General features: G+C 33.8%; 56 protein-coding genes, 1 tRNA gene and 1 other annotated feature (2 of these 58 running past the window's edge). Of the genes, 50 read left to right on the top strand and 7 right to left on the bottom strand.

Translation table 11 applies throughout. The features are described from left to right. From rnz to PY770_RS04970, 5 genes are all read left to right on the top strand, one after another. Positions 1 to 57, top strand: partial view of a ribonuclease Z gene (rnz, locus tag PY770_RS04990; protein ID WP_275045837.1) — the end only. 882 nt of this gene lie to the left of the window's left edge; 57 of the gene's 939 nt are visible here — the last part of the coding sequence; its start codon lies beyond the left edge, outside the window; its stop codon occupies positions 55 to 57. Positions 58 to 59: 2 nt separating this feature from the next. Next, positions 60 to 410: a lipopolysaccharide assembly protein LapA domain-containing protein gene (locus PY770_RS04985; protein ID WP_014082215.1), complete on the top strand. Its 351-nt coding sequence runs from the start codon at positions 60 to 62 to the stop codon at positions 408 to 410. A gap of 20 nt (positions 411 to 430) precedes the next feature. After that, positions 431 to 2,749 carry a single-stranded-DNA-specific exonuclease RecJ gene (recJ, locus tag PY770_RS04980; protein WP_275045836.1) on the top strand — a complete coding sequence of 773 codons (2,319 nt, stop codon included), beginning with the start codon at positions 431 to 433 and terminating at the stop codon, positions 2,747 to 2,749. A gap of 16 nt (positions 2,750 to 2,765) precedes the next feature. Next, positions 2,766 to 3,284, top strand: coding sequence for an adenine phosphoribosyltransferase (locus PY770_RS04975; RefSeq protein WP_041817865.1), 519 nt, complete (start codon positions 2,766 to 2,768; stop codon positions 3,282 to 3,284). 36 nt (positions 3,285 to 3,320) lie between these two features. Beyond that, a tRNA-Ser gene (locus tag PY770_RS04970) sits at positions 3,321 to 3,410 on the top strand. A gap of 199 nt (positions 3,411 to 3,609) precedes the next feature. On the opposite strand, the gene PY770_RS04965 is transcribed toward PY770_RS04970, so the two are convergent. Together PY770_RS04965 and PY770_RS04960 are read right to left on the bottom strand one after the other, a co-directional pair. Beyond that, positions 3,610 to 4,314, bottom strand: coding sequence for a type 1 glutamine amidotransferase (locus tag PY770_RS04965; RefSeq protein ID WP_103428442.1), 705 nt, complete (start codon positions 4,312 to 4,314; stop codon positions 3,610 to 3,612). Further along, a complete protein-coding gene (locus tag PY770_RS04960) occupies positions 4,314 to 5,666 on the bottom strand; it encodes a Mur ligase family protein (protein ID WP_103428443.1) in 1,353 nt (450 codons plus the stop codon). The genes PY770_RS04965 and PY770_RS04960 overlap by 1 nt, the downstream gene beginning before the upstream one ends. Positions 5,667 to 5,882: 216 nt before the next feature. Between PY770_RS04960 and PY770_RS04955 the strand changes: the two genes are divergently transcribed. From PY770_RS04955 to PY770_RS04855, 21 genes are all read left to right on the top strand, one after another. Beyond that, complete coding sequence (locus tag PY770_RS04955) at positions 5,883 to 6,437, top strand: thymidine kinase (RefSeq protein ID WP_395350390.1); 555 nt, start codon at positions 5,883 to 5,885, stop codon at positions 6,435 to 6,437. Between the two features lie 35 nt (positions 6,438 to 6,472). Further along, a complete protein-coding gene (gene prfA / locus PY770_RS04950) occupies positions 6,473 to 7,561 on the top strand; it encodes a peptide chain release factor 1 (protein WP_041818112.1) in 1,089 nt (362 codons plus the stop codon). Further along, entirely contained in the window at positions 7,545 to 8,420 is an 876-nt protein-coding gene (gene prmC, locus PY770_RS04945; protein ID WP_275045835.1) for a peptide chain release factor N(5)-glutamine methyltransferase, read from the top strand. Before prfA ends, prmC begins: the two co-directional genes overlap by 17 nt. Further along, positions 8,410 to 9,429: an L-threonylcarbamoyladenylate synthase gene (locus PY770_RS04940; protein ID WP_103423092.1), complete on the top strand. Its 1,020-nt coding sequence runs from the start codon at positions 8,410 to 8,412 to the stop codon at positions 9,427 to 9,429. Before prmC ends, PY770_RS04940 begins: the two co-directional genes overlap by 11 nt. A 57-nt stretch (positions 9,430 to 9,486) precedes the next feature. Continuing rightward, positions 9,487 to 10,728 carry a serine hydroxymethyltransferase gene (gene glyA, locus PY770_RS04935; RefSeq protein ID WP_275045834.1) on the top strand — a complete coding sequence of 414 codons (1,242 nt, stop codon included), beginning with the start codon at positions 9,487 to 9,489 and terminating at the stop codon, positions 10,726 to 10,728. Positions 10,729 to 10,815: 87 nt separating this feature from the next. After that, entirely contained in the window at positions 10,816 to 11,442 is a 627-nt protein-coding gene (upp, locus tag PY770_RS04930) for a uracil phosphoribosyltransferase (RefSeq protein ID WP_056957496.1), read from the top strand. A 219-nt stretch (positions 11,443 to 11,661) separates the two neighbouring features. Then, on the top strand, positions 11,662 to 12,372 hold the full coding sequence (gene atpB / locus PY770_RS04925; RefSeq protein WP_014082204.1) for a F0F1 ATP synthase subunit A: 711 nt from the start codon (positions 11,662 to 11,664) through the stop codon (positions 12,370 to 12,372). 19 nt (positions 12,373 to 12,391) lie between these two features. Continuing rightward, positions 12,392 to 12,604 carry a F0F1 ATP synthase subunit C gene (gene atpE / locus PY770_RS04920; RefSeq protein WP_014082203.1) on the top strand — a complete coding sequence of 71 codons (213 nt, stop codon included), beginning with the start codon at positions 12,392 to 12,394 and terminating at the stop codon, positions 12,602 to 12,604. Between the two features lie 38 nt (positions 12,605 to 12,642). Next, positions 12,643 to 13,158 carry a F0F1 ATP synthase subunit B gene (atpF, locus tag PY770_RS04915; RefSeq protein ID WP_103450772.1) on the top strand — a complete coding sequence of 172 codons (516 nt, stop codon included), beginning with the start codon at positions 12,643 to 12,645 and terminating at the stop codon, positions 13,156 to 13,158. Beyond that, on the top strand, positions 13,145 to 13,690 hold the full coding sequence (gene atpH / locus PY770_RS04910) for an ATP synthase F1 subunit delta (RefSeq protein ID WP_014082201.1): 546 nt from the start codon (positions 13,145 to 13,147) through the stop codon (positions 13,688 to 13,690). The genes atpF and atpH overlap by 14 nt, the downstream gene beginning before the upstream one ends. Before the next feature lie 31 nt (positions 13,691 to 13,721). Further along, positions 13,722 to 15,248: a F0F1 ATP synthase subunit alpha gene (gene atpA / locus PY770_RS04905; RefSeq protein WP_275045833.1), complete on the top strand. Its 1,527-nt coding sequence runs from the start codon at positions 13,722 to 13,724 to the stop codon at positions 15,246 to 15,248. Positions 15,249 to 15,268: 20 nt separating this feature from the next. Then, positions 15,269 to 16,183, top strand: a complete 915-nt coding sequence (locus PY770_RS04900; RefSeq protein WP_163615221.1) for a F0F1 ATP synthase subunit gamma — start codon at positions 15,269 to 15,271, stop codon at positions 16,181 to 16,183. 20 nt (positions 16,184 to 16,203) lie between these two features. Continuing rightward, complete coding sequence (atpD, locus tag PY770_RS04895) at positions 16,204 to 17,616, top strand: F0F1 ATP synthase subunit beta (RefSeq protein ID WP_275045832.1); 1,413 nt, start codon at positions 16,204 to 16,206, stop codon at positions 17,614 to 17,616. Between the two features lie 12 nt (positions 17,617 to 17,628). Then, complete coding sequence (locus PY770_RS04890) at positions 17,629 to 18,051, top strand: F0F1 ATP synthase subunit epsilon (protein WP_275045831.1); 423 nt, start codon at positions 17,629 to 17,631, stop codon at positions 18,049 to 18,051. Between the two features lie 175 nt (positions 18,052 to 18,226). Next, positions 18,227 to 18,454 (top strand): DUF1146 family protein, encoded by a 228-nt coding sequence (locus PY770_RS04885; RefSeq protein WP_014082196.1) that lies wholly within the window; start codon positions 18,227 to 18,229, stop codon positions 18,452 to 18,454. An 18-nt stretch (positions 18,455 to 18,472) separates the two neighbouring features. Then, positions 18,473 to 19,735 carry a UDP-N-acetylglucosamine 1-carboxyvinyltransferase gene (gene murA, locus PY770_RS04880; RefSeq protein WP_275045830.1) on the top strand — a complete coding sequence of 421 codons (1,263 nt, stop codon included), beginning with the start codon at positions 18,473 to 18,475 and terminating at the stop codon, positions 19,733 to 19,735. A 73-nt stretch (positions 19,736 to 19,808) separates the two neighbouring features. Further along, positions 19,809 to 20,840, top strand: coding sequence for a rod shape-determining protein (gene mreB / locus PY770_RS04875; protein ID WP_275045829.1), 1,032 nt, complete (start codon positions 19,809 to 19,811; stop codon positions 20,838 to 20,840). 8 nt (positions 20,841 to 20,848) lie between these two features. Next, the gene (gene yidD / locus PY770_RS04870) at positions 20,849 to 21,334 is read left to right on the top strand and encodes a membrane protein insertion efficiency factor YidD (RefSeq protein ID WP_081462414.1); all 486 of its coding nucleotides are present in this window, start codon (positions 20,849 to 20,851) and stop codon (positions 21,332 to 21,334) included. A 37-nt stretch (positions 21,335 to 21,371) separates the two neighbouring features. Further along, positions 21,372 to 22,568 (top strand): FtsW/RodA/SpoVE family cell cycle protein, encoded by a 1,197-nt coding sequence (locus PY770_RS04865; RefSeq protein ID WP_163601145.1) that lies wholly within the window; start codon positions 21,372 to 21,374, stop codon positions 22,566 to 22,568. A gap of 92 nt (positions 22,569 to 22,660) precedes the next feature. Next, entirely contained in the window at positions 22,661 to 23,803 is a 1,143-nt protein-coding gene (locus PY770_RS04860) for a D-alanine--D-alanine ligase family protein (RefSeq protein ID WP_103428451.1), read from the top strand. Positions 23,804 to 24,071: 268 nt separating this feature from the next. Beyond that, entirely contained in the window at positions 24,072 to 24,947 is an 876-nt protein-coding gene (locus tag PY770_RS04855; protein WP_275045828.1) for a helix-turn-helix transcriptional regulator, read from the top strand. Here PY770_RS04855 and PY770_RS04850 read toward each other — a convergent pair. From PY770_RS04850 to rpsD, 5 genes are all read right to left on the bottom strand, one after another. Next, a complete protein-coding gene (locus PY770_RS04850; protein ID WP_275045827.1) occupies positions 24,940 to 25,428 on the bottom strand; it encodes a universal stress protein in 489 nt (162 codons plus the stop codon). The genes PY770_RS04855 and PY770_RS04850 overlap by 8 nt on opposite strands. 58 nt (positions 25,429 to 25,486) lie before the next feature. Then, on the bottom strand, positions 25,487 to 25,771 hold the full coding sequence (locus PY770_RS04845; protein WP_014082188.1) for a hypothetical protein: 285 nt from the start codon (positions 25,769 to 25,771) through the stop codon (positions 25,487 to 25,489). After that, positions 25,761 to 27,044, bottom strand: a complete 1,284-nt coding sequence (locus PY770_RS04840) for a replication-associated recombination protein A (protein WP_103450773.1) — start codon at positions 27,042 to 27,044, stop codon at positions 25,761 to 25,763. The genes PY770_RS04845 and PY770_RS04840 overlap by 11 nt, the downstream gene beginning before the upstream one ends. Positions 27,045 to 27,055: 11 nt before the next feature. Further along, positions 27,056 to 27,508: a YueI family protein gene (locus PY770_RS04835; protein ID WP_163600869.1), complete on the bottom strand. Its 453-nt coding sequence runs from the start codon at positions 27,506 to 27,508 to the stop codon at positions 27,056 to 27,058. A gap of 100 nt (positions 27,509 to 27,608) precedes the next feature. After that, a complete protein-coding gene (rpsD, locus tag PY770_RS04830) occupies positions 27,609 to 28,214 on the bottom strand; it encodes a 30S ribosomal protein S4 (RefSeq protein ID WP_041817859.1) in 606 nt (201 codons plus the stop codon). A 309-nt stretch (positions 28,215 to 28,523) separates the two neighbouring features. Here rpsD and ezrA point away from each other — a divergent pair, with 309 nt between their 5' ends. The 24 genes from ezrA to PY770_RS04710 form a co-directional block, all read left to right on the top strand. After that, the gene (gene ezrA / locus PY770_RS04825) at positions 28,524 to 30,239 is read left to right on the top strand and encodes a septation ring formation regulator EzrA (RefSeq protein WP_103428454.1); all 1,716 of its coding nucleotides are present in this window, start codon (positions 28,524 to 28,526) and stop codon (positions 30,237 to 30,239) included. A 58-nt stretch (positions 30,240 to 30,297) separates the two neighbouring features. After that, on the top strand, positions 30,298 to 31,443 hold the full coding sequence (locus PY770_RS04820; protein ID WP_163600870.1) for a cysteine desulfurase family protein: 1,146 nt from the start codon (positions 30,298 to 30,300) through the stop codon (positions 31,441 to 31,443). Positions 31,444 to 31,476: 33 nt separating this feature from the next. Then, a complete protein-coding gene (gene thiI / locus PY770_RS04815; protein ID WP_103423083.1) occupies positions 31,477 to 32,700 on the top strand; it encodes a tRNA uracil 4-sulfurtransferase ThiI in 1,224 nt (407 codons plus the stop codon). Positions 32,701 to 32,753: 53 nt separating this feature from the next. Then, positions 32,754 to 32,963, top strand: a binding site (T-box leader). Positions 32,964 to 33,007: 44 nt separating this feature from the next. Beyond that, complete coding sequence (locus PY770_RS04810) at positions 33,008 to 35,674, top strand: valine--tRNA ligase (RefSeq protein ID WP_103423082.1); 2,667 nt, start codon at positions 33,008 to 33,010, stop codon at positions 35,672 to 35,674. 52 nt (positions 35,675 to 35,726) lie between these two features. Further along, a complete protein-coding gene (locus PY770_RS04805) occupies positions 35,727 to 37,037 on the top strand; it encodes a bifunctional folylpolyglutamate synthase/dihydrofolate synthase (protein ID WP_014082180.1) in 1,311 nt (436 codons plus the stop codon). A gap of 103 nt (positions 37,038 to 37,140) precedes the next feature. Continuing rightward, the gene (locus PY770_RS04800) at positions 37,141 to 38,145 is read left to right on the top strand and encodes a rod shape-determining protein (RefSeq protein WP_163600872.1); all 1,005 of its coding nucleotides are present in this window, start codon (positions 37,141 to 37,143) and stop codon (positions 38,143 to 38,145) included. Positions 38,146 to 38,203: 58 nt separating this feature from the next. Further along, a complete protein-coding gene (gene mreC / locus PY770_RS04795) occupies positions 38,204 to 39,049 on the top strand; it encodes a rod shape-determining protein MreC (protein ID WP_103423080.1) in 846 nt (281 codons plus the stop codon). Between the two features lie 17 nt (positions 39,050 to 39,066). Beyond that, positions 39,067 to 39,591 (top strand): rod shape-determining protein MreD, encoded by a 525-nt coding sequence (mreD, locus tag PY770_RS04790; RefSeq protein ID WP_103428459.1) that lies wholly within the window; start codon positions 39,067 to 39,069, stop codon positions 39,589 to 39,591. 12 nt (positions 39,592 to 39,603) lie between these two features. After that, positions 39,604 to 40,281: a septum site-determining protein MinC gene (locus PY770_RS04785; protein WP_163600873.1), complete on the top strand. Its 678-nt coding sequence runs from the start codon at positions 39,604 to 39,606 to the stop codon at positions 40,279 to 40,281. A gap of 2 nt (positions 40,282 to 40,283) precedes the next feature. Then, positions 40,284 to 41,081: a septum site-determining protein MinD gene (gene minD, locus PY770_RS04780; protein WP_163600874.1), complete on the top strand. Its 798-nt coding sequence runs from the start codon at positions 40,284 to 40,286 to the stop codon at positions 41,079 to 41,081. Between the two features lie 54 nt (positions 41,082 to 41,135). Beyond that, on the top strand, positions 41,136 to 42,398 hold the full coding sequence (gene yfmF, locus PY770_RS04775; protein ID WP_056957475.1) for an EF-P 5-aminopentanol modification-associated protein YfmF: 1,263 nt from the start codon (positions 41,136 to 41,138) through the stop codon (positions 42,396 to 42,398). After that, positions 42,388 to 43,671, top strand: coding sequence for an EF-P 5-aminopentanol modification-associated protein YfmH (gene yfmH / locus PY770_RS04770; RefSeq protein WP_225362109.1), 1,284 nt, complete (start codon positions 42,388 to 42,390; stop codon positions 43,669 to 43,671). The genes yfmF and yfmH overlap by 11 nt, the downstream gene beginning before the upstream one ends. A gap of 70 nt (positions 43,672 to 43,741) precedes the next feature. Then, positions 43,742 to 44,626 (top strand): helix-turn-helix domain-containing protein, encoded by an 885-nt coding sequence (locus PY770_RS04765; protein WP_163600875.1) that lies wholly within the window; start codon positions 43,742 to 43,744, stop codon positions 44,624 to 44,626. A 70-nt stretch (positions 44,627 to 44,696) separates the two neighbouring features. Next, complete coding sequence (gene pgsA / locus PY770_RS04760) at positions 44,697 to 45,284, top strand: CDP-diacylglycerol--glycerol-3-phosphate 3-phosphatidyltransferase (RefSeq protein ID WP_041817852.1); 588 nt, start codon at positions 44,697 to 44,699, stop codon at positions 45,282 to 45,284. 18 nt (positions 45,285 to 45,302) lie between these two features. After that, on the top strand, positions 45,303 to 46,541 hold the full coding sequence (locus PY770_RS04755) for a competence/damage-inducible protein A (protein ID WP_275045826.1): 1,239 nt from the start codon (positions 45,303 to 45,305) through the stop codon (positions 46,539 to 46,541). Positions 46,542 to 46,685: 144 nt separating this feature from the next. Beyond that, positions 46,686 to 48,245 (top strand): ribonuclease Y, encoded by a 1,560-nt coding sequence (gene rny, locus PY770_RS04750; protein WP_139554804.1) that lies wholly within the window; start codon positions 46,686 to 46,688, stop codon positions 48,243 to 48,245. A gap of 85 nt (positions 48,246 to 48,330) precedes the next feature. Beyond that, positions 48,331 to 49,137, top strand: a complete 807-nt coding sequence (locus tag PY770_RS04745; protein WP_139562212.1) for a TIGR00282 family metallophosphoesterase — start codon at positions 48,331 to 48,333, stop codon at positions 49,135 to 49,137. Positions 49,138 to 49,153: 16 nt separating this feature from the next. After that, positions 49,154 to 51,775, top strand: coding sequence for a DNA mismatch repair protein MutS (gene mutS / locus PY770_RS04740; protein WP_014082167.1), 2,622 nt, complete (start codon positions 49,154 to 49,156; stop codon positions 51,773 to 51,775). A 12-nt stretch (positions 51,776 to 51,787) separates the two neighbouring features. After that, positions 51,788 to 53,704, top strand: coding sequence for a DNA mismatch repair endonuclease MutL (mutL, locus tag PY770_RS04735; protein WP_103428469.1), 1,917 nt, complete (start codon positions 51,788 to 51,790; stop codon positions 53,702 to 53,704). Positions 53,705 to 53,725: 21 nt separating this feature from the next. Then, positions 53,726 to 54,328, top strand: a complete 603-nt coding sequence (ruvA, locus tag PY770_RS04730) for a Holliday junction branch migration protein RuvA (RefSeq protein WP_014082165.1) — start codon at positions 53,726 to 53,728, stop codon at positions 54,326 to 54,328. 11 nt (positions 54,329 to 54,339) lie between these two features. Then, a complete protein-coding gene (gene ruvB, locus PY770_RS04725) occupies positions 54,340 to 55,344 on the top strand; it encodes a Holliday junction branch migration DNA helicase RuvB (RefSeq protein ID WP_103423071.1) in 1,005 nt (334 codons plus the stop codon). A gap of 70 nt (positions 55,345 to 55,414) precedes the next feature. Next, a complete protein-coding gene (yajC, locus tag PY770_RS04720) occupies positions 55,415 to 55,750 on the top strand; it encodes a preprotein translocase subunit YajC (protein ID WP_103428470.1) in 336 nt (111 codons plus the stop codon). Between the two features lie 71 nt (positions 55,751 to 55,821). Next, a complete protein-coding gene (gene dinB, locus PY770_RS04715) occupies positions 55,822 to 56,931 on the top strand; it encodes a DNA polymerase IV (protein ID WP_041817850.1) in 1,110 nt (369 codons plus the stop codon). A 42-nt stretch (positions 56,932 to 56,973) separates the two neighbouring features. Beyond that, on the top strand, positions 56,974 to 57,671 hold the 5' portion of the coding sequence (locus PY770_RS04710; RefSeq protein ID WP_103428471.1) for a DHH family phosphoesterase. Its footprint extends 262 nt past the window's final position; 698 of the gene's 960 nt are visible here — the first part of the coding sequence; the start codon lies at positions 56,974 to 56,976; its stop codon lies beyond the right edge, outside the window.

The raw sequence follows: 57,671 nt of genomic DNA, 5'->3' as shown, positions 1-57,671 counted from the left end.
AAAGTTGTTAAAGATTTTGATTTTATTGATATTCCATTTGAAAAGAAAGAAGATTAAAAATGAAAAAACAAGTTTATGTAATTTCAAGTTTGTTAATTGTAATTTTAATTGCAATTTTTGTTTTATTAAACATGGAAGACACAGCAGTTAATTTTGGATTTGCAACTATCAAGATGCCACTAATTTTAATTGTACTTGTAAGTTTACTTTTAGGTGCTTTGCTTATTTTTCTTTTTTCATCAATTTCATCATTCAAAAACAATCGTCAAAATAAAGCTAATTTAAAAGAAATTAAACAACTTCAAAGCAAAATTGAAGAATTAGAAGCAAAAATTGGAGTGGAAACTGAAGTAAAAGATGAAAAACAAGTTACTGAGGAAAACTCTGATAATGAAGATGAAGAAAAATAAAACTGAAAGAAGGTTGAGCAGTGTTATCTTCTAAATATGATTGGCAAATTAAAGCTAATCACGCGAAACCAAAGCAAATTGAAGACCTAGCTTCTCAACTTGGCATCAGCCAATTAATCGCCCAATTATTGATTAATCGTGGATATGATAATTCAGATAAAATTCGTCATTTTTTGAGTCCAGATACTTCTGATTTATATGATCCTTTTTTGCTTCATGATATGGATAAAGCTGTTGAAAGAATTCAAATGGCAGTATCAGAAGGCGAAAAAATTACAATTTATGGTGATTATGATGCAGATGGGCTAACTAGTACATCAATTATGTATGAAACTTTACAGGAAATTGGTGCGAACGTTAATTACTATATCCCTAACCGGTTTGATGACGGATATGGGCCAAATATTGATGCCTATCGAAAGATTATTTCTGACGGAACAACTTTAATTGTGACTGTTGATAATGGAGTATCTGGATTTGATGCAATTGAAGAAGCAAATAAACTTGGGTGTGATGTAGTGATTACTGATCATCATGAATTGCCCCAAAAATTGCCTAATGCATATGCAATTGTGCATGCAGATTTAAGTCCTGATTATCCATTTAAGTATTTATCAGGTGCAGGGATTGCATTTAAAGTTGCAACGGCGCTTAATGATGAAATTCCACAAGAAAAAATTGATTTAGCGGCAATTGGAACAGTTGCTGATTTGGTATCAATGACAGGTGAAAACCGTGCTATAGTTCAATTTGGACTAAATGTAATTCATTTGACTGAAAGACCGGGGTTAAAATCATTAATTAAGCACGCAAAATTAAAATTACCTAAAATTAGTGAAGAAGATATTGGATTCAAAATCGCACCTTCTTTGAATGCTTTAGGTCGAATGGGGGATGCATCTTCTGGTGTTGAACTTTTAACTACCAATGACGAAGTTCAAGCAGATAAGTTAGCTAAAATAACTGAAAAGAAAAATGAACAACGAAAAGAATTAGTGGCTCAAATAGCGGTTGAAGCGGAACAACAAGCTGAGACCCCGGAAAACTTAAAGCGTAAGATCTTAATAATTGCTGGAAAAGCTTGGCAAACTGGCGTCTTAGGAATTGTTGCTAGTCGGATTTCTGACAAATATCATAAACCAACTGTTGTATTAGGAATAGATGAAACTACTGGAGTTGCTAAAGGTTCAGGACGAAGTATTGCTGGATTTGATTTATTTAAAGCCTTAGATCGAAGCCGTGACCAAATGGTTGCTTTTGGTGGTCATGAAATGGCAGTGGGATTAACGATATCATTAGATAAGATTAAAGAGGTGTCTAATAATATAGAACAAGTAGCAACTGAAGAAAAATTAGATATTAATCACAAGCCGATTTTAATCATTGATTATGAAGTTAATGCGGATGATATTAACGATCATCTTTATGAAGATTTGTCCGTTTTAAGTCCCTTTGGAGTTGATAATCCAAAACCAGAATTTGCAATTAAACCTAATAATCTCAGTAGTATTTCAGTAATTGGTGCTGATAAATCTCATTTAAAATTTGAAATTCTAGGTTATCATAGTAAAATTGGAGCAATTGATTTTGGAGTTGGTTCTGAGTTAAGAGAAATCCAAAAATTATCTAATAATTTAAAGGTTGCTGGAACTTTAGGTAAAAATGAATTTCGTGGTCGAACTAATTTACAAATTATGGTTGACGACTTAAAAGTAGACGGTTGTGTTGTGATTGATCAACGTACCAATAAGTTAGTACAACAAATGTTTAAGCAACCTGGTGAATATGTTTTCTTTAACGAAAAATTGAAAAATAAATTAACCGGTTATTTAAATGATGAGTCTACAGCAATATTAGCAAATCAGATTGACTCGAAAAATCCACATAAAAAAATAATCATTGTTGATTGTCCTAAGAATATAGATGATTTTAAAACGTTAATTAATAAAATTGATGCACATGAAATAGTATTATATCTATATAAACCTCAACAACTTAGATCATTTGGTATGCCAAAACGAGAACAATATGCTAAACTATTTAAGTTCGTTAATGTTCATCAAAATGTAAAATTAAACCAGCATTTAAAAGAAATGTGTAAAGATTTAAAAATTGATCAGACTTCTTTAGTATTTATGATTAAAGTTTTTGATGAATTAGGTTTTGTAACCATTCAAGATGGAATAATGAATAAGGTTGATAATCCTAATAAGCATCCATTAAGTAGCGCGTCTACATATAAACAACGAGAACAAGAAATTGAACTTGAGAATCAACTGATTAGTTTAAACCAAAACGCATTAATTAATTTAATTCAAGAAATGCAAAATAAGCAGTGAAAGGAAGTACCAAACGATGGCACTTAATTTAAAAGATTACGTAGCTAGTTATCCTGATTTTCCAGAACCAGGTGTATTTTTTCGTGATATTTCTCCCTTATTAGAAAATGGAGAAGCATATAAGCAAGCTACAAATGAAATTGTTGATTACGCTAAAAAAATTGGTGCAGAGGTAATTGTAGGACCAGAAGCCCGTGGATTTATTGTTGGATGTCCGGTTGCATATGAATTAGGCATTGGGTTTGCTCCTGCACGTAAGAAAGGGAAACTCCCTGGTAAGACAGTTAAAGAAACTTATGGACTGGAATATGGGCAATCTGCGCTTTATCTTCATGAAGATGCAATTAAACAAGGTCAAAAAGTACTCGTTACTGATGATTTATTAGCAACTGGAGGAACTTTAGCTGCTACAATCAAATTAATTGAAGATCTTGGTGGTGTGGTAGTTGGTACTGCATTCTTAGTTGAATTAACAAAACTCCATGGTCGTGATAAACTAAAAGGGTACGATATTCTTAGTTTAATGAAATATTAAAAAAAACTACTTAGATACGTCTAAGTAGTTTAGTATGGAGGATTGGCAGAGTGGTAATGCACCGGACTCGAAATCCGGCGAACCAAGCTTATACTTGGCGCGCAGGTTCAAATCCTGTATCCTCCTTTTTATTTTTGATGAGATGTTTCCTAATAATCCCGTATGATATTAATTTTCTAATTCTTGAAAACTATAATTCTTATGGTATACTCAATATGTTATAAAATAACGAAACTACTCTTTTCCAGCAAAAAGGTCCCTACCGGTGACCTTTTTTGTTTACAAAAAAATAGACCCGAATTAATTCAAAATTCAGGTCTATTTTTTAATATTCGTAAGTTTTAACTTGTTTTTTCATTTCAGTAAAGTCTGTATCAGGATATTTGTTTTGAAGAGCTTGGAACAACATGTATTTAGCGAAGTTACCATTACGGGCCATAATTGGTCCATGGAAATAAGTTCCAACTGTATTTTTATGAACAGCACCTTCAGTACCGTCTTGACCATTGTTACCGTATCCTTGCAATACTTTTCCAAGCGGATGTTCATCTTCACCTAAGAATGTGATTCCTTGATGATTTTCAAAACCATGATATTTATTACCGTTTTTTTCATTTTCGATGACAACATCACCAATAAAACGATGGTCATGTTGTTGCTCAGTATAATGGTTCATGGCTTCAATTCCAGGTAATTTTTGACCTTTAGCATCAACGTAATATTTACCAAGCATTTGATAACCACCACATACAGCAACAAATGGTTTGTTAGCTTCAATAAACTTAATTAATTCAGCTTTTTTAGATTGAATATCATCTGCCACAACAGTTTGCTCGAAATCTTGGCCACCACCGAAGACAACAAAATCATAGTCATCTGCTTTAAAGTCCTCTTCTAAAGAAACAATATCAGAGGTAACTTCCACACCAATTTGTTTAGCATAGAATTGAAGGGCTAAGATATTTCCAATATCACCATAAGTGTTCATTAAGTCACCATAAAGATGAGCAACTCTAATACTCATTGTCATTAGTTTTGTCCTCCTTTAATGTAACCACGCTTAGCTAAAATAGATCTAACTTGCATCATTGCAGTATAGGTTGCTAAGATATAAACCTTTTTAGTTGGCATTTTTTTAATATCATCAACCACTTTTTCTAAATCTGGTTGGACGATATGTTTGTCATCAGGCACACCAGCAACTTTTAGACGGAAAGTAATATCTTTGTAGCGAGAACCTCCAGTTTCAAACTGTTGAATGTTCATCTTTGGTAATCTTTCGAATTCACCATCCCAAATCCAACTAGTATCAATTCCATCAGCATAATTAGCGTTTAGCAATGCCATAAACGAAAATGGTTCATTTTCAGTAGTTAGCAAATCAATCACTTGATTAGTTCCAACCGGATTTTTAACTAAAATAATTGTGACATCTTTATCGCCAATATGAATTTCTTCTTGGCGTCCAAAAATTCTTTCATTAGCATCGAAAGAATGCTTAATCTGTTCTGGAGTAACTCCTAATTCACGACCAACTGCATAGGCAGCTAAGGCATTGTAAATATTGTAGGTTCCACCCACACTGATTTGATATTGATGATTGTCAATATCAAACTTTGATTCAACTGGAGTTTGATTTTCAACACTGGTAACTTTGTACTTTAATTCTGGACGATGGTAACCACAGTTAGGACAGAAGTAATCACCCAAGTTAGCATAAATTAAATAGTGGTAATGTAAAATGTGATGACAAATGGGACAAATAATCCCGTCAGTATTTGCATGAGCTTTAAAATTGCCAGATGCTGGTTGATTTTCAAATCCATAATAAATTTGTGGATTAGGAAGTTCAACTGAATTGAAAATTGGTTCATCACCATTTGAAATTACGGTTGCACTGGGATCTAATTCAATTCCATCAAGAATTTTTTGATATGTCGTATAAATTTCACCATATCGATCAAGTTGATCTCGGAAAATATTGGTTAAAACAAACATTTTTGGTTTAATTTGTTCAACAATTAACTTAACGTTTGCTTCATCAACTTCAATAACGGCAATTGGTTTTTGCCCATTGCGTGGTTTTTTAGCTTCAAGAAAGGTAGAAACAATTCCTTGAATCATGTTTGAACCGCTTTTGTTGGTTAAGATTTCGTTGTATTTTTCTTTTAATACTTGCACGATTAATGCAGTAGTAAGTGTTTTTCCGTTGGTTCCACTAACAATAATTACATCGTAGTTTTTTCCAAGTTCGGTTAACACATTTGGGTCAATCTTAGTGGTGATTTTACCTGGTAAAGAACTTCCACCACCCATAAAGGTATGTAAAAACCAATATGAAGATTTTCCTGCTAGAGTTGCGATATCACTCTTAAAAGTCATTAACGCTCACATCCTTAGTTTAAAATATTTTACAATCCAATACTTTTGATTTTAGCATAAAACCGACAACTAAACTAAAATTAGAGATATCTTTACGTTATATTAACAATTCTAAATTACGAATGCAGAAAGATAAAAAATTAGCTATAATAAAACTAAGAGTATTTTATAGAAAAAGGTGATATTTTGGCACAACTTTTCTTTCGTTATGGCGCCATGAATAGTGGAAAGTCATTTGAAATTATTAAGGTAGCACATAACTACGAGGAACAGGGCAAAAAAGTTATTCTAATGACGAGTGCTTTAGATACACGAGAAAAAGAGGGCACAATTGCGTCTCGAATTGGTTTAGAAAGAGTTGCAATCGCGATTAAACCAGATGCAAATGCAATGCAACTAGTCCAAAATCGATTAAGTGAAATTAATGATCGAGTGAGTTGTATTTTAATTGATGAAGCACAATTTTTAGAAAAACATCATATTAAAGAGTTGGCTCAAGTCGTAGATGAATTAGATATTCCGGTAATGGCTTTTGGACTAAAAAACGATTTTCAAAATCAGTTGTTTGAGGGATCAAAGTATCTCTTACTTTATGCTGATAAGCTAGAGGAAATGAAGACCATTTGTTGGTTCTGTGAAAAAAAAGCCACAATGAATCTTCGTTTTCATGATAAAAAACCAGTTTATGAGGGCGAACAAGTTGTAATGGGAGGCAATGAATCATATTATCCTGTTTGTCGAGAACATTATAATCATCCACCTAAACAATAAATGAAAGAAAGAGGAGTAAAATGGCCGATAATAAAATGGATCAGATTTTTGATAAGTTACAATCTGTCTCTGACCGTTACGAAGAAGTTAATGAGTTAATCAGTGATCCTGAAGTTATTTCAGATACAAAACGATTCATGAAATTATCTAAAGAAGAGGGTAATTTACGTGAGACCGTTGAAACATATAAAAAATATCGAGAAGTGACGGAATCACTCAATGATGATCAAGAAATGCTTAAAGAAAAACTTGATGATGATATGAATGAAATGGTAAAAGCCGAAATTTCTGATTTAGAAGAACAAAAAACGGAACTGGAAGAAAAATTAAAAATCATGTTAATTCCTAAGGATCCAAATGATGATAAGAATATTATCATGGAAATCCATGGAGCAGCTGGGGGAGACGAAGCTAGTTTATTCGCTGGCGATTTGTACAACATGTACGTTAAGTATGCCGAAACTCAAGGTTGGCAAGTTCAAGTTATTGATGAGGTTCCAACTGAAGTTGGGGGCTTTAAACAAATTGTATTGATGATTACTGGTGATAACGTTTATTCTAAGCTCAAATTTGAAAATGGTGCTCACCGAGTTCAACGAGTTCCCGAAACTGAATCGGCTGGAAGAGTACATACTTCGACAGCTACGGTTGGCGTGATGCCTGAAGAAGAAGACGTTGATATTACAATTGATCCAAGTGATATTCGGACCGATGTTTATCGTTCCTCAGGAGCCGGTGGACAACATATTAACAAAACTTCATCAGCTGTTCGGATGACCCATTTGCCAACCGGAATTGTGGTTGCCATGCAAGACGAACGATCACAACAACAAAACCGGGTTAAAGCAATGAACGTTTTGAAGGCTCGGGTTTATGATTATTATAAGCAAAAAGAAGAAGATCAATATAATGCTCAACGTAAGTCGGCCGTTGGAACAGGTGACCGTTCTGAAAGAATTCGAACTTACAACTATCCACAAAACCGTGTGACCGATCACCGAATTGGTTTGACACTAAACAAATTAGATAAAGTGATGGCCGGCGATTTAGGTGAAATCATTGATGCATTGATTGTTTCTGATCAAGCAGAAAAAATGGAGCACTTAAATGACAACGAAGCTTAAGCAAGATGTCACATTCTTTGAAGCCCTAAAATGGGCTTCTTTGTGTATAAAGGATAAAAATATTGAAAATGATGAAGTTCAATTTTTATTGTTAAATCAAATGAACTGGGATCTAACCACTCTATTACGTAATTATCGAACTAAGATGACGGTAAAAGAACGTGAAGAATTTATTAATAACGTTAATCGTTTAATTAATGGTGAGCCAGCTCAATATATTATTGGAAAAACTTATTTTTATGGTTATCCGATAAAAGTTGATCAAAACGTTTTGATTCCACGACCAGAAACGGAAGAATTGGTTGAATGGATTTTAGCAGATTATTCTAAGCAACCACTGAAAGTATTGGATATTGGGACTGGAAGTGGTGCAATTGCAATTTCATTAAAAAGGCAACGACCTGATTGGCAAATTACGGCATCGGATATTTCGACGGATGCTTTAAAAGTTGCTAAATCAAATGCGCAACTCAATGGTGTTAAAATTAATTTTGTTGAAAGTGATTTATTAGCAAAATTTGCTGGTAAAAAATTTGATGTAATTGTTTCAAATCCTCCATATATTGCTTATGATGAAAAAAGATTGATGGATCAAGATGTAATCGACTACGAACCCCAATTAGCGCTCTTTGCTAAACATGAGGGGCTCTTTATCTATGAACGTTTAGCTAAAGAGGCTGGAAATTATTTAACTGATAGTGGTTCATTATATTTAGAAATTGGATTTCATCAAGGACAGTCAGTTATTAAGTTATTAGAAGATAGTTATAAAACGGCTGATACTATTTTACGGCAAGATTTAGCTGGCCATGATCGTATGATTAAAATGGATTTAAAGGAGAATAATAATGGAAACTAAAATATTTAAACCTAATCAAATTGATCAGGCTGCAGCAGAAATTAAACGGGGAAATTTAGTTTCATTTCCAACTGAAACGGTATATGGATTAGGGGCAGATGCTACAAACGTTGATGCGGTTGAAAAAGTATATAAGGCTAAAGGTCGTCCTAGTGATAATCCTTTGATTGTTCACGTTGCCGATGTAAAAACAGTTGAAAAGTATGCTTTACCACTCGATGAAAAAACCAAGAAATTGATTAAAGCGTTTTGGCCAGGTCCATTGACCATCATTTTGAAGCTTAAGCCTAATGCTTTATCGAAAAAAGTTACGGGTGGTTTAGATACAGCTGCCTTCAGAAATCCAGATAAGCAAGCTACAATTGATTTAATTAAAACAGCAGGGGTTCCTTTAGTAGGCCCTTCAGCAAATACTTCTGGAAAACCAAGTCCCACTTTAGCTGAACACGTTTATCATGACTTACATGGTAAGATTGCTGGAATTTTAGATGCCGGTGCAACTGAAGTTGGAGTTGAATCTACAGTGATTGACATGTCGACAAAAACGCCAGCTATTCTTCGACCAGGAGCAGTAACTCAAGCAAAGATTGAAGAAGTGATTGGTAAAGTTGATGATTCAGAAAAGAAAGTGGGCAAAAATGATATTCCCAAGGCACCAGGAATGAAGTACACACATTATTCTCCTAGTGCTGACGTTCAGATTGTCGATGAAAAACATGAATGGGAAAAAGTGATTGAATGGATTCAATCACAAAAAAACATGGTAGGAATTTTAGCCACCGATGATGTGATTACTAACAATAATTGGCCTAAGAATACTAAAATTTTTAGTCTTGGTATGGACATTAAATCAGCTAGCCATTTACTCTTTGCAGGATTACGTGAGTTCGATTTGAATCCAAAAATCAAGACGATTCTAGCTCAGGGCTTCTCCAATGAAGGTTTGGGTGAGGCATATATGAATCGCTTGAGCAAATCCGCTGGGCAAAAGCATTTTGACCAAGTATAATTTGAATAAGCAATTTTATTTAAACAATTCCCCAATTTAAAAGTGAGGTAAAGCGGTATGAGTTATGATTATTTGAAAGATGATCCAGAATTATGGGATGCTATTGCAGCTGAAAAACAACGACAGGAAACGACCATTGAATTAATTGCGTCAGAAAACATCGTTTCTAATGCGGTTAGAGCAGCACAAGGATCTGTATTAACTAATAAATATGCTGAAGGTTATCCTGGTCACCGTTATTATGGTGGTTGTGAAGATGTTGATATTGTTGAAAATTTAGCGATTAACCGAGCTAAAGAACTATTTGGTGCTGAATACGTGAATGTTCAACCACATTCTGGGTCGCAAGCAAATGAAGCCGCTTATGCTGCTTTTTTAAAGCCCGGCGATGTTATTTTAGGAATGGATTTGAATGCTGGAGGTCACTTGACTCACGGTGCAAAAGTTAGTTTTTCAGGTAAAATTTATAAATCCTACTCATATGGTTTGAATCATGAGACTGAACTACTTGATTATGACGAAATTAGTAAAATTGCTCATGAAGTTCATCCTAAAATGATTGTTGCGGGAGCTTCAGCATACAGTCGAATTATTGATTGGAACGCATTTCGTAAGATTGCAGATGAGGTTGGAGCATATTTAATGGTAGATATTGCCCATATTGCTGGATTAGTGGCAACTGGTCTACATCCAAATCCAGTTGGAATTGCGGATGTAGTTACCACGACTACTCACAAAACCCTTCGTGGTCCTCGCGGAGGAATGATTCTTTCACAAGCTGAAAATGCTAAAAAATTAAATTCTGCTGTTTTCCCACGTTCTCAAGGTGGTCCACTTGAACATGTGATTGCAGGTAAAGCATCCGCATTTTACGAAGATTTGCAACCTGAATTTAAAAATTATACAAAACAAGTGATTAAGAATGCTCAAGCAATGGCAGATGAATTTGAAAAATCAGGAACTATTAGAGTGGTTTCTGGTGGAACGGATAATCATTTGATGACCATTGATTTAACTAAAACTAAATTAAATGGAAAAGAAGCCCAAAATTTATTAGATTCTGTAAAAATTACGACTAACAAAGAAGCTCTTCCTAACGAAAAATTAAGTCCATTTGTCACTAGTGGAGTTCGAATTGGAACTCCAGCGATTACGTCTCGTGGATTTGGTGAAGGAGATTCACGTAAAGTTGCAGATTTAATTATTAAAGCAATTGAAAACTATGATAATCAAACCGCTTTGAATGAAGTTAAAACTGAAGTTGAGGCAATGTGTGCAACTTACCCAATTACTAGATAAAGAGTAGTAATGTGTGCAACTCACCTAATTACTAGATAAAGAGTAGTAATGTGTTAAAATAATATAAAAAAGAGGAGTGTGTTTGGTATGGGTAAATTTCACATTATGGATCATCCATTGATCCAACATAAATTAAGTATTATTAGAAATAAGAACACTGGAACAAATGAATTTCGTGAAGTAGTTAACGAAATCTCTAATTTAATGGCTTTTGAAGTAACTCGCGATATGCCTTTAAAAGATGTTGACATTGAAACACCAATGGGAACAGCTCATGCTAAAGAATTAGCTGGTAAAAAAGTTGCAATTGTGCCAATTCTTCGTGCCGGAATTGGAATGGTTGATGGAATTTTAGATTTACTTCCAAGTGCTCGAGTTGGTCATATTGGAATGTTCCGTGATGAAGATACCTTGGAACCACATGAATATTTCTGCAAATTGCCATCAGATATTAGTGATCGTGAAGTTTTAGTTGTTGATCCAATGCTCGCTACTGGTGGGTCAGCTATCATGGCAATTGATGCCCTAAAAAAACGTGGCGCTAAAAACATTAAATTTGTTTGTTTAGTATCTGCTCCAGAAGGGGTTAAAGCACTTGAAGAAGCTCATCCAGATATTGATATCTACGCGGCTGCTTTAGATGATAAACTTGAAAATGGATACATTGTTCCTGGTCTTGGTGATGCTGGAGATCGTTTATTTGGGACTAAATAATTAGAATTAAGTAAAAGTTATCTGACTTCTACTTTTTTATATTTTAAAGAAATATTAAAAATTGAAGTATTTGCCTTTGAATTATAATTAAGACAGTGGTAAAATTCTAATGATTTTAGATTGTGATTTTTTTAATTACATTCTAGAATGGGTGGTAAGTTACTGCATCTATTTTCCTTACCGTTCACTAAAATGAAAGGAAAAAAGAGGTGATATATTGTGGACAAGACTCGTACTTTCCAATTGTTTGGGTTAACCTTTAACGTTGGAAATATGATTTCTGGTATTGTTGTGGCTTTAATTGTTTTCGGATTAGTTTTCTATTGTTCGCGAAAAATTCAATTGAAACCAAAAGGAAAACAAAATTTCTTAGAGTATATGATTGACTTTACTAATGGAATTATTAAGTCTACAATGCCAAGCGGTTCAACCAAGGATTATGGGCTTTGGGCATTTACACTTTTCTACTTCATATTAATTTCTAATCTTTTGGGATTGTTTTTACATATTGAAGTTGGCGGAGTGGTTTATGTTAAAAGTCCGACCGCAGACCCAATTGTAGCAATGGCTTTTGCTTTAATGTCATTGTTGATTGCACAATATTCAAGTGTTAAGAAACTCGGGTACAAAAAACATTTTGAAACCTATATGCAACCTATTTCATACTTGTTACCAATTAACTTGATGGAAGAGTTGACTAATTTCTTAACTTTGGGTATTCGGGTGTATGGTAATATATTTGCTGGTGAACTATTAGCAGGATTGATTGCTAAAATGGCCTTTTCTGGTGGAGTTGGAATGATTTTAGTTTCTTCTCCATTAGAATTAGCTTGGCAAGGTTTTTCAGTCTTCATTGGTTGTATCCAAGCTTATGTTTTTGTAACTTTATCATGTGTATATGTTGCTCACAAACTAGTTGTTGAGGAATAAAAAATAGGAGGATTTACTCATGGGTCTTATTGCAGCAGGAATCGCTATGTGTGGTGCCGCTATTGGTGCCGGTATTGGTGACGGAATTTTAATTTCTAAGATGCTTGAAGGGATGGCTCGTCAACCAGAACTTTCAAACACTTTAAGAACTAACATGTTCATTGGGGTTGCTTTGATTGAAGTTATGCCTATCTTAGCCTTCGTTATTGCTATGTTAGTAATGAACAAGTAGTAACGTTTTTCTACTTTTGAAAAAGGAGGTGTCAATAGATGTTTACACATTTAATTGTTGGAGCTGAATTTAACATTGGTGATGCACTATTTTATGCGGTTTTATTTCTTATTTTAATGTTTGGTATCAAAGTTGTAGCTTGGAAACCGGTTACAAAAATGATGCAAGATCGTGCTGACAAAATCTCAAATGATATTGATACAGCTGAGCAAGCAAGAAATAAAGCAGTTGACTTAGAAAAACAACGCCAAGATGCACTTGCTAATTCACAAGAAGAAGCTGGCAAAATCATTAATAAAGCTCAACAAACAGGTGACAAGCGTCGTGATTCAATTATCGAAGAAGCTCGTTCAGATGCTCAATCGCTTAAAGAAAAAGCACAAGCAGATATTGAGCAACAAAAGAAAGATGCTCTCGCCGATTCTAAAAATGACGTAGCAGATTTATCTATTGAAATTGCTTCCAAAATCATTAAGAAGAGCTTAAATGCTGATGATCAAAAGGCATTAATTGATTCTTATATTGAAGGGTTGGGTAATAATGAGTCTAACTAAGCTTGATGTTGCCAAACGTTATTCAAAAGCGCTTTATGAAGCTTTAGCTAGTGACAACGAGGTTGACACTGCCAAAGCAGAATTGAATGCGCTTCAAGAAGTACTTCGTGCAGATCCAGAATTGGAAATTGCGTTAAGCGGAGTTGCTTTGGATGGTAAGCAAAAAGAATCATTATTAAATCCTTTGGTTGCTAGCGTTTCTTCACAATACGTAAAAAATTTGATTAACATGTTATTCGAATATCATCGTATTAATGATTTGGGTGCAGTTATTGATGAATTTAATAATTTATATAATGAAAAACATGGAATTGTAAAAGCAGAAGCAACTACTGCAATTCCATTAAGTCATACTGAAAAGGATAATTTAGCTAAGTCATTCGGTAAACGAATTAATGCTAAAAAAGTTGAATTGTCTACAAAAAATAATCCAGATATTATCGGTGGTGTAATTCTTAGATCATCGGACGTGGTGTTTGATGGAAGTATTCGTACTAAGATTGAACAAGTAAAGCGGTTATTATTAAAATAATGATATCTTTCAATAAAGAGGTGAAACTTTTATGAGCATTAAGGCTGAAGAAATCAGTGCTCTAATTAGAAAACAATTAGAAGGCTATAAAGATGACCTTACTGTAGACGAGACTGGTATTGTTACATATCTTGGTGATGGTGTTGCTCGTGCTTATGGTCTTGATAACGCCTTATCTGGTGAATTGCTTGAATTCCAAAACGGAGTTTACGGAATGGTGCAAAACCTTGAAACTAACAATGTTGGGATCGTTATTTTAGGTGATTACACTGGAATTCGTGAAGGCGATACAGTAAAACGTACCGGACGTATCATGGAAGTTCCTGTTGGTGATGCTATGGTTGGACGTGTTGTTAATGCTTTAGGTCAACCAATTGATGGTAAAGGTGATATTGATACTACCCAAACTGCACCAATTGAACACAAGGCTCCAGGTATTATGCAACGTCAATCAGTTGATCAACCACTTCAAACTGGAATTAAAGCTATTGATGCTTTAGTTCCCATTGGTCGAGGTCAACGTGAATTGATTATCGGTGACCGTAAAACCGGTAAGACTTCAATTGCAATTGATACAATTTTGAACCAAAAAGATCAAGACATGATTTGTATCTACGTTGCTATTGGTCAAAAAGATTCAACTGTTTTACAACAAGTTGATACTTTAAACAAATTTGGAGCAATGGATTACACAATCGTTGTTTCAGCAGGTCCTTCAGAACCAGCTCCATTGTTATACGTAGCTCCTTATGCTGGTGCAACAATGGGTGAATACTTCATGAATAAAGGTAAGTCTGTTTTAATCGTTTTTGATGACTTAACTAAACAAGCTAATGCTTATCGTGAACTTTCATTGATTTTGAGACGTCCTCCTGGTCGTGAAGCTTATCCTGGTGATATTTTCTATACCCACTCACGTTTACTAGAACGTGCCGCTAAATTGAGTGATAAACTTGGTGGTGGTTCAATGACTGCCTTACCAATTGTTGAAACTCTTGCCGGAGATGTTTCCGCTTATATTCCAACCAACGTAATTTCAATTACTGATGGTCAAATTTTCTTGAATGCTGACATGTTCTATGCTGGTGATCGTCCAGCTGTTGATGCCGGAACTTCTGTTTCTCGGGTTGGTGGAGATGCTCAAATTCCTGCCATGAAGAAAGTTGCTGGTACTTTACGAATTGATTTGGCTTCTTATCATGAACTTGAATCATTTGCTCAATTTGGTTCAGATCTTGATGAAGCTACTAAGTCTAAGTTGGATCGTGGTGCTAGAACGGTTGAAGTTTTGAAACAAAAACTTCATGATCCAATTCCAGTTGAAAAACAAGTTTTGATTCTTTACTGTTTGACACATGGTTACTTAGATAAGTTACCAGTAGATGATGTACTAAGATATCAAGCTGAAATTTTTAGTTATTTCGATGATTCACATGCTGATTTATTGAAACAAATTAAAGACACTGGTAAATTACCAGAACAAGCTGATATGGATAAAGCAATTGAAGAATTCGCAAACATTTTCCAACCATCAGTTAAAGATGAAGAAGCTAAATAACTTGAAGGGAGGTCATAGTCATGGTTGAATCAATGAATGAAGTTAAGCATCGAATTGCATCAACAAAAAGTACTCGTAAAATCACGGAAGCAATGGAAATGGTTCAAACGGTTAAGTTAAACCAAATCCAAGGTCAAACAAAAACATATGATCAATATGTTTCTAAGATTAAGTCAGTTGTGATGCACATTGCTAATACTCATATGTTAGACAACCAAAAACCTTCAAGTGCTGATAGTAGTAAGTCTAAGACAGCATACTTAGTGATTACATCGGATCGTGGAATGGTTGGAAGCTACAATAGTAATGCAATTCGTGGAACTAATCGCTTCATCGAAAAGCATACTCCGAACAAAGCAGATTATTTAATCCTTGCAGTTGGGGGTAATGGTGCTGATTTCTATAAAAAAAATGGTGCTGATGTTGCTTACGAATATCGTGGTGTTTCTGATATTCCAACGTTTAGTGAAGTTAAGGAAATTGTTAAAGCAATTAGTCAGATGTACGAAGATGGTGTCTTTACTGAACTATACGTTTGTTCCAATCACTTTGTAAATCGGATTCGTTCTGATTTTAAAGCACAAAAATTGTTCCCAATGGACCGTGAAGCTGTTGAAGAAAGTATGGACGGTGCAAATGGTGCCGGATCAGCTGTTAAGACAGAAGTTTTATCAGCTGAATATGACGTCGAACCTTCTGAAAAAGAAGTATTAGAAGCTATTTTGCCACAATATGCTGAAAGTTTGGTTTATGGAGCTATCTTAGATGCAAAAACTGCCGAGCATTCTTCAAGCTCAATGGCAATGAAAGCTGCTACAGATAATGCTGGCGATTTAATTTCAAGTTTGGAATTAAAATACAATAGAGCTAGACAAGCTGCTATTACTACTGAAATCACTGAAATTACTGGTGGTCAGGAAGCATTGAATCACTAAAGAGGAGGAATTAACGCATAATGAGTACTGGTAAAGTTGTACAAGTTATTGGACCGGTTGTCGACGTTGAGTTTCCCTTAGATAGTGAATTACCAAAAATCAACGACGCTCTTAAAGTTAAAAAAGGTGAAAACGACGTCTTAGTTACTGAAGTTGCACTTGAATTAGGTGATGGAGTAGTTAGAACAATTGCCATGGACGGAACTGATGGTTTACGTCGTGGAATGGAAGTTGAAAATACAGGAGCTCCAATTGAAGTTCCTGTTGGTAATGACACTCTAGGTCGAGTATTTAACGTTTTAGGTGAAACCATTGATGGTGGACCACAATTTGGACCGGATGCTGAACGATGGGGAATTCATCGTCAAGCACCGAAGTTTGATGAAATTAATCCATCAACTGAAGTCCTTGAAACTGGTATCAAAGTTATTGATTTACTTGCCCCTTATATTCGAGGTGGTAAAGTTGGATTGTTCGGTGGTGCCGGAGTTGGTAAGACCGTTTTAATTCAAGAACTAATTCACAATATTGCCCAAGGTCATAACGGAATTTCAGTCTTTACCGGAGTTGGTGAAAGAACTCGTGAAGGTAACGATATGTACTTCGAAATGAAAGGTTCCGGAGTATTGAAACAAACCGCCATGGTGTATGGACAAATGAACGAGTCACCTGGTGCCCGGATGCGTGTTGCATTGACAGGATTAACATTAGCTGAATACTTCCGTGATGAAGAAGGTAAAGATGTGCTATTATTCATTGATAACATCTTCCGATTCACTCAAGCAGGTGGTGAAGTTTCAGCTTTGTTAGGTCGTATTCCATCTGCCGTAGGTTATCAACCAACGTTAGCAACTGAAATGGGACAACTTCAAGAACGAATTACATCAACTAAAAAGGGTGCAATTACTTCTATTCAAGCTGTTTATGTTCCAGCTGATGATTATACCGATCCTGCTCCTGCAACCACATTCGCCCATTTGGACGCAACCACTAACTTGGAACGTTCATTAACTCAACAAGGTATCTATCCAGCCGTTGATCCTTTAGCATCAACATCATCTGCTTTAGATCCCAACATTGTTGGTGATGAACACTTTAAGGTAGCTAGTGAAGTACAACGCGAATTACAAAGATATCGTGAACTTCAAGATATTATCTCAATTTTAGGGATGGATGAATTATCTGAAGAAGAAAAGATCATTGTTGGTCGTGCTCGTCGAATTCAATTCTTCTTATCACAACCTTTCTCTGTTGCTGAAACATTTACTGGAGTTCCTGGTAAATACGTACCTGTTAAGGATACTGTTGCAGGATTTAAAGGTATTTTAGAAGGTAAGTACGATGAAATACCTGAAGATTTCTTCAGAAACTGTGGCCCAATTGAAGATGTAGTTGCTAAATACAACGAATCTAAACAAGGAGCCAACAAATAAGGAGGGTTCTAATTGGCTGATAATAGTTCAGTGTTAACCGTTAGTATCGTTACTCCTGATGGTGAAGTATATTCAAATGATAAATGTTCACTTGCAGTTGTTCAGACACAATCAGGTGAATTAGGTATTATGGCTAATCACATTCCAGTGATTGCTTCTTTAAAAATTGGTTCTGCGCAAATTAAGTCTGCAGAAAATTCTGATATTTTAGCTATAAATGGCGGATTTGTTGAATTTTCTAATAATGAGCTAACTATTGTTGCTGATAGTGCTGAACTTAAAGGTGATATTGATGTTGCTCGTGCTGAAAGTGCAAAGGAACGTGCTCAAGCTCACCTTAAAGAAGCCAATGAGACTCATGATACTGATTCTATGAAACGTGCCGAAGTTGCCCTACGAAGAGCGATTAACCGTATTGATATTTCAGAGCATTAATTAAAAATAACATTAGTTTATTCTAATGCTAAGCGACTGAATTCATAAAAGAATTCAGTCGCTTTTTGTTTGCTGATTTTTAATTTTATTAAGAAACTGTAAAACCATTGGTATAAAGGACATTCTTTAATAATTGTGATATTATTATAGGGGTATAATTGGAGGGAAAAGAAGAATGAATATTTTTGGAATTCAGGCCTTAATTGATGTCGTATGTCAGATTTTTTTTGTACTTTTAGCATTTTGGGCAATACAAGGAGTTCATTTCGAACGGTTTTTACCAATTCAAGAAAAACAAGGAAAAGTTTTAATTGTAATGTTTTCAATTGCAATTGGTTTCCTTTGTAGTTCATTTTTTCTTTCATTTATTGAAAACATAAAAAATTTAACTTTATTATTTTAAAACCTAGGGGATAGTTTCGTGGAAAAGATTATTTTACACGGTGGGCATAAACTTACTGGAAATGTGCATATTGAAGGGGCTAAAAATGCAGTTTTACCAATTTTAGCAGCGACAATTTTAGCTAGTGATGGTGAATCAGTATTAACTAATAGTCCGATTCTTTCAGATGTTCATCTTATGAATGACGTTTTAGAAAGTTTGCATGCAAAAGTTAACTTTGATGAAAATAATAATATTATTACAGTAGATGCAACTGGAAAATTAACTTCAGAAGCACCATTTGAATATGTATCAAAAATGCGTGCTTCAATTGTCGTATTAGGACCATTATTGGCTCGACTAGGAAAGGCACGAGTATCACTTCCTGGTGGATGTGCAATTGGTTCTCGTCCAATTGACATTCATCTAAAAGGCTTTGAAGCGATGGGTGCCCATGTTGAACTTCAAGATGGTTACGTAGAAGCATCTGCTCCAAATGGATTGATTGGTACTGATATTTACTTTGATTTTCCTAGCGTGGGAGCTACCCAAAACGTTATGATGGCAGCGACTCTTGCAAAAGGAACCACTGTTATTAAAAATGTTGCTCGGGAACCTGAAATTGTTGATTTAGTTGAAATGCTAAACCAAATGGGTGCAAAAATTTCTGGAGCTGGAACTGATACAATTACAATTGAAGGAGTCAAAGCACTCCACGGTGTTGAACATACAGTGGTTCAAGATCGAATCGAAGCAGAAACTTATATGGCAGCGGCTGCATTAACGCAAGGTAATGTTTTAATTGAAGATGCAATTGCAGAACACAATGTTCCATTTATTTCTAAACTTCGCGAAATGGGAGTTACAGTTAAACAAGAAAAAAATGGGATTCGAATTATTGGTCCAGATGTTTTGAAACCAGTTGATGTTGAAACAGCCCCATATCCTGGGTTTCCAACTGATATGCAACCTCAAATGACTATTTTACAGCTTGCTGCTAATGGTGTAAGTACTTTAACTGAAAATGTGTTTGAGAATCGATTTATGCATCTTGATGAACTCCGTAGAATGAATGCTAAGTATGAAATTAAGGGTAATGTCGTAGTGATGCATGGACCCACTCAATTTAAAGGGGCCGAAGTTTCAGCGACTGATTTAAGAGCTGCTGCTGCTCTAATCTTAGCTGGTTTAGTTGCAAGTGGAAAAACCACGGTTACTAATCTTAATTACCTTGATCGAGGGTACTATGATATTGAAGCGAAATTACGTAAATTAGGTGCTGATATAAAAAGAGTAAAATAAAAAGAAAAATAGTTTATTTTATTACTATGATATAATTTGATTATTAAATTGAGAATTGAAAGGAAGAAAAATTATGGCTGAAGATATTGGTATTGATTTAGGAACTGCCAATGTTCTTGTTTCTGTTACTGGCAAAGGCGTCGTGCTTAATGAACCTTCTGTCGTTGCTGTTGACACTAAAACTAACAAAGTTTTAGCTGTGGGTAAAGAAGCATACGAAATGGTTGGAAGAACACCTGGAAATATTAAAGCAATTCGTCCTTTAAAGGATGGAGTTATTTCTGATTTTGATGTTACTGAATCAATGTTGACATATTTTATCAACAAATTAAATGTTAAAAAGGTTGTTTCAAAACCTAAAGTAATGATTTGTGCCCCAACTAATATTACTAATATTGAAAGAAAAGCGATTATTGAAGCCGCTCAAAAAGCAGTTGGTGGAGAAGTCTTTATCGAAGAAGAACCTAAAGTTGCTGCTATTGGTGCGGGAATGAATATTTTTGAACCAACTGGTAGCATGGTAATTGATATTGGTGGTGGTACTTCTGATATTGCAGTTGTTTCACTTGGTGACATTGTAGCTAGTGAATCACTTAAAGTTGCTGGTGATGTTATGAATCGCGATATTGTGGAGTACCTAAAACGTAATCGCAACATTGTGATTGGGGAACATACCGCTGAAAATATCAAAAAAGAAATTGGAACTGCTGACTTAGATGTTTCTGAAATCAAAGAAATGAAAGTCCGTGGGCGTGATTCAGTCACTGGAATGCCAAGCTCAATTACAATTAATAATAAAGAAATTGCAGAAGCACTCCATGGTACCATTTCAACTATTATCAATGGTGCCAAAAGTGTACTTGAAACAATTCCCCCAGAATTAGCAGCTGATATTATTGATCGTGGTGTAATGCTAACTGGTGGAGGTTCAATGCTTACTGATATTGATACTGTAATTTCTAGTGCATTAACTGTTCCTGTAATTATTTCAGACGATCCACTTGAAAATGTTGCTAAAGGTGCTGGTGCTCTTTTAGATCATATGGATAAAGAAGCACCAAAAGCAAATAAAAAACGTTTTAGTTTCTTTGGAAATAATAACTAGGATAAGTGTTGAAAAGATTATCAGTTTTCATAATTCATCTTTATCAAAAATATGTTTCTGCCTATACACCAGCTAGTTGTAGATATCAACCAACTTGTTCAAATTACATGCAAATAGCAATTGAACAATTTGGTTTTTTTCTTGGAATTTTAATGGGTCTTTCTAGAATAATTAGATGTAATCCATTTGTAAAAGGCGGATATGATCCAGTTCCAACTTATTTTAGTGTTCGTAGAAACAACCAAATAGTTAATAATTTATTTCTAAAGGAGAAAAATATGTCACGTAAGCAAAAAGAAATCGAGATTAAGGTTATTAATGATTCAGGCGATGAAAATGTTCGTCTTGTACAAATAAATAATCAAACTGTTGGAACTATTTCTGAAAATGACGGTAAGTTTGATGTGATAGTCGGAGAAAATACCTTTCATGAAAAAAATGAAGAAGAAGCTCTTCATCAAGTAATTAGAGAATTTAATTTGCATCAAAGATAGTCATTTTTTGAATTACTGATACTGAGGGGAGTTTATCTTGTTTCAAAGACTACAAGTAAAAAACGATAACAGAATTGATTGGAGAATAATTTTTTGTGTTCTATTGTTAGCTTTAATTGGGATTGGATCAATTTATGTTGCTGCATATCATGATACTGGAACAGTTTCTGTCTTAAAAGCTGTTATTTCACAAATTATTTGGTATGTAATTGGTGCGATTACAATTGTAATTGTTATGCAGTTTGATTCAGAACAACTTTGGAAAATTGCACCATATATATATGGTTTTGGTTTATTTCTCTTGTTTGTTGTTTTGTTTCTATACAGTAGAGCGTACTTTATTCAAACGGGGGCTAAAAGTTGGTTTGCACTGGGACCATTTACTTTTCAGCCTTCTGAAGTTATGAAACCAGCCTATATATTGATGGAAGCCCGGATTATTGCACAACATAATGCAGAGTATCCACATCATACGTTACGCAATGATTGGAATCTAATTGGAAAAATGTTTCTTTGGACACTTCCAGTAATTGTATTATTAAAACTACAAAATGATTTTGGAACTACAATTGTTTTCATTGCAATTCTTGGTGGTTTATTAATTGTCTCTGGAATTTCTTGGGGAATTTTAGGACCTGGTTTATTAGTGTTTTTTGGAATAAGTGGTGCTGCAATTGCTATGGTGGTCACATCCGGTGGACGTTCGATTTTAAGTTCACTTGGTTTCCAAGCCTATCAATTTGCTAGAATAGATAGTTGGTTACATCCTTCTTCTGATTCTGGCAACACAGCTTTCCAACTATGGAGAAGTATGCAAGCAATCGGATCTGGTGGATTAACTGGATCAGGTTTTAACGTTTCTCATGTATATGTACCAGTACGAGAATCAGATATGGTTTTTTCCGTAATGGGAGAAAATTTTGGCTTCATTGGTGGAACAATGTTAATTTTGTTGTACTTTTTATTAATTTACAATATGATTAAAGTTACATTTGAAACAAAAAATGTTTTTTATGCATATATTTCAACTGGGGTAATTATGATGATTTTATTCCATGTGGTTGAAAATATTGGAATGAGTATTGATTTAATTCCAATGACTGGAATTCCATTACCATTTATTAGTCAAGGTGGTTCTGCACTGATTGGTAATATGATTGGTATCGGATTAATTATGTCAATGCAATATCATAATAAGAGTTCTATGTTTAGCACAATTAAAAATTTTTCATAAAAAAGTATGTTTAACATACTTTTTTTATTATCAATAATTATCAAAAAATGATATACTTAGGTTTCCAGAAATTATGAACGGGAGTTAGAAGAATGACAGATAAAAAATTACATTTAGCATTATTATTTGGAGGAGATTCATCTGAACATGATGTTTCAAAACGTTCAGCACATAATATTTATGAAGCTGTAGATAAAAATAAATATGATGTTAGTTTATTTTTAATTACCAGAGATGGAATTATCTTAAGTAATGAAGATTCGCTTCGAGTTTTTGATGGAGAAGAAGAAACCGAAGTAGTTAATGAAGTAGTACCCAAAATGGATTTAAGTAATCCTTTAGAACCCATTATCAATTTAAATAAGGAAAAGAATATTGACGTATTTTTCCCGATTATTCATGGTAATTTGGGAGAAGATGGTACAATTCAAGGTCTATTACGCCTATTGCAAAAACCATATGTTGGTAGTGGTAGTCTAGCTTCTGGTATGGCTTATGATAAAGATATTACAAAAAAAATTCTTGATGTTGTTGGCGTAAGAAATACTAATTATGTTCTTGTTACCCCAGAAAATGATCATGATTGGAATTATGAGAAAATTAGTGAACGACTAAATTCAAAAATATTGTTCATTAAGCCATCACGACAAGGGTCATCAATTGGAATTCATAAAGTTGAAAACCAAAGTGAATATGCTGAAGGAATGAGGGATGCACTTCGTTATGATACAAAGGTCTTAGTTGAAGAAGCAATTGAAGGTCCTGAAGAAGTTGAAATTTCAATTTTAGGTAATGAAAATCCTAAGGGTTCTAAAGTTGGGGCAATTAAGGTTCCAGCTAGCGATGCTTTTTATACTTATGACAATAAGTTCGTTGATGCTAGTAAAGTTGAATTTACAATTCCCGTAGCCCTTCCATCTGGAGTTGCAGATGAAATCACTGATATGGCAATTAAAGCTTTTAAAGCGCTCGAGTTAAAAGGTATGGCAAGAATTGATTTCTTAGTTTCAAAAGATTACACCCCATATCTCGGTGAAATAAATACTTTACCTGGTTTTACGAATATTTCGCTTTATCCTCAACTATGGGAAGCTTCAGGAATTAGTTATACTGAATTAATTGATAAATTAATTGAATTAGCATTTGAAGAATTTGAACGTCAATCTAAAATTGCCCATGATTTTATCCCTTTAAATAGTGGTGATCAGAAAAAAGTTTATGATGCAAACAAATAATTAATTAAAAAGAAGTAGGTTAGACACTGAAACTATAATATTAAACAGGTAAATAAAAGCATCTTCGATAATTAATTTTAACTGAAATTAATTAAATTCGGAGATGTTTTAATTTGGTAAATAATAAATGGTTATTTAAAATTTTTTATTTCTTTTTTGCGTAATTATAGTTATATCGTTGATATTTATTTAGCAAGAATTGAGTTTTTTATTTATATAGTTCAAAATTGAACTTTAATTTTATAAAACAGACAGGAGAATTTTATTTATGATTATCTTTCCATCAAAGTCAATGCTTCAGAAATTAAGTGTAATAGTGAAGCGTCGTCGCGAAGATATCCATATGTCACAAACGGAGTTAGCAAAGGGCATCTGTACCCAAGCAACAATAAGTACTCTTGAGAACAAGGGATGTTTTAAATCATGGGAAAGTGTACCACAAATTTTTGAAAGATTGAATTTAGATATTAATGATTTAGAAAACAAATTTAATTACCAGTATGGTGATCATAAATTAAAGCAAATTGAAAAAAATCTATTAATTCATAATTTTTCAAAAGCTCAAAAACGATTAAATCAAATTAAATATGAAAATTTAGATACTAAGAATTTATTAGCCAGGTATGAATGTAATTCTGGATTTGTTGATTTGTTTGTAAACCATAATCAAGATGATTCCATTAGCAATTTTAATTTAGCCATTAATAAACATCAAACTCGGGACAATCAAATTGTAATTGGTTGGTCATATTTAGGAATTGCATTAGCATATCATGATTTAAATTTAAGAAAACAAACTAAATGCTATTTAAAATTAGCTATTAAAGAATTACATATTTGTTTCCAAAAGAAACATAAGGTAGATGAATTTCGTCAAACAATTCGTTTCGCAATTACTTTACTTGCAATCATTGATAACATTGACGAACCAGAAATTTGCTTAATTGAAAGTAATTTAGTAGTTAAAAAATTAAAACAGAGCCATTCTTTCTACTGTCTTCGTGATTTTTACAATATAATTGGTGATTGTTTAATAAAAATAAATCAAAAAGAAAAAGCTGCTGAATATTTTAACCAAGCAGAACAACTACAAGGTTTATATTCATACAGCAATTTAGAAAAATTAAGTTTGTTTTTTAATTAGTATGTTTTTTTTCGTCTTTAGGGCTAACTAATTGATTTTCTAAGTTAGTTCTAACAACAAGAACGTCTGTTGCTGCGTTTCTAGTAACATATTCAGTAACTGAACCTACTAATAGACGTTCAACAGCATTTAGTCCGGTAGCACCAATCATAATTAAATCAGTCCCTAATTGTTCGGGAAGGTCCTTTGCAATAATTGTTTTTGGAGCACCATATTCGATTGAGTAATCGACTTCCTCTAGTCCTTCATTTTTAGCTTCCACAACGTATTTTTCGAGATTAACTTTAGTTTTTTTTGTAACTTCATTAATAATCGAAGTGTCGAAACTAGAAATATCTTGAAATGTTCGAGTATCAATTACATGAACGATATGAAGATGTGCTTTATTTCTTTTAGCAACCGCAACTGATTTTTTAAAAGCTAATTCAGCCCCATAAGAACCATCAACTGGAACTAAAATATTACGATATTCTTGTAACATTACAATCACCTCATTAGTTTGTTTACCTAATTGTAAGCTTAATAAATTTAAAATCCAATTATTTGTTGATAAATTGCATGATTAATAATTCTGGAATGGCACAACAAATACAGCCTAAAATTAATGTAATTACAATCATAATTAAACTATTAGTTAGTGCTGCCATAAAACCTAGTAATGCCACTAAAATCAAACAAATTCCACTGATTTTAAGAATTTTGCTCAATAATGGATTTTTTTGTGGTTTAAACATTAAAAAGGGTGTAGAGATATGTTTTAAAAAGTAGATTCCATTTCCAAATAAAAGGGCGGAAAATAAGATTATTAAAACTTTAATTGCCATTTTTAGCTCCTTTATTAGCATCGTTTAATCGTTTATATTGTTTTGAAAGTGCATTTTCAAATTTACTATTTTCTTTGGGTTGATAGTATTTGGCATCTTTAATTTTATCAGGTAAATATTGTTGAGCGACCCAGCCATTAGGATAATCATGAGGATATTTATAACCAACTATTCCCAGTTTCTCAGCACCTTTATAATGTGCATCACGAATTGCTAGAGGAATTTCACCATAGTTACCTGATTTAACTTCATCTACTGCAGCATTAATTGCCGCATAACCAGAATTTGATTTTGGTGACAAGCATAATTCAATGATACTGTCAGCTAACGGAATTTGACCTTCTGGAAGACCAAGTCGATCAGCAGCTTGAATTGCAGTGACGGTTCTAGCACAAGCAGCAGGGTTGGCTAAACCAATGTCTTCGTATGCAATTACCATTAAACGTCTTGTTAAAGAATTTAAATCACCTGCTTCGATTAAACGAGCAGCATAGTGAAGTGCAGCATTCACGTCTGATCCACGAATTGATTTTTGTAAAGCAGAAATCACATTATAATGTGCATCTCCAGCTTTATCTTGTGTTAAAGCTTTTTTTTGTAAACAGGTTTCAACATCAACAAGTGTGACATTAATTTCACCATCAATTGGAGCGGTTGATTTAACTGCTAATTCAAGGGCATTTAAAGAACTTCTTAAGTCACCATTTGTACTTTTTGATAAGAAATTCATTGCTTCTGGTTCAAGATTAACGTTTAAATTACCCAATCCGTTTTCTTTGTCCCTTAGAGCTCTTTCGATTCCTTTTTGAATATCGGTATATGATAAAGGATTAACTTGAAAGATTTGTGTTCTAGAACGAATGGCAGGATTGATATTAATATATGGATTTTCTGTAGTTGCACCGATTAAGATAATTTGACCACTTTCTAGTAATGGCAAGAGAAAGTCCTGTTTGGTTTTATCTAGTCGATGAATTTCATCTAGAAGTAAGACTACTGTTCCACTCATTTTTGCTTCTTCAGCCACAATTTGTAAGTCTTTTTTTGTATCAGTTGCGGCATTTAAAATCCGAAATGCGTATTTAGTTGAACCGGCAATGGCACTAGCAATGCTAGTTTTTCCGGTGCCTGGTGGACCATACAAAATCATAGAAGATAATATTTTTGCATGTACCATCCTTTGAATGATTTTTCCGGGTCCGACCAGGTCTTGTTGACCAACTATTTCATCAATCTTTTTTGGCCGCATTCGATATGCTAATGGTTTTTGCATATTACTCCTTTTTATTTGTTAAACAGTTTTTGCCAAAATGTTTTTTTTGTTTCTTCTTTAGGTTTTGAAGGAATTGCTTTTTCATGAAACTCAATATCTCCTTGATTAATTGCATCCTTGGCAGCAACGACAACTGCATAGTCATTAGGATTAGTTCCGTAAATTTTGTCTGTGTTTAAGGTGAATTTAGCGTTGTTTTGAGTGGCAATTTTAATGTATGGACTTTGCATATTTGGGGAAATGTTTCCATTAATTTTAATGGTTAAATTATTATCATTCTTAATTAGATTTTCAACCTCTGCAATTGCTTCAGGGTTAAGTACTTCAGAATCTGTAATTGCTAAGGAAACCCGTTCTTTAAAGGTTCCTAAATATCGTCGTTGTTCATCGGGATTTATTTTTGGGGCTCCACCATTCATTGCTTGATCTAAGCGATTTTGCACATTTTCATTTTCAACTGTCATTTTGTAACTCCTTTATGTTGGTATTTTAATTGTAACATTATTGAAAAAGAGCATACAAAAAAGCAATCTCAAATGAGATTGCTTTTTTTGATACTTTATTTTAACGGTTGTAGTATTCAACAACTAATGAAGTATCGATATTTGCATTTAATTCATCTGGTTGTGGAAGTCTAGTTAATGAACCTTCAAGCTTATCAGCATCAAAAGATACGTAAGCAGGACGGCTAACAACATCATTCACAGCTTCAGTAATAATAGCCATGTTTTTTGACTTTTCACGAACAGAAATAACTTGACCAGGTTTTACTTCGTATGATGGAATATCAACACGTTGACCATCAACAGTAATGTGACCATGGTTAACTAATTGACGTGCTTGACGACGAGTAGTTGCTAAACCTAAACGATAAACAATGTTATCTAAACGTTGTTCAAGTTTGATTTCGAAGTTATCACCATGCTTACCTTCACGAATTTTACCAGCTTTTAAGAAAAGAGCGTAGAATTGACGTTCAGTCAAACCATACATGTAACGCATTTTTTGCTTTTCACGTAATTGAACACCATATTCTGAAAGTTTTTGGCGACGGCCTTGACCGTGAACACCAGGAGCGTAAGGACGACGTTGTAATTCTTTACCAGTACCTGATAATGAAATTCCAAGACGACGAGAAATTCTCCAACTTGGACCTGTATATCTTGACATAATGAATCCTCCAATAAATTTTTTTGGAGTAAAATAAATGATGTACACTTAGTATTCGTGCATATTCCTCTGAACGTTCACCTCAGCAGCCGTGGGTTACTAATTAGACTATCAAATAGCAAGAATATGTTGACGAGCTTACCGTGCACTGCTGCATTATTTTACACGAATTATATTATATCGCGTGTGGTTTATAAAAGTCAATGAATGCAACGACTTGTTTGAATAAAATCACAATTATTATCAATTATTTATGATATAATCTACATTAAAGAGTCAAATACATAAAAAATAAAAAGGGCGGATAACATGCTTAATGCACTTATTGGTATCGTTGTAATTATAGTGATTATTTACATCTCAATTGTTGCTTATCAAAAACACCTTTTGAAGCTAGCAAAAAAAATGGAAACTGAAACAAAACATTTTGAAAGCTTGAAACTAGAAGATGAATTTAATCAGCTAAAGCAGATTGGATTAATTGGAGACTCTTTAGATAAAATTAATGCTGCTGAAACAAAATTCAACAAGATTATTAAAGAAGAATTGCCACAATTAAATTCAATTTTAATGAGTGTTGAAAATAGTTCTAATAGTTTTAATATACTTAAAACTAGAGATTCATCAGATGAGGCACAAAATCTTTTAGAAAAAATTGCTACTGAGTTAGACGATGTTGAGGAAACCTTAAATAAAACTTTTAAGTTAGCAAAAGAGCATCGAGCTGCCGTTTCTGATCTAGAAAATCGTTATAAGAGTTTACGCAAAATTTTGTTAACAAAAAATGGTGATTTTGGTCCTGCTCTTGATGCGCTAGAAGAACGCTTATCTAGTATTGAAGAAACTTTTGATGATTTTTCTAATTTAACTAAGCAGGGCGACCATGCTAACGCTGAAAAAATTTTGGTTGATTTAAATCATGCAACTGTTAATTTAGAAGATATGGTTAAGACAATTCCAGCTTTATATCAAGAAAATCATGTTAAATTTGATAATCAACTGAATGAAATTACAGAAGCATATCAAAAAATGAGATCAGAGGGTTTTGCTTTTGAAGATGATGATTTTGAAATTTCTTTGAAAGAACTACGTCAATCTGTAAATGACAACATCATTAATATTGAACATTTAGATATTGAGTTTGTTAAGGATCAGGATTCACAAATCAATAAACGAATTAATGATTTGTATGAAAAAATGGAAGTGCAAATTAATGCTCGTAAGAAAGTTGATAAATCAATTAAGCAAATTGGTAAGTTTATTGAACACGCGTACTATCAAAATAAGGCTTTAAGCGATGAATTAGAACAATTGAGTCATAATTATTCTTTAGAGCATGGTGAAATTCAGATTACGCAACAACTTGGTAGTAAAATAAATTCAATTGGTAAACAACACGAAACTGATTTAAATTCAATTAATGATGGTAATGCAATCTATACTAGAATCGCAAAAAATCTTGAGACTTTCAAAACTGAACTAACTACAATTGAAAAGAAACAGATGGCTTTAAACGATTCGATTTCTGAGTTTAGTGCTGAAGAGAAAAAAGCTCATCAAATTTTAAATGATTTAAATGCAGAATTACATGCTATTCAAAGAAAAATAGAAAATTTGAATTTGCCTGGCATTTCTGATGATTATGTAGACTATTTTGGTGTTGTTGCAGATGAAATTAACCATCTTAGTTCAACTATGAATAAAGTTAAAATTAGTATGGATGATGTTCAAAAACAACTCGAACAAATCAAATCAGATCGAGATACATTACAAGAAAAAACAGATGATTTGATTGATCAATCAATCTTGGCAGAGCAAGTGATGCAATATGCTAATCGTTATGTAGGAAATGCTCCTGAAATTGATGTAGCTTTAGCTAAGGCGAAAGACTTCTTTGATCACAAATTTCGGTATGCCGATAGTTTAGCTACCATTGCAAATGCGGTTGATAAAGTTGAACCTGGTGCATATCAAAAAATCGAAGATCGGTACTATGATAACAAAGCAAAATCTACTAAAAAATAATAATTACCAGGTCGATGTCTCGACCTGGTTTCGTTTTCTATAAAAATTGGAGGAAATCATGATTTATTTTGATAATAGTGCGACCACTAAAGTTGATAATGATGTATTAAATACTTATCAAAAAGTTAGTGAAAATTATTGGGGAAATCCATCTAGTTTGCACAATTTCGGTGAGAAATCATTTAATTTATTACAACAATCACGTAAACAAATTGCGGATATTTTGGGTGTTGCTCCAGCTGAAATATACTTTACTAGTGGTGGTACTGAGGGTGATAATTGGGTCATCAAGGGAACTGCAATGGCTAAACGTGAATTTGGAAAACATATCATTACTACCCAAATTGAACATGCGGCTGTAAAAAACTCTGCTGCGGCCCTAGAAGATTTAGGCTTCGACGTAACATATTTACCAGTTGATGAAGAGGGACGCGTTTCTGCTAAAGATTTAGAAGTAGCCATTCGTCCAGATACTATTTTGGTATCAATCATGGCAGTTAATAATGAAGTTGGCTCAATTCAACCGCTTGCTGAGATTGCAGAAGTCTTGAAAAAATATCCCAAGATTCATTTTCATGTTGATGCAGTTCAAGGAATGGCTAAAGGAATCCATGACTTGATTTTTAATGATCGGGTAGATTTTATTACCTTTTCTGGACATAAATTTCATGCACCTCGTGGAATCGGATTTATTTATGGAAAGAATGGACGTAAAATCAATCCATTGATGGATGGTGGTGGTCAAGAACGTGGTCAAAGAAGTGGGACCGAAAATCTACCAGCAATTGTTGGAATGGCTAAAGCAGTTCGAATTGTTAAAGACCATGAGAATGAAAGCATTGTTACAGAACAAGCAATTCGGGAAAAAATTTATCATCATATTATTAAACTTGATAAGGTACGAATTTTTTCTAAATTAAATGATCATTTTGCTCATCATATTCTTTGCTTTGCTATTTTAGGAGTGAAGGGAGAAACAATCGTTCATGCTTTTGAAAAAGAAGGAATTTACATCTCCACGACTAGTGCTTGTTCTTCAAAAAAAGGGGTAACATCTGGTACACTAAATTCAATGGGCGTCCCACAATCAGAAGCTAAAAGTGCAGTTCGGATTTCCCTAGGAGATCATAACCAATTAGCAGAGGCCGATAAATTTAATCAGGTTTTTGATAAACTGTATGATCAATTTAAAAAATTAAGTTAATTGTTGTTTATTTTATAGAAAAGAAGTGAAGATTTGAAATATAGCGAAATTATGGTGCGATACGGTGAGTTATCCACCAAAGGAAAAAATCGGCGTGATTTTATTCGTCAATTAGGTAAAAATGTACGTGATGTTTTAACTGAGTTTGAAGGAATTGAAGTTTTAGCACAACGAGATCGACTCCATGTCATTTTAAATGGCAATGATGCTACTCCAGTAATGGATGCGATTGGAAAAGTCTTTGGAATTGAGACCTACTCCCCAGTTGTAAGATTGTCCAAAGATGCAACGCTTGAAGATATCCAAAAAACAGCGCTTGAAATGATTAACGAACAATATGAAGAGGGACAAACCTTCAAGATTACCACTAAGCGTCAAAATAAAGACTATCCCCTCAATACTTATGGAGTTGATAACGGCGTTGGTGGCTATGTTTTAGATAACATTGAAGGAATTAACGTCCAAATGAAGCAGCCTGATATCGACTTGCGAGTTGATGTTCGGCTAACTGGAATTTATCTATCTAGTCTTACCATTCAAGGGGCTTTAGGTTTACCAGTTGGTACAGGTGGAAGAGGAACGATGATGTTATCTGGAGGAATTGATTCCCCAGTTGCCGCATATATGGCAATGAAGCGGGGCGTCAAAGTCGATATGATTCATTTCTTTAGCCCTCCATATACTAGTCAGCAAGCATTAGCGAAAGCAAAGGATTTAACGGCTAAGTTAACTGCTTTTGGTGGGACCATTGATTTTATTGAAGTTCCTTTTACTAAAATTCAAGAAGATATTAAAGAAAAGGTTCCAGAGGGTTATTTAATGACCATTCAACGACGGATGATGCTTCGGATTGCTGCAGCAATTACTTTGGATCGTCATTGTAATGGAGTCTTTACCGGTGAATCATTAGGTCAAGTTGCATCACAAACAATTGAAAGTATGCGAGTAATTAATGAAGTGACGTCATTACCCGTTTTGCGTCCATTGCTTTCGTTAGATAAAACCGAAATTATTAAGATTGCCCGTAAAATTGATACTTATGATCTTTCAATCATGCCATTTGAAGATTGTTGTACGATTTTTACGCCACCATCACCTAAAACTAAGCCTGATTTAGATAAAACAATCAAGTTTGAAAAGAATATTGATGTTGAAGGCTTAATGAAAATGGCTCTTGAAAATCTTAAAGTAACCAAGATTCATGTTGGTGATGACTACTTAAACGCCCAAAAAGACGTTTTTGCAGAATTACTATAAAAATAGTTTAATGGTTGACGAATTCTAATTTGTTGAGTATTATTGTTGTAAATATAAATGCATTGAGCAAGAGGATTAATGGTAATCCCTTTCAGCGAGAGAATAGTAGTGAGAGATTCTTAAGGTAACCATTAATTGTAGCTTGTGAGCAGATATAGTGAATTAATAATAACTATGTCCGGTACCGACCGTTATTCGTTTTGAGTTGGGATTATTGACTAAATAATCCAATTTAGGTGGTACCGCGAGCATTCGTCCTATTTAATAGGATGAGTGCTTTTTTATTTAAATTAAATGAGGTGAAGTTATGTCAAAAGAAGTAGAAATGTCTACCAAGTTCGATCCCCAAGAAGTTGAAAAAGGGATGTACCAAAAATGGCTTAACGCTGGTGTTTTTAAACCTAGCGGTGATCAGAAAGCTAAACCCTATTCCATTGTTTTGCCACCACCAAATGTTACTGGAAAGTTGCATTTAGGTCATGCTTGGAACACCACGTTACAAGATATGCTAATCAGACAAAAACGGATGGAAGGTTACGATACACTCTGGCTTCCCGGAATGGATCATGCTGGAATTGCAACCCAAGCCAAAGTTGAAGCAATGTTACGTGAAAAAGGAATTTCCCGTTATGACCTTGGTCGAGAAAAGTTTATTGATCAAGTTTGGGAATGGAAAGACAAATTTGCCGATACCATTCACCAACAATGGGCTAAACTGGGTCTTTCATTAGACTACAGTCGTGAAACTTTTACTCTTGATGAAAATGTGTCAAAAGCCGTTCGTAAAGTTTTTGTTGATCTATATAATCAAGGCTTAATTTACCGAGCTAAATACATCATTAATTGGGATCCCCAAGCTAGAACTGCTTTATCAGATATCGAAGTTGAACACAAAGACGATAAGGGGGCATTCTATCACGTTAAATATAAATTTGCTGATGGAACCACCTTCAATGGTAAAGACTACATTGAAATTGCTACAACTCGTCCAGAAACGATGTTTGGTGATACAGCAATTGCTGTAAATCCAAGTGATGATCGTTATAAAGAATTAGTTGGTAAAGAAGTAATCGTTCCCTTAGTAAACCGTAAAGTTCCGATTATTGCTGATCATTACGTTGACATTGAATTTGGAACTGGGATGGTTAAAATTACACCAGCTCATGATCCTAATGACTTTAAAGTTGGAAAACGCCATGATTTAGCTGAAATTAACACGATGAATGAAGATGCATCGATGAACGAAAATGCTGGTAAGTATGAAGGTATGGATCGTTTTGATGCTCGAAAAGCGATGGTTAAAGATCTTGAAGATCAAGGATACATGTTAAGAATTGATCCAATCGTGCATGCTGTTGGTCACTCGGAAAGAACTGGAGTTCAAGTTGAATCACGACTTTCTACTCAATGGTTCGTTAAAATGAAACCACTAGCTAAAGCTGCTATGAAGAACCAAGATACTGATGATGCAGTTAACTTTGTGCCTAAACGTTTTGAACATACATTTAAACAATGGATGGAAGATGTTCACGATTGGTGTATTTCGCGTCAATTATGGTGGGGTCACCAAATTCCTGCTTGGTATAACAAAGAAACAGGAGAAATGTATGTTGGAGAGTCAGCACCTAAAGATTCTGAAAACTGGGAACAAGATCCTGACGTGTTAGATACCTGGTTCTCATCAGGCTTATGGCCATTTACTACCATGGGATGGCCTGATAAAAATTCAGAAGATTTTAAACGTTATTTCCCAACTTCAACTTTAGTTACGGGTGATGATTTGGTATTCTTCTGGATTTCTAGAATGATTTTCCAAAGTTTGCATTTCACTGGGCGTCGTCCTTTCAAAGATGTTTTACTTCATGGACTTATTCGTGATCAACAAGGTCGCAAAATGAGTAAATCACTTGGAAATGGTATTGATCCCATGGATGTAATTGCTAAATATGGTGCCGATGCTTTACGTTGGTCATTATCAACGGGAACTACACCAGGTCAAGATGAACGATTTAGTTATGATAAAGTTGATGCATCTTGGAAATTTGTTAATAAGATTTGGAACGCCAGTCGTTATGTAATTATGAATTTAGGAGAGATGGACGCACCAGAAGTTCCTAATGAAGCTGATTTGAATTTATCAGATAAATGGATTCTTTCTCGTTTAAATAAAACAATTGCAAATGTCACTGAAAATTATGATAAATATAACTTTGGTGAAGCTAACCGGACCTTATATGATTTTATTTGGAATGATTTTTGTGACTGGTACATCGAAATGAGTAAAGAAATTCTTACTGGTGATGATGAAAAAGCTAAAGCCAAAACGAGAAATGTCTTGGCATACGTACTTGATCAGTTCTTGCGTCTTTTACATCCCGTAATGCCATTTGTTACCGAAAAAATTTGGTTATCAATGCCTCACAAGGGTGATTCATTAGTTACTGCAAAATATCCAGTTGTAAACGAAAATTTTGTGGATGACAAAGCTGAATCAGATATGAATCATTTGATTGAATTGATTAAGGCAGTTCGTAATATTCGGGCTGAAGCTAATGCTCCATTAGGTAGTCCAGTTGATATTTTGGTTAAAACTAATAATCCTGAACTTAAAGATGTTTTTGAAGCTAACCGTGAATACATTGATCGTTTTGGTCATCCAAGCAAGCTTGAAATTGGTGCGGATGTTAAAGTTCCTAATTTATCAATGACTTCTGTGATTACTGATGCAGAAATTAGTATTCCACTTGCAGAATTAATTGATTTAAATGATGAAGCTGCGCGTCTTGAAAAAGAAGTTAAGAAGTTTGAAGCAGAAGTTGCTCGTGCAAAGAATAAATTGGCAAACGAAAAATTTGTTAATAATGCACCAGCAAAAGTTGTTGATGAAGAAAAAGGTAAGTTGACCGACAACGAAAATAAATTAGCTGCTACTAAGAAACGTTTAGCTGAAATTAAAACTGCTATTCAAAAATAAAAATAAAAAGTCCAGCTAAGTAGCTGGGCTTTTTTGAAAGGTTAATAATTTGTTGAAAAATTATCAAGATGCTGTGGCCTACATTCATTCACGACCACGATTGAAAAAAGAAACAACACAAAGAAGGATTTTGAATCTATTAAATAAACTTGATAATCCACAACGTCAAGTTACCGCAATTCATGTTGTCGGAACAAATGGAAAAGGTTCTGTAGTTGCCTATTTAATGAATTTATTAATGGGAATCAAGCAAAAGGTGGGAACTTTTACATCTCCATTTATGATTCGATTTAATGAGCGAATTAGTATTGATGGGAAACCAATTTCTGATAAAGATTTATTAGCTTTAGTTAATTTTGTAAAACCAGTTATTGAAGAGATTGATAAATCTGATAGTGAACTAGCTCCCTCCGAATTTGAAGTTATAACAGCCCTTATGTATCTTTATTTTGTTCAACAAAAAGTTGATTTGGCAATTGTTGAAGCTGGAATTGGTGGCGAAAATGATTCTACTAATGTTGATGATAAGTCTATTATGACCATCATTACCACAATTGGGATGGATCATATGAAATTATTAGGGAATACGATTCAAAAGATTGCTCGCACAAAAGCTGGAATTATTAAAACAGGAACACCAACAGTTGTAGGCCAGGTTTCAAATGAGGCTTTGGATGAGATTAAAGCAATTGCAACTAAAAAAATCAGTGAATTAGTCATTGCTAACCAAGATTTTTCAGTTAAAGCTAACGGGGAGCAAATGTTTAATTATCAAAGTGCAGATTTGACGATTAACCAAATCAAAATTGAGATGTTAGGTCAATTTGAAATAGAAGATGCTGGAGTTGCAATTGCGGCTTTCATTAAGTTAAACAAAAATAGCTTTAATTTAAATAATGGTCAGATTACTACTAATGTTAAAAGGCAAATTCAAAAGACAACTTGGATTGGAAGAATGGAGTCGATTGATCAAAATCCGTTAACTATTATTGATGGTGCTCATAATGTTCCTGCAATTCAAAAATTAAAAGAAAGTCTTGAGGAATATTCAAAATATCAGATTGATTTAGTGATGGCTGTTTTTGCTGATAAACAATATCAACAAATGCTATCAATTTTGGAATCCATGCCAAATGTTAATTTATATCTAACATCGTTTGTACCAGATGAAAACCGAAAAGTGGCTGATTTTAGTTTTGCAGATGAGAGTCGTGTTAAATATTATCCGCAATGGGAAAAAATTATTAGTGAATTAGAAAAAAAAGATGCTAATATTGCACATAGGATGGTTGTAATTACTGGATCATTATTGTTTATTTCTGAAGTGAGAAAATATTTATTAAAAAAATTAAGGAAAAGCTAAACTTTTCGTTGTTGAATTAAGCCTTAAAAAATTTAACATTATGGTATACTTAGGCTATTAATATAAAAAAACAAAAATAAATAATTATAAAGGGATGAACGTTTTGTTAGGTTTAGGAAATAAAAATATTGGTATCGATTTAGGTACTGCAAATACTTTAGTATACGTTGATGGAAAAGGAATTGTTCTTCGTGAACCATCAGTAGTTGCTAAAAACACTAAGACAGGCGACATTGTAGCCGTAGGTAATGAAGCTCAAGCCATGACCGGAAAAACACCTGCAAGTATTGAGGTTATTCGTCCAATGCGTGATGGAGTAATTGCTGACTATGATACTACTGTATCAATGCTTAAATACTACATAGAAAAAGCATTAGGTGGTCGCGGTAATAAACCATACGTGATGATTTCTGTTCCAAGTGGAATTACTACAGTTGAAAAACGTGCAGTAATTGATGCTGCAAGGGTGGCTGGAGCTCGTGATGCATATGTTATTGAAGAACCATGTGCTGCTGCAATTGGCGCTGGACTTCCTGTAATGAATCCAATTGGTAGTATGGTTGTTGATATGGGTGGTGGAACAACAGATGTTGCAACAATTTCACTTGGTGGAATTGTTTCTTCACGTTCGGTTCGCATGGCCGGAGATAAGTTGAATGAAGCAATCGTTTCTTATATTAGAAAAAACTATAACTTACTCATTGGAATTCCTAGTGCTGAAAGATTAAAAATTGAAGCAGGATCTGCTTCAATCGAAAAAGCAAAAGAAATGGGAAATGAAACTGTTCGTGGTCGTGATTTATTAACTGGTTTACCAAAATCAACTGAAGTTACTGCCGAAGATATTGCAATTGCTATTCATGAGGATTTATTGGAAATTATTGGTGCTATTAAGGATACTTTAGAGGCTACATCTCCAGAAATTTCTGCTGATGTTGTTGACCACGGAATTGTTTTAACCGGTGGTGGTGCATTAATTAAAAACCTTGATGAAGTAATTTCTGACGCTACGCAAGTACCTGTAACGGTTGCACAAGATCCATTGGATTGTGTTGTTAAAGGGACTGGTGAATCACTTAAGAGCATTGAAGTTATGAAGAAAAAATAATTTAAAATAAGCGGGGGTTTCCCGCTTATTTGTTTTATCGTTTTATTGGGGGATTGTTATGCATAAGTTTTTTTCTAGCCGTAACTTAGTTATCTTTGTGGTTGGTTTAGTTGCTAGTGTCGGTTTAATTGGTGGGTCAGCTGCTGTTAGAAATAATCGTGCTATGCCAATATTTATCCAAGAATTTGGAAATGATGTCGTCGGTATAGGTGATCGAGTAATCGCCGTTCCTGCTAATGGAATTGATAAGGTATTTGGGTCGGTTGATAATTTAATCAATACTTATAGCGAAAACAATTATTTAAAATCTAAAGTTCGTCGACTTCAATCTACTGAAGCTCGTAATGAAGCTTTGACTAACGAAAACAAAGATTTAAAAGAACAATTACATTTAAACGAAACTTTAACTGGATATACTGCAATTAATGCATCAGTGCTTGCAAGAACTCCTTCAAATTGGCAACAGCAAATTGTCATTAACAAAGGAGCCCTTGCTGGAATTGAAAAAAACATGTCGGTAATTGTTGATAAAGGTGTGATTGGACGAATTGTTGAAGTTAACAAAACTAACAGTAAAGTCGAACTAATTACTGATAGTGGAGATTCAGCTAGTCATTTTGCGGTTCAAGTTAAAGGAAATAAAACCATGGTTAATGGTTTAATTTCAGGATATAATAACGCTAATAATGAATTGGAAATGGGTAATTTAACTGCAAAGGATAAAATCAAGCGTGGTGCTAAAGTCACGACAAATGGTCTTGGTGGTGTCATTCCTAAAGGACTTTTCATTGGAACAGTTACAGGAGTTTCTAGTGCCGCTGATGGAACTTCAGAACAAATTAACATTAAACCAGCTGCTGATACTAGAAACATTGATGTAGTAACAGTAATTGGTAAGAAATAGTAAGGAGAGCACTGCATATGTTGAAAAAATCTAGACATTATTTGCTCTTTATCATCGGCTTGTTTATCTCCTTTTACTTGGAAGGAGCATTAATGCATGCTTTTCCATATCTATTAGCAGGTAAGTTTCCTATGGTTCCTTATTTAACGGTTACTTGGTTAATTTATACAATTTTATTTAGTGACCGTAAGCAAAATATTCACATATATTGGTGGGCATTTGGAATTGGATTGTTATATGACTCTTATTACATTGGTGTTTTAGGAATCTATACATTTATTTTTCCAATTGTAGTTCTTGTAACAAAACTGATTTTAGAGTACGTTGATGAAAATATTTATAGTTCAATAATGATTTATCTAATTGATATTATTATCGTATTAGTTTTGGGCTATACAGGTGGAAGAATGAGTCATTTAGTCTATTTTTCTGGGATTCATTTTTTTGCCTATGCATTTGGACCAACCCTATTACTAAATTTAGTAATTTTCTTGTTACTCTATTTTCCAATCAGTTTGTTATTTGATAAATATAGAAAATAGGAGCTAATTAATATGAAGAGTGTTGTGTTAAAAGGAACACGAAATGGATTTGAAATTGCACTAGATGATTCCGAGAATTTTGAAACTATCAAAACCGAATTTACAGAACTTCTTGACCAACTCGTACATAGTTCTGATTATTCAGAAAAAAAGGGAATGAAGTTTGATATCATTACTGGTAATCGAGCTTTGTCGGCTGAACAAAAACAAACATTACGTGATATAGTTAATAAAAGAGATAACCTTTTTATTAATGAATTTAAAGCTGATGTTATGTCTAATGATGAAGCTTATCATTTACGCGATGAAAATCGGGTCACTATTATTGATCAAACCATTCATAATGGTCAGGATTTAAAAATTAAAGGTGATGTTCTTTTCCTAGGAAAGATTCATAAAGGTGGAAAATTAATTACTAATGGGAATTTATTTTGCATGGGTAATGTAGATGGAATTGTTCAAGTTGGTTTTCCAGTTGATGAATCTAAATTAGCCGTTGGTAATTTTCATAATGCTCAACAAGTTAGAATTGGTGAACAAATTGAAATCATTGAAGATAATAGAGAAAAAATTTCAGAGGACTTGAGAACAGTTGTTTATGTTAATGGGTTGCATACAATTTCGTATAGCAATCTAGATAATATCAAAGAAATTAGTCCAAAGTTCTTTAGTAGAATTGGAGGAATATAACAATGGGTGAAGCCATCGTAATTACGTCTGGAAAAGGTGGAGTGGGTAAAACTACTACCTCCGCTAATATTGGGACAGCCTTAGCATTAATGGGCAAAAAAGTTTGTTTGATGGATTTAGATATCGGATTACGTAATCTTGATGTTGTTTTAGGTTTAGACAATCGTATCATGTATGATATTGTTGATGTTGCTAAGGATGAAGTGTCTTTAACTAAGGCATTAGTTAAAGACAAACGTTTTGGTGATAATTTCTATTTACTTCCTGCAGCTCAAAATACTGATAAAAATGCGTTAACTGAAGCTGAAGTTAAAAAAATTGTTGATGAGTTGAAACCACAATTTGATTATGTCTTGATTGATTGTCCTGCCGGAATTGAACAAGGATTCTTAAATTCCGTTGCTGGAGCAGATTGTGCAATTATTGTTACGACACCTGAAATTTCAGCTGTTCGTGATGCAGATCGAATTGTTGGATTGCTTGAAAAACATCCAATGAAGGAAGCTCCACGATTAATTATTAATCGAATTCGTCCTAATATGATGGATAATGGTGATGTAATGGATGTTTCCGAAATTACACATCATCTTGGAATTAAATTATTGGGAATTGTTATTGATGATGATCAAGTTATTGCAACTTCAAATCATGGTGAACCAATCGTATTAAATCCTGATAATCCAGCTTCTGAAGGATACCGTAACATTGCTCGAAGAATTCTTGGAGAAACTGTTCCTTTAATGCAAATCAAAGTAAAAAAAGAAAGTTTTTGGAAAAAACTTAAAGGAGCATTTAAGTAATAATAATCATTTCCTTAGAATAAAATCTAAGGAATTTTTATTTTGGAGGAAAATATGCAACAAGAGATAACATCAGGGGTTCGCTTTAATTTTGAAAAGCAAAATAAGTTCAAAAATGTGGCTATTTCAATTGATTTTGTTGAACCATTGGCTAATGATAATTTGGCTGAGCGGACAATGGTTGCTGAAATGATGGAAAATTACAGTAATAAATATAATTCAAAGCTAAAAGTCGCGCGAAAACTCGCAGAATTATATGGAGCACGTTTTGGAACTAATATTTTTAAAGTTGGAGATGTAGTTGTACTAAGAATTATAATTACATTTATTAATGAACATTTTTTGGAAACTAAAATTAATTTAGTGAATCAAATTTGTGACTTTTTACAAGAGATTATTTTTCATCCATATTTAATTAATGGAATTTATCCAGATGAATTGTTTAATTTACAACGTGACAATTTGGTCGATTACTTGAACAATCTTAGTGATAATAAAAAATATTATGCCGCTCGTCAAATTAAAAAAATGTATTTTGCTAATGACCCACAAAACGCCAAATTAATTTTTGGAGATGTTGATAAACTTGCAAATATCACCTCTAAACGCGTAGCTGAATATTATCATGAAATGATTACACATAATGAAGTGTATATTTCAGTACAAGGATCATTAGATGAGAGCCAAATTGCAACTATTCAAGACCATTTTAAATTTTCTCAACGAGCTAATTTAAAAGTTAAATTAAAAACTCGACCAGATCAACGCTCGGTAGTATACAAAACGGAATTGGCCCAACAAAAGCAATCACAATTAAATTTAATGTATCAATTTCCAGTTAGTCTTAAATCCATTGATTATTATGATGCTCTTGTGATGAATTCTTTATTGGGTGGATCTGCTTCTTCTTTAATGTTTTTAAATATTCGAGAAAAAGAAAGTTTAGCATATTATATTTCAAGTAGTTTTAATACGACGCTAGGTTATTTAATGATTCAAAGTGGAATTGATGGGAATCAAGCGGAAAAAGTTCAAGATATGATTAAATCCCAAATAAAAAGATTAATTGATGAAAATTATTCTGAAGGTTTGCTTGATAAAATTAAAACATCGCTAATTTCAAATTATTTAACTAACTTTGATAGTGAACGTAAATTGTTAAATAATCTTTTTATTAATGCCTTAGTTGATAATCAAACTACTAAAAATGATTGGATTGAAGGCATTCAATCCGTTAATAAAAGAAGTATTGCCTTAGTTGCAAAAAAGCTAGAGTTAAAGTCAGTATTTTTATTGAAAGGGGAAGATGATGAATAAAATTAATTATGAACAATTTAACGAATGTGTTTATCAAGAAACCCTTAGTAACGGATTAAAAGTGATTATTAATCCTAAACCTGATTTTAATTCAACCTATGCTAGTTTATCCGTCGATTTTGGCTCAATTAATACCGTGATTAGTAAAAATCAGGGAATAAAGCATTTACCGGCAGGAATTGCGCATTTTATTGAGCACAAACTTTTTGATAAAAAAAATTATGATAGTAGTGATCGATTCGCTAAGTATGGGGCAGAAAATAATGCTTTTACTAGTTTTAATCAAACTAGTTATCTTTTTTCAGCAACGACAGATTTTGATGACAACTTTAAAACATTGTTGGATTTAGTAGAAAATCCATATTTTGACGAGCAAAAAATAATTAAAGAACAGGGAATTATAGGACAAGAAATAATGATGTATCAAGATGATCCTAGTTCTAGGATTTATTTTGATACAATTGCGAGTTTATATAGTGAATCACCGTTAAGCTTTGACATAGCGGGAAGCAAATCGTCAATTTTTAAAATCACACCAGAGGAACTTTATGATACTTATCATCAATATTATGTTCCTAATAATATGACGTTGGTTGTTGTGGGAAAAGTTGATGTTACTAAGATAATCTCTGAAGTAAAGGGACATTTTTTAAATTTAACCACTAATAATTCAATCGAAAATCTAAAAAAAATCGTAAACCAAGAAATTGAAAATTCTCTAGTTATTCCATATAAAAAAACAACGATGAAACTTTCAACCCCTAAAGTTGGTCTTGGAATTCGGGGACCACAAATCAATTTTTTTGGAAGAACATTTTCACGTTATGAACTATCGTTAGGCATGTTTTTGGAATTAATATTCTCAGAAGATTCTGATATATATCAACGATTATATGACAATCAAATTATTAATGATTCTTTTGGATTTGATTTTGATATTGAAGATGGGTATCAATTCTTGATTTTTGCTGAAGATACTAAAAAGACAGAAAAATTTTGTGATATTATTTTAGCTGAAATTAATGATTGTTTAGTTAATCCAAAAAAAATTGAATCACAATTTGAATTAATCAAAAATGAAGAAATTGGCGATCATTTTGCTTTGATGGATTCAATTCCAGGAATTGCTAATCAAATGGGAGATCGGTTGAACGATTTTACCAATGTATATGATGAAGTAGAAATCATTAAGAATTTATCTTTTAATGAAATCATTGATGCAGCAAAAAACTTTTTTGAAAATAGTCAGACCACTAGAAACGTGATTATTTAAGATAAACTAAATTTTTTATCGCTTTCATTGTGATATACTGACAATAATTAAATGAATTGGAGTTGAAAAAATGACAGAAGAAAATTTAAACCCAAAGATGAATATTGGGGAGAAACTAAAATCTGCCAGAGAAAAGGCTGGACTTTCAATTGATGAAGTTCAAAAAGACACTAAGATTCAAAAAAAATATTTAGTGGCAATTGAAAATGATGATTTTGAAGCCCTTCCTGGTAAATTTTATGTTAGAGCTTTTGTTAAAACCTTTGCTAACGCTGTTGGTTTAAACGGTGATAAATTTGTTGAGGATTACTTGCCAAATAATAATGTTACTGGTGAAGTTAAGTCTGATGCTAAGCCAGTTAAAGATCAAGCACTCACAGCTTCTCGGGTTGTTCGTCCAACATCAACAGAAACCAAAGCTAAAATGGACTTTCGTAAGTATTTACCACTAGGTGTGATTGCAGTAATTGTGGTTATCGTACTGGTCGTAGTAGGGTTTGCGGTTGTTAAAACCCATAATGATAGTAGTGATTCTGCACCAACAAACTCAAAAGTGACTGTTTCTAATGATGATGTAAAAAAGAAACCTGCAAAGAAAAAAGTAACAAAGAAAACTACCTTGAAAAAAGGTGAGACTAAGGTTGAACCAGTTAAAGATAGTACTTCTGACTTTACAGTACAGACAGGTGATGATACTTCAAAATTAGAATTGAGTGCTACTCGATTTACTACAGCTAGTGTTAAAATTAATGGAAACCAAGTTTGGACAGGTAGTTTAACTCCAACTGTTGGCCATTCTGTTGACATTCCTAAAGACGCTAAAGAAGTAAATATTTCATTGAACAATGCGCCAATTTCTAGTGTTAAATTGAATAATAAAGCGGTTGTAATGTCTGCACCAGCACAAGGTCAAAGTGCTACTCAAAGACAAATGAATCTTAAATTTAACAACTAGTTTTGTTACAAAGTAACGATCTGTTGAAAAATGGGTCGTTTTTTCTTTAATAAAGAAAGGAACTTTAAAAATGAATTTACCAAATAAATTAACCATGTTTAGAATTTTCTTAATTCCAGTATTTTTGATATTATTGGCTGTTCCAATGGATTTAGGTAGCATTATGTTGGCAGGAACTTTGATTCCAATTGCTCAATTGTTAGCGGCATTTGTTTTTATTATTGCTTCTCTAACTGATTTTGCAGATGGTCAAATTGCACGTCGGCAACATTTAGTTACTAATTTTGGCAAATTCGCTGATCCCTTAGCAGATAAAATGCTTGTAATGACGGCTTTCATTATGTTAGTTGGTAGTGGAAATGAAAACGTTGCTGCCTGGATTGCTGCAATTATTGTTTGTCGTGAACTTGCTGTAACTGGATTACGATTAATTATTGTTCAAAATGATGGAGAAGTAATTGCTGCTGCTTGGTCTGGTAAAGTAAAAACATTCTTTGAAATGATTACAATTATTATTTTATTATTGAACAATGTTTTCTTTGACAATATAGATATTCCTGCTGGCCAAATTTGCTTATATATTTCATTAATTGCTGCGGTTTATTCAGGAATTGAGTATTTTTATAAAAATCGAAAAGTATTTTCCGATTCATTTTAATTAGGGAGATATTGGGGTATGAATGCAGAAATAATTACTGTTGGAACAGAAATTTTACTTGGTGAAATTGTTGATACTAGTTCAGCATTTATTGCCAGAAGATTAGCTAATCTCGGAATTGATGTTTATTTTGAAGACACAGTTGGTGATAATTATGATCGTTTAGAGTCAACTATCAGTTTGGCCGAAAGTCGGAGTGATTTAGTTGTTTTAACCGGAGGACTTGGTCCAACGGAAGATGACATTACAAAAATATCTTTGGCACAACATTTAGGACTAGATTTAGAAATTGATAAAAAGGCATTAAAAAAAATTAATGATTTCTATGCAACATATGCTCTTGGAAAACCAAGCAATGCTGATATGATGGCTAAACACATTGAAGGCGCTGAAATCTTACCAAATGAAAAAGGTTTTGCTGTCGGAATGTTTTTAAAAACTGACGCATGTGATTATTTGGTATTACCAGGGCCACCAGTAGAAATGCGATATATGTTTACTAATTTTGCTATGCCAAAATTAGCTAAATTAACCAGCGGTAGTTCATTAATTGACTCACGCGTACTTCGTTTCTTTGGAATTGGCGAAACTGAATTAGAAAAGGATTTAAAAGAACTAATTGATAATCAAACTAATCCAACCCTTGCAACTTACGCTAAATGTAATGAAGTAACTCTTCGAATCACTGCTAGTGGAGAAACTAAGTCTGAGATTAAAGAATTAATTGACAACATGGAAAAGCGTGTCTTAGCGATTGTTGGTCAATATTTCTATGGTTACGGAGATAATAACTCCCTTGAAAAAGTTGTAGTTAATTTGTTAAAAAACAAAGAATTATCAATTACAGCTGCAGAATCATTAACAAGTGGAATGTTCCAAAGTCGGATTGGAAATGTTTCAGGAGCGTCTGAGGTATTCCCAGGTGGCTTCGTAACTTATTCTGCCGATGCTAAAGAACAATTATTGAATATTCCAACTGAGATAATTAAAAAATACGGGGTTGTTTCTTCTGAAACTGCCGAATATATGGCAAAGAATTCCAAAGATAAAATGAAAACTGATATTGGGGTTTCATTTACTGGGGTTGCTGGACCAGATAGTTTAGAAGGACATCTTGCTGGATTTTTCTGGGTTGGTTTAGCGTTACCAAATGGTCAAGTAATTACTAAAAGTGTTAACTTTGCAAAAGCGAGAAATGAAGTTCGTGATTATGCAACTAAGACAGGATTTAAATTAATATATGACAATTTAAAGTGATTTACAAAAAAGGATAACAAAAATGTTATCCTTTTTTGGTATACTTAGTTGACACTTAATTTTTTTAACATTAAACTTAAAAGGTGGTCGGTTTTTAAACTGACTTTAAATCAAGAATTAATTAAGTGGTACGGAGGAAAAATGATGGTTTTTGCTATTATTGGAAGCGCCGCTATCGCTATAATTGTTGGATTTTTAATTGGTCAAAATACTCATAAACGGGTAGTTGAAAAGAAATTAGATGCTGCTCACAAAAATGCTAATGATATTATTTCTGATGCAGAGAAGAAAGCAAAGAGTGCTTTAAAAGAGGCTATTTTAGAAGCTAAAGAAAAAGGTAATGCTTACCGTTCTCGTGTGGAAAAAGATCTTAAAAAGCGTCGTGCTGATATTCAACGTCAAGAAGATCATCTATTAAAGCGTGAAGAATTATTAGATCGTAAAGATCGAGCATTTGAAAAGCGTGAGGATAATCTTAATCGTCAGGAAGAAAAAATTAGCAATGAGAAAAAAGTCTTGGTTAAGAAACAACAAGATGCAGATGCACTTATTGAAAAAAGGCAAGCAGAGGTTACTAAGGTTTCTTCCTTAACACAAGAAGAAGCTAGAGATTTAGTAATCGAAGAAACTAAAAAGGGTCTCGCTGATACAAGAGCTCAAATGATTAAACAAAATTACGAAGCAGCTAAAAAAGAATCTGTTCGTGATGCCAAAAATTTAATTGTTGAAGCTTTGCAACAAAGTTCAGCTGACATTGTTTCTGAGACTACTGTATCAGTTGTTACTCTTCCGAATGATGATATGAAAGGTAGAATCATTGGTCGTGAAGGTCGCAACATTAGAACGTTTGAAACACTTACAGGAATTGATTTAATTATCGATGATACTCCTAATGCGGTTGTTTTAAGTGGGTTTAACCCTGTTAGACGTGAAATTGCTAAAATGGCGCTTGAAAAGCTGATCAAAGATGGTCGTATTAATCCAGCTCGAATTGAAGAAATGATTGAGAAAAGTAAAAAAGAACTCAATCAATTGATTCAAGAAACTGGTGGAAATGTGATTTTTGATTTAGGAATTCATTCTATGAATCCTGATTTAGTTAAGTTAGTCGGACAATTAAAATATAAGCTTTCTTATGGGCAAAATGTTTTATCACGTTCAATTCAAGTTGCCAAGTTAGCTGGAGTTTTTGCAGCCGAATTAGGTGAAGATGTTACATTAGCAAAGCGCGCTGGATTATTACATGAAATTGGAAAGGCTTCTTCAAACGTAACGGATGAATCTTATGTAGATGCTGGAATTGATATCGCCAAAAAATATGGTGAAGATCCAGTTGTAATTGATTCAATTCGTTTAGGTGAACCTGGTAGTGAACCACATAGTATGGTTGCTGAACTAGTTGAAGTTGCTGATCGAATTTCGATTGCAAGACCGGGAGCCAAAAGTGACTCCCTTGAAAGTTTTGTTCATCGTTTGGAAAAACTGGAAGATATTAGTAACAGTTTTTCAGAAGTTGAAAAGAGTTATGCTGTTCAAGCTGGACGTGAAATTAGAGTAATTGTTCAACCAAATAAAATTTCTGATTTGCAAGCTATCGTTTTGGCACGAGAAATCAAAGATAAAATTGAGAATGAAATGGATCATCCTGGTCACGCAAAAGTGACGGTTGTTCGAGAAACACGTACAGTTGATTATGCAAAATAAAAAGACCCGTTGTGGTCTTTTTTTATTTTGCTTTTTTCCATGGTAAAATAGATATATATAAGTAAATTAGAATGGCGGAGAAAAAATGCAAATTTTGTTTGTTGGTGATGTAGTTGGCGAAATGGGAATGGGAATGGTAGATCAATATTTACCATTATTAAAAAAAGATTTAAAACCCCAGCTAACAATTGTAAATGGTGAAAACGCAACTAAAGTCGGTCGTGGAATTAATGAAAAGCTTTTTAAGCAAATTATGAAGGACGGAGCGGATGTGGTTACATTAGGTAATCATGCTTGGAATAACGCTGACATTTTTGATTTTATTGACGATACGAAAAAACTAGTTCGACCACTAAATTATCCAGGTAAAGATGTACCTGGAAATGGTTATTGTGAATTAAACATTAATGGAGTTAAAGCGGCTGTGATTAATTTGCAAGGACGAATTTTCATGGAAGAAACCGATGATCCATTTGCAAAAATTGACGAATTGATTATGCATTTAAAAGCAGAAAAATTCACAGTTATTTTTGTTGATATGCATGCAGAAACCACAAGTGAAAAAAAAGCAATGGCAATGTATCTTGACGGGAGGGTTTCAGCTGTAGTTGGGACGCATACCCATGTGCAAACTAATGATGCACATATCTTAAAAAAAGGAACAGCATTTTTAACTGATGTTGGAATGACTGGTCCTGATGACGGTGTGATTGGAATGCAATATGAACCAGTCATCAATAAGTTTTTAACTTCTCGTCCTAATCGTTTTGAAGTAGAAACAAACGGTGACGGAATTTTATCAGCTTGTTTAATTGACGTTGATAAGAAAGATGGACATGCTAAAAAAATAAGACCAATTATGATTAGTCAATATCAACCATATCAAAGTTAACTTTAAGGAGGATTCGATGGCAAAAAAGAATACAGCCATGATGGAACAATATCAAAAAATCAAGGACCAATATCCCGATGCTTTTTTGTTTTATCGAATTGGCGATTTTTATGAATTATTTAATGAAGATGCAGTTAAGGGTGCACAACTTTTAGAGTTAACTTTAACCGCACGAAATCATAAGGCCGAAAATCCAATTCCAATGTGTGGGGTTCCACATAAAGCTGCACAAGGATATATTGATACTCTGGTTGACCAGGGATACAAAGTTGCGATTTGCGAACAAGTTGAAGACCCTAAGTTAGCTCAGGGGATGGTTAAACGAGAAGTTATTCAATTAGTAACTCCCGGTACCCAAACTGACAATAATTCGGAAACAGCTAAAGATAATAACTATTTAGCAAGTGTGGTTTATAGTGCCACACTTGATCAGTACGGATTTTCTTACATTGAACTTTCAACTGGTGAATTAAAGGTTACGTTATTGGATAGTGCGGATGCTGTTTTGAACGAAGTAATCAATCTTAGTTCAAAGGAAATTGTTGTTGATGATAGTATCAGTACTAACTTAATCGATAATTTCAAAAAATTAGGAATTTTAATTTCCCCACAAAATTCAGTTGATGAAGAAAACGGTAGTGAAATTATCACTAATATTGATAATGAATTACTCCGTTTATCATTGAATGTTCTCTTAAGTTATGTAGCAGAAACGCAGAAACGCAGTCTTTCTCATATTCAACCAGCTCGTCAATATCAACCTAATTCATATTTAAAAATTGATCATAATTCACAATATAATCTGGAATTATTGAAAAATATTCGTACGGGCAAAAAATCTGGAACTTTACTCTGGGTGGTGGATGATACCAAGACCGCAATGGGCGGACGTAAATTAAAACAATGGGTTGAACGGCCTTTGATTAAGCAAAAAGAGATTGAAGCTCGGCAAAGCTTGGTTGAAACGTTATTAGATAATTATTACGAAAGAAATGAATTACGTGAAGCCTTAATTAAGGTTTATGATTTGGAGAGATTGGCTGGAAGGATCTCATTTGGTGGGGGAAATGCACGCGATTTGATTCAGCTAAAATCATCATTAGATCAAATTCCTAAAATTAAACATGTTTTAAATCAATTGGACACTCCAGAATTTCAACAAATCTATGAAAGATTAGATGATGTTCATGATGTTTATCAGTTAATTGACGAAGCTATCGTAGAAGATGCACCAATCTCAGTAAAAGATGGTGGCATCATTAAACATGGGTACAATGATCAACTTGATAAATATCGCGATGCAATGCAAAATGGGAAGAAATGGTTAGCTGATTTAGAAGCGAAAGAACGTCAATTAACTGGGATTTCTAATTTGAAAATTGGCTATAATCGAGTGTTTGGATACTTCATTGAAGTTACTAAAGGAAACATTGCAAAACTCGATGATTCTCGTTACAACCGAGTTCAAACATTAACTAATGCAGAACGTTTTTCAACCCCAGAATTAAAGGCCAAAGAATCTTTAATTTTAGAAGCCCAAGAAAAATCACGTAGTTTGGAATATGAAATTTTTGCTAAAATTCGAGAACAAATTAAGCAACAAATTCCCCGCGTGCAAAAACTAGCTAGTGGAATTTCTAGCATTGATGTCCTCCAAAGCTTTGCAACGATTAGTGAACGAGAACAATTTGTAAAGCCCAAGTTTAATCATGATAAGTTACTCAAGTTAATTAATGCTCGTCATCCAGTGGTTGAACAAGTGATGGGTTCACAAAAGTATGTGCCAAATGATGTTTTAATGGATGCAAAGACTAAAATTCTTTTAATTACTGGTCCCAATATGTCGGGGAAAAGTACTTATATGCGCCAACTCGCTTTAATTGTAATTTTGGCGCAAATGGGTTGTTTTGTTCCAGCCGAATCAGCTGTGATGCCAATTTTTGATCAAATTTTCACGCGAATTGGAGCAGCCGATGATTTAATTTCTGGTAAGAGTACTTTCATGGTAGAAATGAAAGAAGCTAACCAAGCTATTCAAAATGCGACAGAAAACAGTTTGATTTTATTTGATGAACTAGGTCGAGGAACCTCAACGTATGATGGGGTAGCGTTAGCGCAGGCCATTATTGAATATATACATGATAAAGTACATGCTAAGACCATGTTTTCGACCCATTATCATGAATTAACTGGGTTAAGTGATGAATTAAAACAACTAAAAAATGTACACGTAGGGGCTTCAGAAAAAGATGGTCACTTAGTTTTTCTTCATAAAGTTCTTGATGGGGCGGCCGATAAATCATATGGAATTAACGTGGCTCAATTAGCTGGACTTCCAACTGATTTATTGGCACGGGCCCAATCGGTGTTAGATCATTTTGAAAATAATGATGAAGAGACCGGAAAAAATGCTAATTTAGCAATCACTCCTGAATCAGTTTCAGTTGAAACAGAAGCTGCTGAAGAACAACAATTGGAACTATTCAAAGTTGAAACACAACCTGCAGAAAAAAGTAATTTAAGCAAAAAAGAAACTAAAATCATGAATGAAATCGAGAAAACTGATTTAATGAGTTTAAATCCAATGGAAGTTATGAATTTAGTTTATCAATGGAAACAAAAATTAAACGAAAAGTAAGGAGGAACTGAAATGGCGCAAATCCATCAATTATCAAATATTTTATCTGATCAAATTTCAGCTGGTGAAGTAATTGAACGACCTGCTTCAGTAGTTAAGGAATTAGTTGAAAATTCAATTGATGCTGGTAGTAGTAGAATTGACGTTGAAATTACAGAAGCTGGTCTAAAACAAATCAAAATTACTGATAATGGGAGCGGAATTGCCCCAGATCAAGTTCAACTTGCTTTCAAACGATTTGCAACTAGTAAAATTAATAATCAAGCTGATTTATTTAAGATTCATTCTTTAGGGTTCCGTGGTGAAGCACTTCCTAGTATTGCTGCAATTTCAGATATCACGATGAAAACTTCTGATGGTGAACATGAGGGTAGTGAAATTCATATTCATGGTGGTAAATTAGTGCAACAAGGACCAGCGGAAATTCGACGAGGCACTACAGTTGAAGTCAATGAGTTGTTTTTTAATACCCCCAATCGATTAAAATATTTAAAATCAACTGCTACGGAATTAAGTAAGATTACCGATATTGTTAATCGTTTGGCTTTGAGTCATCCAGAGGTAGCCTTATCGTTACAGCATAACGGACGAGAATTATTACGCACTTCTGGTCGAAATAATATGCAACAGGTAATTGCGGGAATTTATGGTAATCCTAGCATGAAAAAAATGATTTCAGTTGAAAATGAGAATAGTAAGTTTAAACTAACTGGATATACCAGTTTGCCTGAATTAACACGGGCCAGTCGTAAGTATATTTCAGTAATTATTAATGGTCGTTTTGTAAAAGACTATGCTTTGAATCATTCCATTATTGATGGATATGGTTCAAAATTGATGGTGGGACGTTATCCAGTTTCAGTGATTAGCGTCGAAATGGATCCTAGTCTAATTGATGTGAACGTGCATCCGACTAAGCAGGAAGTTAGATTGTTAGATAGTCGAGAATTAAGCGATTTTATTTCAAAGTCTATTTACGCTTCTTTAAGTCAACGAAATTTGATTCCTGATGCTTTGGATAATCAATCTTTAAAACGGGGACTTTCAGAACACAATACGATGGAAGTGGCGTTAAATTTTGATGAATTAGAAAAGCAAACTAATGACACTGAAACGTTAACGAGTTCGATTGAAATTGATCGCACTGTTGGTCAAATTTCATCAATTAATGCGAAAAAAGAAAAACTAAATGCCGAACCAGTAATGATTAAAACTAAGTCTGACTTAGTTAATTCTGATGTTGAAACATTCAAAAATTATTATTTAAATGAACGTCCCGAACTACCATTTGGTAACGCAGAACAACATGACGAAACAGAACGTTTCCCTCGGTTACGCTTTATTGGGCAAGTTCACGGAACTTATTTGATTGCCGAAAGTCATGATGGAATGTATATTGTTGATCAACATGCTGCTCAAGAACGGATTAATTACGAAAAGTTTCGTAAACAAGTTGGTGAGATTTCAACTGATGAACAGAATTTATTAGTTCCAATTGTACTTGATTATCCTGCAAGTGATGCGATGGCAATTAAAGGACGATTCGATTTGCTTGAGTCAGTGGGTATTAAACTTGAGCCGTTTGGCAACAATAGTTTTGTGATTCGCCAACACCCGACTTGGTTTGAAAAAGGTCAAGAAGAAAAGACCATCAGAGAAATGATTGATTGGGTGCTTAAAAATGACAAGCTTTCAACGGCTTCCTTTAGAGAGCAAGCAGCAATTATGACCAGCTGTAAGCAGGCTATAAAAGCCAATCATCATTTGGACCACAAACAGGCTCAGGCTCTTTTAGATAATTTGCATAAATGTGAAAATCCATTTAATTGTCCCCATGGTCGACCAGTGTTAATTCATTTTTCTCCCAGTGATTTACAAACGATGTTTAAGAGAATTCAAGACCCCCATGAATCAGATGGATGGGAATAAAAACGAAATGAGTGATGATTGATGTACGAATATTTATATGGAGAATTGACAGACATTTCAGACCGTTATATTGTCATTGATGTTAACGGAGTAGGATATTTAGTTAATGTAGCTAATCCTTATCACTTTGAAACAGACATTCATACTAAGAAAAAAATTTATGTCCATCAAAGTGTAACTGATTCATCAATGACCTTGTATGGTTTTGAAACTTTAGATGATAAACAGCTTTTTGAACAGCTTCTTAATGTTTCTGGAATTGGATCAAAGAGTGCGCTAGCTATTATGGCAGGTAATGACAATACTGGTTTAATTAATGCCATTAAGACCGAAAACGTTAGTTTCTTAGTTAAGTTTCCAGGAATCGGAAAGAAAACGGCTCAACAAATTATTTTGGATCTTAAAGATAAGATTGATAAGAATCTCCAATTAGATTTGAATATTCGTGAAAGTAACCCTATTGTCGGTCAAAATCCAAAACTTGACGATGCATTAAACGCATTGGAAGCATTAGGCTTTACACATAAGAGTGTTGAAAAAATTCAGTCTAAATTAGCTGCTTTAGATGAAAGCACAACTACTGATCAATATATTAGTAATGGGTTGAAAATGTTAACTAAGTAAGGAGGTAAAATGTGGAAGATGATAGAATTGTGTCGCAGAGTACGGATGATCAAGATGACTCACTAGAACAATCTTTACGTCCGCAAACTTTTGCCCAATACATTGGTCAAGCTGAAATCAAACGTTCTTTAAACGTTTATATTAAAGCCGCTAAACAACGTGAAGAATCGCTAGACCATGTATTATTATATGGGCCTCCTGGTTTGGGAAAAACTACTTTAGCAATGGTAATTGCTAATGAAATGAATGTTAGTTTAAAAATTACCAGTGGTCCAGCAATCGAAAAAAGCGGCGATTTAGCCGCCTTATTAAACGAACTAGAACCGGGTGATATTTTATTTATTGATGAAATTCATCGTTTACCAAAAGTAGTTGAAGAAATGCTCTATTCAGCTATGGAAGATTTCTATATTGATATTGTAATCGGACAAGGACCAACTGCTCATCCTGTTCATTTTGCATTACCTCCATTTACCTTAATTGGAGCCACGACTCGTGCTGGGTTACTAGATGCTCCTTTCCGAAATCGATTTGGAATTGTGGAGCACATGAATTATTATAATCAAGCTGATTTGGAAAAAATTGTAAAACGTTCGGCTCAAATTTTTCATACTGAGATCAAGGATGAAGGTGCCCATGAGGTTGCTTTACGTTCACGAGGGACACCGCGAATTGCCAATCGTTTGTTAAAACGAGTGCGTGACTTTGCTCAAGTTTCGGGTAAAAGTGAAATTGATATTGAAAGTGTTGATCAAGCATTGACTGCTTTGGGAGTTGATAATCGTGGACTTGATCGAACAGATATTAAATTATTAGAAACAATGATTGAGTATTACCAAGGTGGACCAGTCGGTTTAAATACGTTAGCTGCTAATATTGGTGAGGAAACTGACACCATTGCGGAAATGTATGAGCCATATTTATTACAAAAAGGTTATTTAAAACGAACTGCACGTGGTCGGAAGGTAACCGAAAAAGGCTATCAACATTTAGGAATTCCATATCCAAATGAATAAGTTAGATTTATGGTGTTTATAAGTCAGTTTTGGTAAAATATAAGTAGTAAGTTAATTGAGGTGAAATAATATGCAACAATATGGTTCAATTGCAATTTTAGTTGTTTTATTTGGTTTAATGTATTTCTTCATGATTAGACCACAAAAGAAACAACAACAAAAACATCAAGCAACTTTAAAATCTTTACAAAAAGGTGATCACGTTGTTACAATCGGCCGTTTACACGGTGTGGTTAGCAACATTGATCGTGCTAAAGGTTTAGTTACCATTGATTGCGATGGAATTTATTTAGATTTTGATTTAAATGCCATTGCCAATGTAACTCGTCCTGAAGCTACAGTTGCCCCTAAAGCAGAAGCAAAACCAGCTGAAGCAACTGAAAAAACAGATGATGAAGCAAAATAAAAAGCCTCTTAAAGGGCTTTTTTTATTGGTTTATAAAGAACGTATGTTCTAAAGTGAGAGGAGGTATTCAGATGACTGAATGTTATATTCAAATTGATGCATCAAGAAAAATCATTCATGTTGATATGGATGCCTTTTTTGCTTCAATTGAACAACGTGAACATCCAGAATTTGTTACGCAACCATTAGTAATTGCTAAGGATCCGCGGACGACTGGTGGAAGAGGGGTAGTTACAACTGCCAATTATTTAGCGCGTCAGTATGGGATTCATTCTGCTATGCCAGCCAGTAAAGCACTAGACTTATGTCCCAAAGCCATTTTCAAAGCACCAGACTTTGAATTATTTAGAAGTGTTTCTGATCAAATTCATGATATTTTTCATGAATACACTGATAAGATTGAAACGGTTGCTTTAGATGAAGCCTATCTTGATGTAACTGAAAATAAAAAGAAAATTGATGATCCTATTTATTTAGCTCATTTAATCCAAAGTGAAATTTGGGAAAAAACACATTTAACGTGTTCGACCGGAATTTCTTATAGTAAATTTTTAGCAAAAGAGGCTTCTGATTATCGGAAACCAGCTGGAGTGACAGTAATTAGCGAAGATGATGCTCATGACTTTTTGATGCGCCTTAAAATTGAAAAGTACCGTGGTGTGGGAAAGAAAACAGTTGAAAAAATGAAAGCTTTAAACATTAATAACGGATTTGATTTGTATCAAAAATCAGAAATGTTTTTAATTAAAGAATTTGGTAAGTTTGGCTACATTTTGTATCGACGAGTTCGAGGATCCGACAATCGGAAAGTTGAATATCAGCGTGAACGCAAATCAATTGGAAAAGAACGTACTTATCCCCATGAATTAAATAGTATGGTGGACGTTGAACGAGAATTGAGTAAAATTGCTGACTTAGTAGTAAATTCCTTACAAAAGCACCAAAAACACGGAAAAACAGTGGTTTTAAAAGTTAGATATAGTGACTTTACAACAATTACTAAACGTATTACTGAAGCGGATTTTATCGAAAATGATGCTAAACTAATTTATAACGAAGTAATTGATATTTTCGAAGAACTTCCCGATCCATCTAAAGGGATTCGGTTGCTAGGAATTACGCTTACGAATCTGGCAAATTTAAGTTTTCAAAATATTAACTTACCTTTGTATCAAAAATAAGGTATACTTAACTATTAAGAGTTTTTATAGAAGGTAGATAATATGAATATTAAAGAACAAATTTTTGAAAAAATCAGTGAATACGATACGATAATCATTCATCGTCACCAACGTCCTGATCCTGATGCTGTAGGCTCACAAATGGGACTGGGTCACTTGATTAGAGCAACTTTTCCTAATAAAAAAGTTTATTGCGTAGGAAAACAATATAAAAGTTTTGCTTGGCTAGGAGAAACTGATGAAGTATCTGACGAAGATTACAAAGACGCTTTAGTGATTGTTTGTGATACTGCTAATCAACCCCGAGTTGATGATAATCGGTTTAATCAAGGTAAATACTTAATTAAAATTGACCATCATCCTAATGATGACGAATTTGGTAATTTGATGTGGGTTAATCCAGAAGCATCTAGTGTTTCTGAAATGATTTATGATCTTTATGCTGCTAACGCTTTAATGAAATTATCAGATGATGGTGCCCGTGATTTATATGCTGGAATTGTAGGGGACACAGGACGTTTTAAATACCCATCAACATCTAGTCATACTTTTAAAGTTGCTAGTGGCTTAACCAAATTTGATTTTTCACTCAATGAAATTGCGCAACGTGAAGATGAAATTGATGTTCCTTTAGCTCATTTAGCTGCTTATGTATATCAAAATCTTAAAATTTCAGAAAGCGGAGCTGCTTACATTATTTTAACTAATGAAATAGTTGAAAAGCTCAAACTAGGTGATGA

Origin of the sequence: Fructilactobacillus sanfranciscensis (assembly GCF_029023685.1) — a bacterium.
Lineage (GTDB): Bacteria > Bacillota > Bacilli > Lactobacillales > Lactobacillaceae > Fructilactobacillus > Fructilactobacillus sanfranciscensis.
The sequence above is the reverse complement of the archived record's forward strand: the minus strand, read 5'-3'. Positions and strand labels throughout refer to the sequence as shown.

What these genes read in the sequence shown, in the direction of transcription:
- PY770_RS04785 (WP_163600873.1), top strand. Translation starts at nt 39,604, where the DNA reads ATGAAGAGTGTTGTGTTAAAAGGAACACGAAATGGATTTGAAATTGCA.
- atpH (WP_014082201.1), top strand. Translation starts at nt 13,145, where the DNA reads ATGAGTCTAACTAAGCTTGATGTTGCCAAACGTTATTCAAAAGCGCTT.
- PY770_RS04855 (WP_275045828.1), top strand. Translation starts at nt 24,072, where the DNA reads ATGATTATCTTTCCATCAAAGTCAATGCTTCAGAAATTAAGTGTAATA.
- prfA (WP_041818112.1), top strand. Translation starts at nt 6,473, where the DNA reads ATGGATCAGATTTTTGATAAGTTACAATCTGTCTCTGACCGTTACGAA.
- atpD (WP_275045832.1), top strand. Translation starts at nt 16,204, where the DNA reads ATGAGTACTGGTAAAGTTGTACAAGTTATTGGACCGGTTGTCGACGTT.
- ezrA (WP_103428454.1), top strand. Translation starts at nt 28,524, where the DNA reads ATGCTTAATGCACTTATTGGTATCGTTGTAATTATAGTGATTATTTAC.
- mutL (WP_103428469.1), top strand. Translation starts at nt 51,788, where the DNA reads ATGGCGCAAATCCATCAATTATCAAATATTTTATCTGATCAAATTTCA.
- mutS (WP_014082167.1), top strand. Translation starts at nt 49,154, where the DNA reads ATGGCAAAAAAGAATACAGCCATGATGGAACAATATCAAAAAATCAAG.
- minD (WP_163600874.1), top strand. Translation starts at nt 40,284, where the DNA reads ATGGGTGAAGCCATCGTAATTACGTCTGGAAAAGGTGGAGTGGGTAAA.
- PY770_RS04900 (WP_163615221.1), top strand. Translation starts at nt 15,269, where the DNA reads ATGGTTGAATCAATGAATGAAGTTAAGCATCGAATTGCATCAACAAAA.
- mreC (WP_103423080.1), top strand. Translation starts at nt 38,204, where the DNA reads ATGCATAAGTTTTTTTCTAGCCGTAACTTAGTTATCTTTGTGGTTGGT.
- PY770_RS04845 (WP_014082188.1), bottom strand. Translation starts at nt 25,771, where the DNA reads ATGGCAATTAAAGTTTTAATAATCTTATTTTCCGCCCTTTTATTTGGA.
- atpA (WP_275045833.1), top strand. Translation starts at nt 13,722, where the DNA reads ATGAGCATTAAGGCTGAAGAAATCAGTGCTCTAATTAGAAAACAATTA.
- yajC (WP_103428470.1), top strand. Translation starts at nt 55,415, where the DNA reads ATGCAACAATATGGTTCAATTGCAATTTTAGTTGTTTTATTTGGTTTA.
- PY770_RS04755 (WP_275045826.1), top strand. Translation starts at nt 45,303, where the DNA reads ATGAATGCAGAAATAATTACTGTTGGAACAGAAATTTTACTTGGTGAA.
- PY770_RS04765 (WP_163600875.1), top strand. Translation starts at nt 43,742, where the DNA reads ATGACAGAAGAAAATTTAAACCCAAAGATGAATATTGGGGAGAAACTA.
- mreB (WP_275045829.1), top strand. Translation starts at nt 19,809, where the DNA reads ATGGCTGAAGATATTGGTATTGATTTAGGAACTGCCAATGTTCTTGTT.
- PY770_RS04860 (WP_103428451.1), top strand. Translation starts at nt 22,661, where the DNA reads ATGACAGATAAAAAATTACATTTAGCATTATTATTTGGAGGAGATTCA.
- yfmH (WP_225362109.1), top strand. Translation starts at nt 42,388, where the DNA reads ATGATGAATAAAATTAATTATGAACAATTTAACGAATGTGTTTATCAA.
- yfmF (WP_056957475.1), top strand. Translation starts at nt 41,136, where the DNA reads ATGCAACAAGAGATAACATCAGGGGTTCGCTTTAATTTTGAAAAGCAA.
- mreD (WP_103428459.1), top strand. Translation starts at nt 39,067, where the DNA reads ATGTTGAAAAAATCTAGACATTATTTGCTCTTTATCATCGGCTTGTTT.
- atpE (WP_014082203.1), top strand. Translation starts at nt 12,392, where the DNA reads ATGGGTCTTATTGCAGCAGGAATCGCTATGTGTGGTGCCGCTATTGGT.
- PY770_RS04840 (WP_103450773.1), bottom strand. Translation starts at nt 27,044, where the DNA reads ATGCAAAAACCATTAGCATATCGAATGCGGCCAAAAAAGATTGATGAA.
- glyA (WP_275045834.1), top strand. Translation starts at nt 9,487, where the DNA reads ATGAGTTATGATTATTTGAAAGATGATCCAGAATTATGGGATGCTATT.
- PY770_RS04955 (WP_395350390.1), top strand. Translation starts at nt 5,883, where the DNA reads ATGAATAGTGGAAAGTCATTTGAAATTATTAAGGTAGCACATAACTAC.
- PY770_RS04810 (WP_103423082.1), top strand. Translation starts at nt 33,008, where the DNA reads ATGTCAAAAGAAGTAGAAATGTCTACCAAGTTCGATCCCCAAGAAGTT.
- pgsA (WP_041817852.1), top strand. Translation starts at nt 44,697, where the DNA reads ATGAATTTACCAAATAAATTAACCATGTTTAGAATTTTCTTAATTCCA.
- PY770_RS04940 (WP_103423092.1), top strand. Translation starts at nt 8,410, where the DNA reads ATGGAAACTAAAATATTTAAACCTAATCAAATTGATCAGGCTGCAGCA.
- PY770_RS04835 (WP_163600869.1), bottom strand. Translation starts at nt 27,508, where the DNA reads ATGACAGTTGAAAATGAAAATGTGCAAAATCGCTTAGATCAAGCAATG.
- PY770_RS04885 (WP_014082196.1), top strand. Translation starts at nt 18,227, where the DNA reads ATGAATATTTTTGGAATTCAGGCCTTAATTGATGTCGTATGTCAGATT.
- PY770_RS04965 (WP_103428442.1), bottom strand. Translation starts at nt 4,314, where the DNA reads ATGACAATGAGTATTAGAGTTGCTCATCTTTATGGTGACTTAATGAAC.
- atpF (WP_103450772.1), top strand. Translation starts at nt 12,643, where the DNA reads ATGTTTACACATTTAATTGTTGGAGCTGAATTTAACATTGGTGATGCA.
- rny (WP_139554804.1), top strand. Translation starts at nt 46,686, where the DNA reads ATGGTTTTTGCTATTATTGGAAGCGCCGCTATCGCTATAATTGTTGGA.
- dinB (WP_041817850.1), top strand. Translation starts at nt 55,822, where the DNA reads ATGACTGAATGTTATATTCAAATTGATGCATCAAGAAAAATCATTCAT.
- PY770_RS04820 (WP_163600870.1), top strand. Translation starts at nt 30,298, where the DNA reads ATGATTTATTTTGATAATAGTGCGACCACTAAAGTTGATAATGATGTA.
- PY770_RS04975 (WP_041817865.1), top strand. Translation starts at nt 2,766, where the DNA reads ATGGCACTTAATTTAAAAGATTACGTAGCTAGTTATCCTGATTTTCCA.
- ruvA (WP_014082165.1), top strand. Translation starts at nt 53,726, where the DNA reads ATGTACGAATATTTATATGGAGAATTGACAGACATTTCAGACCGTTAT.
- rpsD (WP_041817859.1), bottom strand. Translation starts at nt 28,214, where the DNA reads ATGTCAAGATATACAGGTCCAAGTTGGAGAATTTCTCGTCGTCTTGGA.
- PY770_RS04850 (WP_275045827.1), bottom strand. Translation starts at nt 25,428, where the DNA reads ATGTTACAAGAATATCGTAATATTTTAGTTCCAGTTGATGGTTCTTAT.
- PY770_RS04960 (WP_103428443.1), bottom strand. Translation starts at nt 5,666, where the DNA reads ATGACTTTTAAGAGTGATATCGCAACTCTAGCAGGAAAATCTTCATAT.
- PY770_RS04985 (WP_014082215.1), top strand. Translation starts at nt 60, where the DNA reads ATGAAAAAACAAGTTTATGTAATTTCAAGTTTGTTAATTGTAATTTTA.
- upp (WP_056957496.1), top strand. Translation starts at nt 10,816, where the DNA reads ATGGGTAAATTTCACATTATGGATCATCCATTGATCCAACATAAATTA.
- prmC (WP_275045835.1), top strand. Translation starts at nt 7,545, where the DNA reads ATGACAACGAAGCTTAAGCAAGATGTCACATTCTTTGAAGCCCTAAAA.
- PY770_RS04745 (WP_139562212.1), top strand. Translation starts at nt 48,331, where the DNA reads ATGCAAATTTTGTTTGTTGGTGATGTAGTTGGCGAAATGGGAATGGGA.